Source organism: Microvirgula sp. AG722 (assembly GCF_003269145.1).
Lineage (GTDB): Bacteria > Pseudomonadota > Gammaproteobacteria > Burkholderiales > Aquaspirillaceae > Microvirgula > Microvirgula aerodenitrificans.
This window is the reverse complement of record NZ_QLTJ01000012.1, coordinates 55,491-99,909: the sequence shown is the minus strand read 5'-3', so window position 1 is coordinate 99,909 and position 44,419 is coordinate 55,491. Positions and strand designations below refer to the sequence as shown.

The window sequence follows — 44,419 nt, the reverse complement described above, 5'->3', positions numbered from 1 at the left end:
AAACGGATCTACAAAACCCGCGATCTGGCCCGCTCAGACGTGTTCGACTACATTGAAGCTTTTTACAACCGCACCCGCCGCCATAGTCACCTGGGTGGCATCAGTCCCGAGGCCTTCGAACGGGCCTCGGCGTGAGGCAGGTATTTGTCTACTGACCCCGGGACAGTCCAGCAGGCCATCGCCCGGAAGCCGTGGCCACAGATGTCCTGTTCGGTGTCGTAGCCCATCAGGCGTAGCGCCTTGTTGATGGTGTTTTCCGACATCGGCTTGTTGGGGTTGTGGTCGCCGGCGAAGACGAACTCACCATGCCCGGTCATCAGTTTGATTTCCTCCAGCACGGCCATGGCCTGCCGCGGTAGCGGGACGACATGCGGCGTGCGCATTTTGGCGCCACGTTGTGAGTGCTTGATACCGTCGATGGCTTTGCGCTCGGCAGGAATGGTCCAGGTGGCGCGTTTCCAGTCGATTTCGTTCCAGCGCATGAAGCGCAGCTCGCTGGAGCGGACGAAGGTTAGCAGGGTGAAGCGGAGTGCCGCCTGGGTGAGTTTTCGGCCGTTGAACTGGTTGATGTGGCTGATCAGTTCGGGCAAGCGTTCCAGCGGCAGGGCGGGGCGGTGTTTGGCTTTGGCCACGGTCAGGGCGCCTTGCAGGTCGGCGGCCGGGTTGGACTCAATGCGGCCGATCTGCACGGCGTAGCGCATGATGCCGGTGATGTACTGGCGTAGGCGGCTGGCGACGTCCAGGTGGCCGCGTTCCTCGATCGGGCGCAGCGCCATCAGTAGGTCGCGGGTTTTCAGTTCATTGACTGATCGCTTACCGAGGGTGGGGAACAGTTCGACTTCAATGCGCCGCAGGATTCTGGTCGCATGGTCGGCGGACCAGCGAGCAGCGGATCGGGTGTGCCATTCACGTGCCACAGCTTCAAAACAATTTTCGGCGTCGAAGATCGCTTGTTGCTTTACCTGCTGTTTCGCCTGGTTAGGGTCGATGCCGTCTTTGATCTGTTTCCTGGCTTCGTACGCCAGGTCGCGCGCTTCGGTGAGCGAGACCTGAATCTTCTCAGTCTTGGCTTTGCCGTTTTCGTCGTACTGGGTGGGGCCGCAGTAGACGCCGATCGCCAGCAATTTTTCTTTGCCGTCGATGCGGTATTTCAGGCGCCAGTACTTGGAGCCGTTCGGATTGATCAGCAGGAACAGGCCTTTTTCGTCGGCAAGCTTTCTTGGCTTGTCAGTAGGCTTGGCATTCTTGATGGCTAAGGCTGTCAGGGGCATTTGGGGGTAACTCCCTAATCGAACCGGGTATACCCCCAATTCTACCCCCAGGTACCCCCGGATTCCTATGGATTTGCGTGGACATCTCTGGAAACAAAAAACCCGCAAAGCTTTGTGCTGTGCGGGTTTTTGGACTAAATCGGATCACCTTGTATTGGGTGATGGTGCCCAGGGTCGGACTCGAACCGACACACCTTGCGGCGGGGGATTTTGAGTCCCCTGCGTCTACCGATTTCGCCACCTGGGCAGGTGCAACAGGTGGCGCATGTTACCTGCGGGGCCGGCGCTTGTAAATCGGGCGCGCTCAGTCCTGGTCGTCGTCCTGCGCCCGGATCGACAGGGCCAGTTCATACAGCGCCTTGCGGTTGGCGCCGGTCATGCGCGACACGATCTGGCTTGCCTGCTTCACCGGCAGTTTCTCGTCGAGCAGGATTTCAAGCAGTCGGCGCGACTCGGTGTCGTCTTCTTCGTCTTCGCTGGCGGCGGCCGGCTCGATGATCAGCGCGATTTCGCCCCGGCACTGGTTCGGGTCGGCGGCGATAAAGGCGGCGAGTTCGGCGGCCGGCAGGCGCTGGATGGTCTCGAAGGTCTTGGTCAGTTCGCGCGCCAGCACGATGACCCGCCCGGCGCCAAGCACGTCGACCAGATCGGTCACGCACTCGATCAGCCGGTGCGGGGCCTCGTAGATGACCACGGCGTCGCGGCAGTCGGCGATGGCGGCGATGGCATCGCAGCGCGCCTTGCGCTTCGGCGACAGGAAACCGAGAAAGCGCCAGCGGTCGCACTGGGTGCCGGATGCCGACAGCGCGGCGACGACGGCCGACGGGCCGGGCAGCGGCGACACGGCATAGCCGGCATCGCGCACGGTGCGCGCCAGGCGGGCGCCGGGATCGGACACGGCCGGCGTGCCGGCGTCGGAGACCTGGACGATCAGCTTGCCCTCGGCAAGCCAGCCGACCACCTTGTCGGCCATGCCGCGCTCGTTGTGCTCGCGCACGCTGACCAGCTGGGTGCGGATTCCATAGCGTGTCAGCAGCTGGCCGGTGACGCGGGTATCCTCGGCCAGCACGATGTCGGCGGCATCAAATGCCGCCAGCGCACGCAAGGTAATGTCGGCGAGGTTTCCCAGCGGTGTGGCGGCCACATATAATGTGCCGCGTCGGAACGATGCTTTGGCATCGTCAAGCAATTGAAAGTACGGAGAATGCAACGACTGGCTCCACTTCTGGCCGTTCTGGCCGCCATCTGGCTTACGGGTGCGCAGGCGGCAACGCCCACCCAGGCCGCGGACTATATCATCCGGCAGAACGCTGCGCCGTTGAAGCCGCTGTTCTCGCCCCCTCCCGGACAGGCTGCCGTGCCGGTTCCGCCGGCCGCACCGGCTGCCGTCGCCGCACCGCAGCCGGCCGTGCCCGAGCGGGCGCCGATCGCGGTGCTGCTGCCGCTGAAAAGCGAGGCGCTCGGTGACGCCGCCGACGTGGTGCGCGCCGGCATTGTGGCGGCGCAGGGCGCCGATCAGGGCCCGGCGGTACGCATGTACGACACCACGGTCGACAATGTTGCCCAGCGTTATCGCGAGGCGGTGGCCAATGGCGCCCGGGTGGTGATCGGTCCGCTGACGCGTCCGGCCATTGCCCAGCTTGCGCCCCGGGTCACCGTGCCGACGCTGGCGCTGAACACGCTGGATGGCACCACCGCCAATCCGAAGCTGTTCGGTCTGTCGGTGTCGGCCGAACTCGAAGCGCGCCAGATCGCCCGGCTGATGCGCCAGGACGGCATGCAGCGTCCGGCGGTCATCACCGGGAGCGGCGTGCTGGACCGTCGTCTGGCGGCCGCGTTCGCTTCCGAGTGGACCAGCGCCGCCCAGACGCCGCCGCGCTCGCTGGCGGCGCACGACCCGGCCCTGGCCGGGCACCTGGCCGGCGCCGACAGCGTGTTCCTGGCGCTGATCGATCCGGCCGCCGTGCCGGCTGCCGTCTCGGCGCTGCCGCGCTATGCGGTGTCGCAACTGGCGGTGGCCCATGTGCCGGCGGCGCTGACCGGGGTCAAGGTGGTCGACATGCCGTGGCTGGTCATGGCCAGACACCCGGCCGTCCAGCGCTATCCGCGCCCGGCCGAGGCGCTGACCCGCGCCACCGAGCGGCTGTACGCGCTCGGCATCGATGCCTATCGCGTTGCCCGCGACATGACGGTGACGCCGCCGCCGCCCGGCTGGCGGCTCGATGGCGTGACCGGCGATCTGAAGCTCGGCCGTGACCGCCAGTTCGCCCGCACGCTGCCGGTCCAGGTGCTGGAAGGGCAATAAGTGAATGATGCCGGCCGGCTCGCCGAGGACCGTGCACTGGTCCTGCTGCGTGCCGCCGGCCTCAAGCCGGTCGCGCGCAACTGGCGTGGCGGCGGTGGCGAGCTCGATCTGGTCATGACCGAGGGCGACACCCTGGTGTTTGTGGAAGTGAGAGCACGGAAAAGCTTGAGTTTTGGCGGTGCAGCCGCCAGTCTTTCCCGATCCAAACGAGAACGACTCCGGCGGGCCGCCGAGGCGTTTCTGCTTACGTGGCCGGGCCCCGTCCCGGCTTGCCGATTTGATGCGGTCTGTTTCGACGGCGATGCCGATCCGGCATGGTTGAAACAGATCGATTTATGACTCCGCAGAGGAGCCCGCGATGGAACTGATAGAACGCATCAACGAGCATTTCATTGAAAGCATCGCCGCCAAGCAGGCTGCCATGGACGTCCTGCCGGGCGTGATGGCGCAGGCGGCCGAACGCATGGTTGGCTGTCTGATGAACGAGGGCAAGATTCTCGCCTGCGGCAATGGCGGCTCGGCAGCGGATGCCCAGCATTTCGCCGCCGAGATGGTCGGCCGCTTCGAGAAGGAGCGCCCGGGGCTGGCCGCGCTGTCGCTGGCGACCGACTCGTCGGCGCTGACCGCCATCGGCAACGACTACGACTTCGAGCGCGTCTTCTCCAAGCAGGTGCGCGCGCTCGGTCACGACGGCGACCTGCTGCTGGCGATCTCGACCTCGGGCAACTCGCTGAACGTCATCGAAGCCATCCATGCTGCCCACGAGCGGCAGATGGACATCATCGCGCTGACCGGACGCGATGGCGGACAGATCGCCGATCTGATGACCGCCGACGACATCCTGATCAATGTGCCGGTCAACCGGACCGCGCGCATTCAGGAAGTCCATATCACCATCATCCATGCGCTGTGTGACGCCGTGGACTACATGCTGTTGGGAGGAGACTGAATGACCCGAAAGACGCTCGCCATCCTGTTGCTGGCCGCGACTGCCGCCACGACGCTGTCCGCCTGCATTCCGGTGGTGGCCGCCGGTGCCGGCGGTGCACTGCTGGTCGGCGCAGATCGCCGCACGACCGGGGTCTATGTGGATGACCAGAGCGCCGAGGTGAAGATCGGCAAGCAGGTGTCCGACAGCTACCCGGCTGCCCACGTCAACGTGACCAGCTACAACCGCGTGGTGCTGCTGACCGGCGAAGTGCCGGACGAGGCCGCCAAGCGCGGCATCGAACTGCTCGCCCGCGGTCAGCCGAACGTGCGCCGCGTGTATGACCAGACCGTGGTGTCGCCGGTGTCCAGCCTCGGCAACCGGCTGAACGACAGCTCGCTGACCTCGAAGATCAAGGCACGCATGGTCACCGCCAACCTGTTCTCGCCGAACCACGTCAAGGTGGTCAGCGAGCGCGGCGAAGCCTATCTGCTCGGGCTGGTGACGCCGGACGAAGCCTCGGCAGCGACCAAAATCGCCAGCGAGACCGCCGGCGTGCTGAAGGTTCACACCTTCTTCCAGCTGATCGACTCGCAGACCAACCAGATGCTGCCGGACGCGCAACAACCCGGCTGAACCTGAACCTTCCGTCCCCGTCCGCTCTTTGCGGTGAGAGGGATGACAAAAACGCCGCTTCCGGATGGAAGCGGCGTTTTTCATGGTGACCCGGCAGGATTACTGCTGGATGCCGGCGACGACCCACTTGTCGTTGGTGGCCGGCGACTTGATGTAGTGCCAGGTTTCGCTGAACGGCACGGCCGGGGCATTGACCGATTCGCTGACGGTGCCGCTGAAGCGCACGCTGGCGACCAGGCCGCTGCTGTTCGACTCGGCGTCGATCAGCTGGCAGTCGAGCTGCGGGAAATCGGCGGTTTCGCCATTTTCGGTGATGTCGGCCTTCAGCTGCTCGAACAGTTCCGGCGTCATGTACTTGCGCACTTCCTCGACGTTGTCCGGGTTGTTCATGCTTTGCAGGTGCATGAAGGTCGCCTTGGCCTGGCGCAGGAAATGCGGCGTTTCAGTGCCGTCCGGCAGACGGGCCAGCGACGGCGCGGCCTGCGGTGCGTAACCGCCACCGATCGGCGGGACCGGCACGCTGCCGGTCGGGTTCACGCGGAAGGCGTTCGGGTCCATCGGACGCGCCTGCGGTGCCGTCTGCAGCGGCGCATTCATTGCAGCCTGTTCACGGCGGCGACGCAGCATGCGGAACAGGAAGAAGCCGCCAACGGCGAGCAGCAGGATGGTACCGATGCCCATGCCGCTGCTTTGTTGCGGGGCGGCCGGCTCGCCGGCAGCCTGCTTCTCGGCGGCGGTATTGGCCTGGGCGGTGCCCTTGTCGCTCATGGCATTGCCGAGCATGTAGCCGGCTGCCGCACCGGCGGCACCGGCGGCGATGGCGGTGCCGACACCCGGGCCGCTGCGCGGCTGCGGGGCGGCCTGGGCCGGGTAGTTCGGCGTCGGGGCGGCCTGTTGATAGGTCGGTGCGGGCTTGGCGCTGCGCTGCATGCCCGACGACCGGCCCTTGCCGATACGGGCTGCCTCGGCGAATGGCGCGGCCAGCAATGCGGCGCAAGCGAGTGAAAGTACCAGCTGGCGGGATTTCGGGGACATGTGGGACTCCTCTGGTGGCAGGTCCGACGCTGCCGGTTTCCGGTTGTCCGGGCGGGGGCGGAAAATCGCCCACGACCGTATTGATGTGGGCAGATGTTGCAGCGTGGTGCTTAGTCAGTGCTTAAAAAAATTGACGAATATCAGTATGGGGCGACGTCGCGTATTTCAATGACCTCGACGCCGCCATCGTCGGCATCGACGCGGAAGCGGACATCCAGCGCGTACAGCCGCACGCCGTAGAGCCGCTGCGGGTCGTCATGGAAGGCCGGCCGCGGGTCCTGCGCCAGCACTTCGTCAATCAGGGCCGCCAGGTCGGGGCAGCTCGCCGCGTGGCGGGCACACTGCTCGCGGGCTTCGGCGCGCCAGCGAACCGGCAGCGGTACCGGCGGCGCCCCCGCCAGGCCGCCGCGGGCATCGGCCGCGCTGTCGGAAAACGGGATGTACGGCTTCACGTCCAGTATCGGCGTGCCGTCGACCAGATCGGCGCCGGCCAGCAACAGCCGGCCGGGCTCGACCGCCAGCAGTTCGACCAGCGACAGGCCGAGCGGGTTCGGCCGGAAGGTCGAGCGGCTGGCAAACACGCCGAGCTTGTCATTGCCGCCCAGCCGCGGCGGCCGGATCAGCGGCCGCCAGCCGCGATCGACATGGGCGTGAAAGACGAAACTCAGCCAGACATGGGAGAACTGCGCCAGCCCGCGCACGCAGTCCGGATGGTCGTACGGCGGCACGAACACCAGCTCGGCGCGGGCATGCGGCGCCAGCCGGGGCTGGCGCGGCACGCCGAACTTGTCGACGAACGGCGAATGCAGGATGCCGACCGGGGTGAAGGTATACGCGCTCATTTCAGATAGGAACGCAGCACGGCGACCAGCTGGTCGATGTCGGCGGCCTGTTCGTCATCCGGCTCCGGGACGGCGACATGGCTGCGGACATGGCCTTCGAGCACCTCGAACATCAGGCCATTGACCGCGCCGCGGATGGCGGCGATCTGCTGCAGGATCTCGGTGCACGAGTGCTCCTCGTTTTCGAGCACGCGCTCGACGGCGTCGAGCTGGCCGCGCAGGCGACGCACGCGATTGATCAGCTTGTTCTTGTCACGATGGGTATGGGGCATGCCGGAATTGTCGATGCGCTCGCCGCCAGCGGCAAGTCCGTCGGGAATTTCTGCCGGGAACTGGTGTTTCAGGATACTGGGGAGTAGTATTTTATCCGTGCCCGGCCAGCCGGCCGGCGCCTGTCCCGCATCGAGTCCGCCATCATGAGTTACCTTGCCCCGTGCCTGTGCCAGCGCCGCTTCGACAGTGGCAATCCGGCCGGTGAAGTCGGTACGCGTCGCGTGCTGGTGCTGACCCTGATCACCATGGTGGTCGAAATCATTGCCGGGCAGCTGTTCAACTCGATGTCGCTGCTGGCTGATGGCTGGCACATGAGCTCACATGCGGTGGCCATGGGCATGGCCCTGCTGGCGTACTGGGCGGCGCGGCGCTATGCCGGCGACCTGCGCTTTGCCTACGGGACCTGGAAAATCGAAATTCTCGGCAGCTTTGCCAGTGCGCTGCTGCTGCTGATGGTGGCGCTGGGCATGGTGATCGAGTCGGTCGGGCGGATGTTCAATCCGCTGCCGATCGCTTTCGACCAGGCGGCCGAAGTCGCCGTGCTCGGCCTGGCCGTCAACCTGTTCAGTGCCTGGCTGCTGATGCGCGGCGACGGACACGGTCACCACGGGCATGACCACGGCCATGGCCATGATCATGACCATCCGCATGGTCATGAACACCTGCATCAGGACCTGAACCTGCGCTCGGCCTATCTGCATGTACTGGCCGATGCGGCGACCTCGGTCGCCGCCATCGTCGCGCTGCTGGCCGGCAAGTACGCCGGTGCAGTGTGGCTGGACCCGGTCATCGGCATTGCCGGCAGCGTGCTGGTGGCGCGCTGGGCCATCAGCCTGCTGTCGGTATCCGGACGGGTACTGCTCGATGCGGAGATGGACGCCGGCGTGGTGGCCGAAGTCCGCGATGCCGTCGCCGCGGCGACGGATGGCGCCGGCCGGTTGCTCGATCTGCATGTCTGGCGGGTCGGTCGCGCCCAGTACGCGTGTGTGCTGACCGTGGCGGGGGCGGTCGACGCCGGGCTGATCCACACCCGTCTCGCCGAACATGCCGAGCTGGTGCACGTGACGGTCGAAGTGCGCACCGCTGCCTGAGAACGCGAAACCGGATGGGTTATCTCCCGGCAGGGATATATTCAATACTGTTTTGCCGGTGCAGCGACGCGTTACACTTCAGCCATGCCGATGACGACCGACACCCCCCCGCGCCGCGCCAGCTGGCTTGGACACCACCGTGGCACCGTTTCCCTGGCCGTGGCCGTGGCCGGGCTGGTGGCCGGCGAGGCCGCAACCCGTGCCGGCCTGCTGCCCCCGCATGTCGGCCGGGTGCTGGTTACCGCTTTTGAAGGGGCGACGGTCGGCGGCCTGGCTGACTGGTTCGCCGTGTCCGCCCTGTTCCGCCGCATTCCGATCCCGCTGGTGGCCCGTCATACCGACCTGCTGGCGCGCAAGCGCGAGCGGCTGGCCGACGGCATCGTCGAGATGGTGGAGACGCACTGGCTGTCGCCGGCCGTGGTGCGCGAGCGGCTGGCCGGGGTGTCGTTTTCCGGGCTGATTGCCACTTACCTGCGCGATCCGCGCAACCGCGACAGCGTGCGCCGCGCGCTGCGCGGCTTTATCGTGCCGCTGACGGCGGCACTGGAACACCCGACCTTCGTCGAGGCCATCGCTGCCGGCGCACGGTCCCGGCTGGCGACGGCCGATCTGGGCCGGCCGCTGGGGCAGGGGCTGGCGCAGGTACTGGCCGATCCGGCCATCCAGCATCGGCTGGGTGACGGGCTGGCTGACGTGCTCGGCGCGGCGCTGGGCAAGGCCGAACTGCAGGCCTGGTTCCGCGATGCGCTGCTGTCGGCACTGTCCGAGTATGCGCACGAGGGCTGGTGGGAATCGACCAAGGTCCGGCTGGCCAGGCTGTTCCTCGATGGCGATGACGATGCCGGCAAGGTCGAACACCTGGTCGGCGAGATGGCGGAACGGCTGCAACTGGTGCTGGCCGAGGTGCGCGCCGATCCGGCCCACCCGCTGCGGCTCGGCCTGTATGCGGCGCTGCATCGCTGGGCGACGCGGATGGCGGACGGCGAAGCACCTTCGGCCGCCATGCTGACCGCCGGTCTGCGCGAGTTGCTGGACAAGGCGCTGCAGCCCGGTGGCGCGCTGACCGGCTGGCTCGCCATGCTGCGGCACGAGCTGGATGCCGCGCTGGACGATCCGGCCTCGGCCGCCAGCTTGCGACTGGATGCGATGATCGGCGGCGCGATTGCCCATTTCCTGACCCACGACGACACCCGGAACGGCTTCGACGATATTGTGCGGCGGCTGATTGTCGAAGTGATCGAATCGCGTCCGCAACTGATCGGCGATACCGTCCGTCTGTCGCTGTCCGAATCCAGGCTGCCGACCCGGGCGCTGGTGCGGCAGATCGAGGACAAGGTCGGCGAGGAGCTGCAGTGGATTCGCGTCAACGGCGCCGTAGTCGGCGGACTGGCCGCTGCCGTGATCGCCCTGACCCGGCTGTGGCTCGGCTGAACGGGCGACTCATTCGCCCATGAAGCGTCGCGCGTAGCGGGCGTCGACCCGGTCCATCGGCATCAGCATGAAAAAATCGGCGCAATTGAAGTCCGGGTCCCAGGCCGGCTCGCCGCACACCAGGCTGCCGGCGCGCAGGTAGCCCTTGATCAGCGGTGGCATGGCGACGTCGAGGGCATCATCGACATGGCCGAGCGGCAGCGGCAGATGCGGAAACACGCGCCAGTCCGCCGGTGCCAGATGGCGCTGCTCCAGATAGCGGTACAGGCTGACGGCCTGGTGGCCGCCATCGGCCAGACTGACACTGGCACAGCCGGCCAGGTAGTCGCCGCCGACCCGGCTGACGTAATCGGCCAGCCCGGCCCACAGCAGCGCAATCACGGCACCGGAGCGGAAATCGGGGTGGACGCACGAGCGGCCGACCTCGACCAGCCGCGGCCGGATGTGCGCCAGCCGGCTCAGGTCGAACTCATGCTCGGAATACAGCATCGGCGCCTGATGGGCGCGGCCGGGCGGCAGCATGCGGTAGGTGCCGACCACGCGGCCGGTTGCGGTTTCGGTCACGATCAGGTGATCGCAGATGGCGTCATAGTCGTCGCGGTCGGTCTGTTCCGCTGCCGACGCCAGCGTGGCGCCCATTTCGGTGGCAAAGACGTCGTAGCGCAGTTTCTGTGCGGCACGGATGGCCGAGGCGGTGTCGGCAACGCCGACAACAAGGCGCGGCGTGCGCCGGGGCGACGGGGCGGTATTCAGGTCGAGCATGGCGTGTTTCTCCGGTCACGAGAGGACGGAGTGCATGCTAGGCAGCGCAAATGACGCGACGTTGACGCCGGCATTGCAGCCTGAAGACAGGCATGGGCGTGCGGCATGCCGCCGGGACGCGTTTTTGCCGCTTTTGCGGGAATGGCCGGTAAATCAGTGTGTTACGCGAAGCGGCGAATTGGCGTAAAATCACGCGTTTTTCTGCGGAAGCGGCGTCAGCCGACCTGCCAGTCATGATTTACCCGACCGAATTCGACGTCATCGTCGTCGGTGGCGGCCACGCCGGCACCGAAGCGGCACTTGCCAGCGCCCGCATGGGGCGCGCCACACTGCTGCTGACCCACAATATTGAAACGCTCGGCCAGATGTCGTGCAACCCGTCCATCGGCGGCATCGGCAAAGGCCATCTGGTCAAGGAAGTCGATGCGCTCGGCGGCGCGATGGCGCTCGCCACCGATATCGGCGGCATCCAGTTCCGTACGCTGAACGGCTCGAAAGGGCCGGCAGTGCGGGCGACCCGCGCCCAGGCCGACCGGGTGCGCTACAAGGCTGCCATCCGCCACATGCTGGAAAACCAGCCGAATCTGTGGCTGTTCCAGCAGGCGGTCGACGACCTGCTGCTCGAGGGCGACCGCGTGGCCGGCGCCATTACCCAGGCCGGCATCACCTTCCGGGGACGGTCGCTGGTGCTGACCGCCGGCACCTTCCTGTCCGGCAAGATCCATATCGGGCTGGAAAACTACACCGGTGGCCGTGCCGGTGATCCGGCATCCAGCACGCTGGGTGCGCGGCTGCGCGACTATGCGCTGCCGGTCGGCCGGCTGAAGACCGGCACGCCGCCGCGTCTCGACGGCCGCTCGATCGACTTCAGCGTGCTCGAAGTCCAGCCCGGCGACGACCCGGCACCGGTGTTCAGCTTCCGCGGTTCGCGCGACATGCATCCGCGCCAGCTGCCGTGCTGGATCACCCACACCAATACCCGGACCCACGACATCATCCGCGCCGGTTTCGACCGTTCGCCGATGTTCACCGGCAAGATCGAGGGCGTCGGACCGCGCTACTGTCCGTCGATCGAGGACAAGATCAATCGTTTTGCCGACCGCGACAGCCATCAGGTGTTCCTCGAACCGGAAGGGCTCGACACCCACGAGATCTACCCGAACGGCGTGTCGACCTCGCTGCCGTTCGATATCCAGCTGGCGGCGATCCGCAGCATGCGCGGGCTGGAGAATGCCCATATCCTGCGTCCCGGCTATGCGATCGAGTACGACTACTTCGATCCGCGCGCACTGAAGCTGACGCTGGAATCCAAGAATATCGCCGGACTGTTCTTCGCCGGGCAGGTGAACGGCACCACCGGCTACGAGGAAGCGGCGGCGCAGGGGCTGCTGGCCGGGCTGAACGCCGCCCGCCATGCAACCGGCGACGACGGCTGGTCGCCGCGGCGCGACCAGGCCTACCTTGGCGTGCTGGCTGACGACCTGACCACGCTCGGCGTGACCGAGCCGTACCGGATGTTCACCAGCCGTGCCGAATACCGGCTGCAGTTGCGCGAGGACAATGCCGACCTGCGTCTGACCGAGCAGGGGCGCCGCCTGGGGCTGGTCGGCGACGCGCAATGGGCGCTGTTCGAAACCAAGCGCGAAGCGATCGAGCGCGAACTGGGCCGGCTGCGCTCGACCTGGATCAACTCGAAACTGGTGGCCGTGCATGAGGCGGAGCGCGTGCTGGGACAGCCGGTCGAGCGCGAGTATTCGCTGGCCGACCTGCTGAAGCGGCCCGACGTCGACTATGCCGGCCTGTCGACGCTGAGCGCGTTCGGCACCCCGGTCGACGATCCCGTGGTTGCCGAGCAGGTGGAAATTCAGGTGAAATACCAGGGTTATATTGATCGGCAGCAGGATGAAGTCGCCCGGCGCGATACCATGGAGCACATCCGCCTGCCTGCCGACCTCGATTTTGCCGCCGTGTCCGGTCTGTCGAAGGAGGTCCAGCAGAAGCTGGCGACGCACCGTCCGGAAACCCTGGGCCAGGCGTCGAGAATCTCCGGCATCACCCCGGCGGCGATATCCCTGCTGCTCGTTCATTTGAAACGGGCCGGCCTAGTCACGAAAGCCAAAGAATGTCCCTGAAAGACGAACTGCACCTCGGCGCCGACACGCTGGGACTCACGCTTACCGCCGCGCAGGAACTCCTGCTGGTCCACTATGTCGAGCTGCTCGACAAGTGGAACAAGGTCTACAACCTGACCGCCGTGCGCGAAACCGAACGCATGGTCGCGTATCACGTCCTCGACAGCCTGGCCGCGCTGGGCAGCATTCGCGGCAGCCACATCCTCGACGTGGGCTCGGGCGGCGGCATGCCCGGCATCCCGTTCGCCGTGTGCCGGCCGGACTGGCAACTGACGCTGCTGGACGCGAACCACAAGAAAACCACCTTCCTCAAGCAGGCCGTGATCGAACTCGGACTTGCAAATGCCGACGTGGTCTGCGAGCGTGTCGAAGCTTTTGCGCCGGAGCGCCGCTTCGACGTCATCACCTCTCGCGCCTTTTCCGAACTGGCCGAGTTCGTGCGCCTCACGCGTCACCTGCTCGCCGATGGCGGCGAATGGGCCGCGCTGAAGGGCGTGTACCCGGACGAGGAAATCGCGCATTTGCCGGAGGATGTGAAAGTGCTCGACGTGATCGAACTCAAAGTGCCCGGTCTGGATGCCGACCGGCATCTGGTGCGCCTGGGACTGGCCTGACATGGCCCGTGTCCTCGCAGTCACCAACCAGAAGGGTGGCGTGGGCAAGACCACGACCGTCGTCAATCTCGCTGCCAGCCTGGCCGAGAAGGGCCGTCGGGTACTGGTGGTCGACCTCGACCCGCAGGCCAATGCGACCATGGGCTCCGGCGTCGACAAGTCGCAGCTCGAACACACGGTCTATCACCTGCTGATCGATGCCGCGCCGTTCGACTCGGTATGCTGCCGCAGCGAGGCGGGAGGCTATGACCTGCTGCCGGCCAATCGCGACCTGGCTGCGGCCGAGGTCGAGCTGGTCGGTGTCGGCCAGCGCGAAACGCGGCTGCGCGCGGCGCTGGCCACGGTGAAATCCGGGTATGACTACATCCTGCTCGACTGTCCGCCGGCGCTGAACCTGCTGACCCTGAACGGGCTGGCCGCCGCTGATGGCGTCATCATCCCGATGCAGTGCGAGTACTATGCGCTCGAAGGCCTGTCCGACCTGGTGACCACGCTGCGCAAGATGCGCGGTGCGCTGAATCCGGGCATCGACATCGTCGGCCTGCTGCGGACGATGTTCGATACGCGCTCGACGCTGGCCCAGCAGGTTTCGGCCCAGCTGACCCAGCATTTCGGCGGCAAAGTGTTCACCACCGTGATCCCGCGCAATGTGCGCCTGGCGGAAGCGCCAAGCTACGGCTTGCCGGTCCTCGCCTATGATCGCGCCGCTCGCGGTGCCCGAGCCTACCTGACGCTGGCCGATGAATTGATCGCCCGGCTCGAAACCCAAGCCATACCTGCCTGATGATGTCCAAACCCAAATTCAAGGGGCTCGGACGCGGGCTCGACGTATTGCTGGCCGCCAATCCGGCCGAAGACCGTCTGGCCACGCTTCCGATCGGCGATATTCGCCCCGGTCGCTACCAGCCCCGCACCCACATGGACGAGGCGGCGCTGGCGCAACTGGCCGAATCCATCCTCGCCCAGGGGGTCATCCAGCCGATCGTCGTGCGCGAGATCGGTCTGGGCGACTACGAACTGATTGCCGGCGAACGGCGCTGGCGCGCTGCGCGCAAGGCCGGACTGGCCGAGATCCCCGCCGTGGTGCGTGCCGTGCCGGACGAGGCGGCGCTGGCCATTGCGCTGATCGAGAACATCCAGCGCGAACAACTGAACCCGCTGGAAGAGGCCCACGGCATCCAGCGGCTGATCGACGAGTTCGGCATGACCCATGAACGGGCGGCGTCCGCGCTCGGCCGTTCGCGCAGTGCGGTGACCAACCTGTTACGCTTGCTGAATCTGGCCGAGCCGGTGCAGGACCTGGTCTACGCCGGCCGCATCGACATGGGCCATGCGCGTGCGCTGCTGCCGCTGCCGGTGCTCGACCAGATCGAACTGGCGCGGGATATCGCCGAACGCGGTCTGTCGGTGCGCGATGCCGAACGGCTGGCGCAGGCGCGCCAGCAGCCCGAAGAGGACCGCAAGGCACCGCGCAAGGACCCGGACGTACTCCGGCTGGAAGAGGAAATCGCCGAAATTCTCGGCACTACCGTCCATATTCGTCATGGGTCGAAAGGCCATGGCCGTTTGGTAATTGAATATTCTGACCTGAATTCACTTGATGGTTATCTGCAGAAGCTGAAACGACAATAATGTATATCGTTAAATTCCGATATACCCATGTCTTTGCCGACGTTGACGCTCTTTGCTGCACATCAATATAATCTACGGGTTTTGACCGCGGGCGTACCCATATATGAATACGGTCGTGTTCCGGGTCGTGCGGTTGCAAATTGGATTGACCACCCTGGCGGCGCTTTGCGCCGCTTTGCTAACTGAGGATCCATCTCGCGGTGCCCTGTCCGCCCTGGCGGGGGGAGGCATCGCGATAGCGGGGTCGCTGGTGTACGCATGGTTCGCCCACGGGCGGCGGGCGCACCCCGGTGTCATCCTGCGACGGCACTTTCGTGCCGAGGCAATGAAAATGTTCGCCACGCTGATCCTGTTCGTGGTGGTCATTTCGGGTTTTTCAAGTGTGTCGGCACTGGCGTTGCTGGGCGGGTTCGCCCTGGCGCAGTCGGCATACTGGCTTGGACTTCTATCCAAATAAACGAGAGTGGGCAAATGGCTGCTAATGCTACCGAGTACATCAAGCACCACCTGACGCAGGCGACGGTGCCGCATGACGGGGGCTTCTGGGCGATCAACATCGATAGCTTCACTGTATCGCTGATCCTCGGCTTCCTGTTCCTGTTCATCTTCGCCCGCGTGGCGCGAAACTTTAGCGTCGACAAACCGGGCCGCCTGCAGCTGGCGGTCGAAATGCTGGTCGAGATGGTCGGCACCCAGGTACGCGAGATGTTCCACGCCAAGAGCGCCGTGATTGCGCCGCTGGCCCTGACCATCTTCGTCTGGGTGTTCATGATGAACGCGATGGACTTGCTGCCGGTCGACTTGCTGCCGCACATCGCCGGCCTGATCGGCGAGCATGTGTTCGGTGCCGATCCGGAACACGTCTACCTGCGCGTGGTGCCGTCTGCCGACGTCAACACGACCTTCGCCATGTCGATTTCGGTGATGTTCCTGATCATCGGCTTCTCGATCAAGGCCAAGGGCGTGGGCGGCTACGTGAAGGAGCTGTTCTCGGCCCCGTTCGGTCCGAAGCTTGCTCCGGCCAACTTCCTGCTGCAGATCATCGAACTGATCGCCAAGCCGATCTCTCTCGCCCTTCGTCTGTTCGGCAACATGTACGCCGGCGAAATGATCTTCATCCTGATCGCGTTGCTGCCGTGGTGGGCCCAGTGGCCGCTCGGCGCACCGTGGGCGATCTTCCACATCCTGATCATCACGCTGCAGGCGTTCGTGTTCATGATGCTGACCGTCGTGTACCTGAGCCTCGCCGTCGAGGATCACTAAGTTTTCCCCGTCGTCGCCGCCTTCGGGCGGTGGCGACACTGTTTTGCTTTACCCTCATCAACCTCGTCCCACCCCTTAGGAGAGATCCATGGAAGCACTCGTTTCGCAGATTCAGGGCATGACCGCACTGGCCGCAGCCATCATGATCGGCCTCGGCGCCATCGGTACCGCGCTCGGCTTCGGCATCCTGGGCGGCAAGTTCCTCGAGAGCTCGGCCCGCCAACCGGAAATGATCCCGGTTCTGCAAACCAAGCTCTTCATCATCGCCGGTCTGCTCGACGCCATCTCGATGATCGGTGTTGGTATCGCCCTGCTGTACACGTTCAACAACCCGTTCCTGGCCGCTGCCAAGGCTGCCCTGGGCGCGTAATGAACCCCGGCCCAGGCCGGATGTTGTTGAACTGACTGGAGGAAAACAAGCGTGGATATCAACGCAACACTTCTGGGACAGGCGATTACCTTCGCCATCCTGGTGTGGTTCACGATGAAATTTGTTTGGCCTCCGCTTACCAACATGATGGACGAGCGCGCCAAACGCATTGCTGATGGTTTGGCCGCCGCCGAGCGCGGCAAGCAGGATCTGGAACAGGCGAGCAAACGCGTCGAGGAACAGATCCGCACCGCCAAGCAGCAAGCAAGTGAACTCGTGCTGGCTGCGGAAAAGCGCTCTGGCCAGATCGTGGAAGAAGCGAAGCAGGCCGCACGGAGCGAAGGCGAGAAAATCATCGCCGACGCCCGTGCCGAAATCGGCCAGGAAGTGCTCCGCGCCAAGGAAGAACTGCGGGGTCAGCTTGCTGATCTGGCTGTCGCCGGCGCCGAGAAAATCCTGAAGCGCGAGATCGATCCCGCCAAGCACGCTGATCTGCTGGCCTCCATCAAAGCGGAGTTGTAATCAGCCCATGGCAGAACTCATTACCGTAGCGCGGCCATACGCCGAGGCGGTATTCCGGTTGGCTAAGGACGAAGGTCGTCTTGCCCAGTGGGAAGAAGCGCTGGTCTGGCTTGCCGCCACCGTGCGCGAACCCGCCGTCGACGCCATCGTCTCCGATCCGGAGCGTACCCCGGCCGAGATCGAAGCAATGCTGACTGGTGTTCTGGGCGATAAAGCCGATGCCGAGGTCAAGAACCTCGTCGCCGCGCTTGCCGAGAACCGCCGTCTGGTGCTCTTGCCGGCCATCGCCGACCAGTTTGACCAGCTGAAGCAGGCGGAAGAGGGCGTGCTGACCGCACATATCGCCTCCGCCTTCCCGCTTACCGACTCCCAGTCGGCCGAACTCGCAGCGACCCTCAAAGCCAAGTATGGCAAAGAGATTCAACTCGAGGTCAGCGAAGATTCTGCGCTGCTCGGCGGTGTACGCATCCAGATTGGCGACGACGTGATCGACGCCTCGGTACGCGGCAAACTGCAAGCAATGGCGGTCAGCCTCAAAAGTTAGGAGAGATCATGCAGTTGAACCCTTCTGAAATCAGCGAGCTCATTCGCGCGAAGATTCAGAACCTGCCGTCCGCCACCGAAGCGCGTACCACCGGTACGGTCATCTCGGTGACCGACGGCGTCATCCGCATTCACGGCCTCAAGGACGCGATGCAGGGTGAAATGCTCGAATTCCCGGGCAATACCTATGGCCTGGCCCTGAACCTGGAACGCGACTCCGTCGGCGCCGTGGTGCTGGGCGAGTACGAACACATTTCCGAAGGCGACGAAGTCAAGTGCACGGGTCGCATTCTGGAAGTGCCGGTCGGCCCTGAACTGGTCGGTCGTGTCGTGAACTCGCTCGGTCAGCCGATCGACGGCAAGGGTCCGATCGCCGCCAAGGCATCGAGCCCGATCGAAAAGGTCGCGCCGGGCGTGATCGAACGGAAGTCGGTGGACCAGCCGCTGCAAACCGGCCTGAAGGGCATCGATGCGATGATCCCGATCGGCCGCGGCCAGCGCGAACTGATCATCGGTGACCGTCAGACCGGCAAGACCGCCGTGGCGCTGGACACCATCGCGAACCAGAAGGGCACTGGCGTCATCTGCATCTACGTCGCCATCGGCCAGAAGGCTTCGTCGATCGCCAACGTCGTGCGCAAGCTCGAAGACCAGGGCGCGATGGGTCACACCATCATCGTCGCGGCTTCGGCTTCCGAAACCGCCGCCCTGCAATACATCGCCCCGTACTCCGGCTGCGCGATGGGCGAATACTTCCGTGACCGTGGTCAGGATGCGCTGATCGTGTACGACGATCTGTCGAAGCAGGCTGTGGCCTATCGCCAGATCTCGCTGCTGCTGCGCCGTCCGCCGGGCCGTGAAGCCTATCCGGGCGACGTGTTCTATCTGCACAGCCGTCTGCTGGAACGCGCAGCCCGCGTGAACGCCGACTACGTCGAGAAGTTCACCAACGGTGAAGTCAAGGGCCAGACCGGCTCGCTGACCGCGCTGCCGATCATCGAAACGCAGGCCGGCGACGTGTCCGCTTTCGTGCCGACCAACGTGATCTCGATTACCGACGGCCAGATCTTCCTGGAATCCGACCTGTTCAACGCCGGCATCCGCCCGGCCGTGAACGCCGGTATCTCGGTGTCGCGCGTCGGTGGTGCAGCCCAGACCAACGTGATCAAGAAGCTCGGCGGCGGTATCCGTCTGGCGCTGGCGCAGTACCGCGAACTCGCGGCCTTTGCCCAGTTTGCCTCCGACCTCGACGAACTGACCCGCAAGCAGCTGTCGCACGGTGAAATCGTGACCGAGCTGATGAAGCAGAAGCAGTTCTCGACGCTGAAGATCTCGGAAATGGCCCTGACGCTGTACGGCGTGACCAAGGGTTACTACGAAGGCGTTCCGGTCCGGAAGGCACTGAAGTTCGAAGCTGATTTCCTGTCGCACATGAAGGCTAACCACGCCGACCTGCTCGCAGACGTGGAAAAGACCGGCAAGCTGTCGGAAGAGAACGACAAGAAACTCGCGCAAGCGATGGAATCGTTCAAGGCCGGCTACAACTTCGCCTGATCTTTTCAGACGTCACCACTGAAAGGATTGGGACATGGCAGTCGGCAAGGAAATTCGCACCAAGATCAAAAGCGTAGAAGGTACGCAGAAGATCACTCGCGCTATGCAGATGGTCGCGACGTCGAAAATGCGCAAGACGCAGGCGCGCATGCGCGCCGCGCGTCCGTATGCCGAGAAGGTCCGTGAAGTGATGGCGCATGTCGCCGAAACCAATCCGGACTTCAAGCATCCCGCGTTGCAGACGCGGGAATCGGTCAAGCGTGTCGGTGTCATCCTGGTCAGCTCGGACAAGGGCCTGTGCGGTGGCTTGAACGCCAACGTGCTGCGCACTTTCTATCAGCTGGTCGACGGATGGAGCGACAAGGGCGTGGAAGTCGACGTTTGCTGCTTCGGCCAGAAAGGCTTTGCGGCGCTCACCCGTCTGAAAATGAACGTGGTGTCCAGCGCAACCCAGCTCGGCGATACGCCGCAGCAGGAAAAGCTGATCGGACCGGCGTCGAAAATCGTCCGCTCGTACCTGAGCGGCGATATCGACGAACTGCACATCGTGTACTCGAAGTTCGTGAACACGATGAAGCAGGAGCCGAAGATCGAGCAGTTGCTGCCGCTCAGGACCGAAGAGCTGGAGAGCGAATTCCCGTACTCGTGGGACTATCTCTACGAGCCGGATGTGCGCTCCGTTCTCGACATTCTGGTTCGCCGCTATCTCGAATCCGTCGTCTTCCAGGCGGTGGCTGAGAACATGGCCAGCGAACAGGCGGCGCGGATGGTGGCCATGAAGGCCGCTACCGACAACGCCGCTCAGGCGATCGAGCGACTGAAGCTGACGTACAACAAGGCGCGCCAGGCCGCGATTACTACCGAGCTTTCGGAAATCGTCGCCGGCGCCGCGGCTGTCTAGCGCTGCGAGACGGTTTACTTTATTGGGATTTGACAATGAGCCAAGGCAAAATCGTACAGATCATTGGCGCGGTCGTTGACGCGGAGTTTCCGCGCAACGCCATTCCAAAGGTCTATGACGCCCTGAAGGTCGAGAGTACTGGCCTGACCCTCGAGGTCCAGCAGCAACTCGGCGACGGCGTGGTGCGCTGCATCGCCATGGGTTCGTCGGACGGCCTCAAGCGTGGCCTCGACGTGATCAGCAGCGGTGCGCCGATCTCGGTACCGGTCGGTACCGCGACGCTCGGCCGCATCATGGACGTGCTCGGCGAACCGGTTGACGAACAAGGTCCGGTTGCGACCGAAGAGCGCATGCCGATTCACCGTACCGCCCCGAAGTTCGACGAGCTGGCTGCTTCGTCCGAACTGCTGGAAACCGGCATCAAGGTGATCGACCTGCTGTGCCCGTTCGCCAAGGGCGGCAAGGTCGGCCTGTTCGGCGGCGCCGGCGTCGGCAAGACCGTGAACATGATGGAGCTGATCCGCAACATCGCCATTGAACACAGCGGTTACTCCGTGTTCACCGGCGTGGGCGAGCGGACCCGCGAAGGCAACGACTTCTATCATGAAATGAAAGAGTCGAACGTTCTGGACAAGGTCGCGCTGGTGTACGGCCAGATGAACGAACCGCCGGGCAACCGTCTGCGCGTGGCACTGACCGGCCTGACCATGGCCGAGAAGTTCCGCGACGAAGGCAAGGACGTGCTGCTGTTCGTCGACAACATCTACCGCTACACGCTGGCCGGTACCGAAGTGTCGGCACTGCTGGGCCGTATGCCGTCCGCCGTGGGCTACCAGCCGACGCTGGCGGAAGAAATGGGCAAGTTCCAGGAACGCGTCGCGTCGACCAAGACCGGCTCGATCACGTCGATCCAGGCCGTTTACGTGCCTGCGGATGACTTGACCGACCCGTCGCCGGCCACGACCTTCGCCCACCTGGACGCCACCGTGGTGCTGTCGCGCGATATCGCCGCGCTGGGTATCTACCCGGCCGTTGACCCGCTCGACTCGACCTCGCGTCAGCTGGATCCGATGGTTGTCGGTGAAGAACACTATGCTGTCGCTCGTGGCGTGCAGATGACGCTGCAAAAGTACAAGGAACTGCGTGACATCATCGCGATTCTGGGTATGGATGAACTGTCGGAAGAAGACAAGTTGATCGTTGCCCGCGCTCGCAAGATCCAGCGCTTCCTGTCGCAGCCGTTCTTCGTCGCTGAAGTGTTCACCGGCAGCCCGGGCAAGTTCGTGTCGCTGCGTGAAACCATCAAGGGCTTCAAGGCGATTCTCGCTGGCGAGTACGATGCACTGCCGGAACAGGCGTTCTATATGGTCGGCGGCATCGAAGAAGCGGCTGAAAAAGCCAAGACGCTCTAAAAGGGTAGGCCATGAGTACGATGCATGTGGAAGTGGTCAGCGCCGAGGCGCAAATCTATTCGGGCGAGGCCGAGTTTCTGGTCGCCCCGGCAGAGATGGGCGAAATCGGTGTGTATCCCCGTCACGTGCCGCTCCTGACCCGTATCAAACCGGGCCCGCTGCGCATTCGTGTGCCGGGTCAGGCCGAAGAAGTGATCGTTGCCGTGTCCGGCGGATTGATGGAAATCCAGCCGGACTCGATCACCGTGCTCGCCGATGTGGCGGTACGGGGCGACGAGCTTGACGAGCAGCGTGCGGAAGCCGCGAAGAAGGCAGCCGAGGCCGCACTGGCCAAGGCGACCGACGATCGCGAAACCGCCCAGGCCCGTCAGGCACTGAAGACCGCACTGGCCGAGCTGAAGTCGCTCGAGTATCTGCGTCGTCGGGTTCACTAAACCCGGACTGGTACGAGTGGGGCGGTATGGCCCCAAGCATAAAGGCTGCTATCCTCTCCGGATTGCAGCCTTTTCTTTATTGAATCCGAAATGAACGCGCTCAGTACCGTCATTCTTGCCGCCGGTCGCGGCAAACGCATGTATTCCGACCTGCCGAAAGTCCTGCACCCGATTGGTGGTCAGCCGATGCTCGGCCGGGTCATCACCACCGCGCGCCAGCTGACGCCGGATGCGCTGGTCGTGGTTTACGGCCACGGCGGCGAACGGGTTCGGGAAACGTTCGCTGGCGACAGCGACCTGCGCTGGGCCGAGCAGGCACAGCAACTGGGTACCGGCCATGCGCTGAAAATGGCCATGCCGCATCTGCCGGCGGATGGCCAGGTGCTGGTGCTGTACGGCGACGTGCCGCTGATCCAGGCCGAGACGCTGCGCCGGCTGGCAACGGCGGCCGGCAGCGGCGTCGGCCTGCTGGTCGATACCCTGGACGACCCCACCGGCTATGGCCGCATCGTGCGCGATGCACATGGCCGGGTCAGCGGCATCGTCGAGCAGAAGGACGCGTCGGCGGCGCAACTGGCGATCCGGGAAATCAACACCGGCATCCTGGTGCTGCCGGCGGCGCGGCTGGCCGGCTGGCTGAACGAACTCGGCAATGACAATGTGCAGGGCGAGTACTACCTGACCGACGTGATTGCGCTGGCCGTGCGCGACGATGTCGCGGTGACCACACTGGCCGTGCCGGCCAGCTGGCAGGCGGCCGGGGTGAATGCCAAGCGGCAACTGGCCGAACTGGAACGGATCTTCCAGCGCGAACAGGCGAATGCGCTGCTGGACCAGGGCGTCACGCTGCTGGACCCGTCCCGTTTCGATCTGCGTGGCGAACTGCAGTGCGGCCGCGACGTCAGCATCGATGTCGGCTGTGTGTTCGAGGGCCGGGTCACGCTGGGCGACGGCGTGCACATCGGGGCGCATTGCGTGCTGCGCAATGTCAGCCTGGCCGCTGGCTGTGAGGTCCAGCCGTTCTCGCATCTGGATGGTGCCAGCGTCGGCGAAGGCGCCCGCATCGGTCCGTACGCGCGGCTGCGGCCGGGCGCCGAACTGGCCGGCCACGTGCATGTCGGCAACTTTGTCGAGATCAAGAAATCGCGTGTCGGAGAGGGCAGCAAGGTCAATCATCTGACCTATATCGGCGACAGCGACATCGGCCGCGGCGTCAATGTCGGCGCTGGCACCGTGACCTGCAACTACGATGGCGTGAACAAGTTCCGCACCGTGGTCGAGGACAACGCGTTCATCGGTTCCGGCACCATGCTGGTCGCACCGGTCAGGATCGAGCAGGGCGCAACCATTGGTGCCGGTTCTGTCATTACCCGCACCGCACCGACCGGTGCCCTGACGCTGGCCCGGGCCAAGCAGATGACGCTGTCCGGCTGGCAGCGACCGAAGAAACCGTAACGCGCACGCCGGCGACGCTTCGTTACCGATGGGGTCAGGGCCACCGTATATAATGGCGCATTGCCCGCCCGGATTGATTTAAGGACAGAATATGTGTGGTGTAGTCGGTGCCGTATCCCATCGTGATATCGTTCCTCTGCTGATCGATGGCCTGAAGCGGCTGGAGTACCGGGGCTACGATTCGTCCGGCATTGCCGTCAATGTCGGCGATGAAATCCGCCGGGTTCGCCGTGTCGGCCGGGTGACGGAAATGGAAGCGGCCGTGCTCGCGGAAGGCCTGCACGGCAGCGCCGGTATCGGCCATACCCGCTGGGCCACCCACGGCGGCGTGACCGAGCCGAATGCGCACCCGCATATCTCCAATGGCCGCATTGCCATCGTGCATAACGGCATTATCGAGAACCACGAAGAAAAGCGCGCCGAACTGATCGCCCAGGGGTATGAATTCAGTTCGCAGACCGATACCGAAGTGGTCGCCCACCTGATCGACTTCTACGACCAGCAGAGCCACGACCTGTTCGACGCGGTCCGCCGCGCGGTGCGCGAGCTGCACGGTGCCTACGCCATCTGCGTGATGGCGCTCGACCGCCCGCAGGAGCTGGTTGCGGCCCGCATGGGCTGCCCGCTGCTGATCGGCCTTGGCAATGACGAGAATTTCGTCGCCTCCGACGTGTCCGCCATCCTGTCCGCTACCCGCCGGGTGATGTTCATGGAAGAGGGCGACGTCGTGCGGCTGACGCGCGAGGGGGTCGACATCACCGACCAGAACGGTACGCCGGTGCAGCGCGACATCCGCGAAAGCGAAGTGTCGCTGGCCTCGCTGGAGCTGGGCCCGTACAGCCACTTCATGCAGAAGGAAATCCACGAGCAGCCCAAGGCCCTGTCCGACACCATCGATGCCGTGCTGGGCGCGGGCTTCAGCCCGGCCGTGTTCGGTGACGACAGCGGCCGGCTGGCAGCAGCGGAAGGGGTGAAGATCCTGGCCTGCGGCACCAGCTACTACGCCGGTCTGACTGCCAAGTACTGGATCGAGGCGATTGCCGGCCTGCCGTGCAGCGTCGAGGTTGCCAGCGAGTATCGCTACCGCGATGCCTACGTGAATCCGGCACACCTGATCGTCACCCTGTCGCAGTCCGGCGAAACGCTGGACACCATGGAAGCGCTGAAGCGCGCCCGCGAGCTCGGTCACCGTACCGCGCTGTCGATCTGCAACGTCAGCGAGAGCGCGATTCCGCGTGCCAGTGACCTGGTGTTCTACACCCGCGCCGGTGCCGAAATTGGCGTCGCCTCGACCAAGGCGTTCACCACGCAACTGGTGGCGCTGTTCACGCTGGCGATCACGCTGGGCAAGCAGCGCGGACGAGTCGATGCCGAGGCTGAAGCCGGTTATCTGGAAGCGCTGCGCTACCTGCCGGGCTCGGTCCAGCATGCGCTGAACCTGGAACCGCAGATCAGCAGCTGGGCGCAGGCATTTGCGTCGAAGCAGCATGCGCTGTTCCTCGGTCGCGGCGTGCATTACCCGATCGCGCTGGAAGGCGCGCTGAAGCTGAAGGAAATCACCTATATCCACGCCGAGGCCTACCCTGCCGGCGAGCTCAAGCACGGTCCGCTGGCGCTGGTCGACAGCGACATGCCGGTGGTGGTCATCGCGCCGAAGGATACGCTGCTGGAAAAGGTGAAATCCAACATGCAGGAAGTGCGCGCGCGCGGCGGCGAGCTGTTCGTGTTTGCCGACCTGGACAGCCAGTTCAGCGATTCCGACTGCGTGCACGTGATCCGTACCCCGCGCCATGTCGGCATCCTGTCGCCGATCGTGCACACCATTCCGGTGCAACTGCTGGCCTATCACGTGGCGCTGGCCAAGGGCACCGACGTCGACAAACCGCGCAATCTGGCGAAGAGCGTGACGGTGGAGTAGACCGCTCAGCGCCGGATTTTATCCGTATAGATCTTATATTCCGGGTGTAAATATATTGGCATTTTTATTTGTCAATAAAATGCCGGCGGTGAATATCCATTGATCGGCGATAACAGTCCGTTTCGCCTGCGCCGGGAAAACGTTCATAATCGCGAGCAGAACCTTTCAAACTTTTGATCTTCGATTCCATTGGAACAGAATGCCTACCTTGATCCCGACCATTCTGTGCGGCGGCGCCGGCTCGCGGCTGTGGCCCGTCTCGCGCGAACAGCATCCGAAACCGTTCATCCGGCTGGCTGACGGAAAAAGCCTGCTGCAGAAGGCATTTCTCCGCAGTTTCAAATTGCCGGATGTGACAGAAATCCTGACGGTGACCAACCGCGATCTGTTCTTCAAGACCAAGGACGAGCTGCGCGAAGTCAATTCGCGGAAACTGCCTGCGTCATTCATGCTGGAGCCGTTCGGGCGCAATACCGCTGCCGCAGTCGCCTGCGCGGCCCTGCAGGTCCGCCAGCGCCATGGTGACGATGCAGTGCTGCTGGTGCTTGCAGCCGATCACCTGATCGCCAACCAGAAAGCATTTGCAACTGCGGTGGCGCGCGCAGTCGAGCTGGCTGCAGATGGCATGCTGGTAACGTTCGGCATCCACCCGGACAGCCCGGAAACCGGATACGGCTATATCGAGGCTGATGGTCACCGCGTGCTGCGTTTTGTCGAAAAGCCTTCTCAGGACACCGCTCGCGACTATCTGGCCTCGGGCCGTTTTCTGTGGAATTCGGGCATGTTCTGCTTCCGGACCGGCACGCTGATCGACGAGATGAACGCGCACAGCCCCGAGGTCATTCAGGCGGTCGAGCACTGCCTGGCCGCCTCGCAGCAGGTGGGAGGACAGGACGTGCTGCAGCTTGAACTCGACGCCGAGCGTTTTGCCGTCGTGCCCGATATCTCCATCGACTATGCGCTGATGGAAAAATCGTCGCGAGTGGCCGTGGTGCCATGCGATATCGGCTGGAGTGACATCGGTTCTTGGACTGCGCTGGGCGCCCTCGTTCCGCCGGACGAGGACGGTAACTGTATCGAAAGCGAAGTCATGCTTCATGATGTCAGCAACTGCTACATCAAGAGCGAGGAGCGGCTGGTTGGTGCTGTCGGCATCGACAATCTGGTCATCATCGACACTTCGGATGCGTTGCTGGTGGCTAGCAAGGACCGTGTTCAGGACGTCAAGCGGATCTATGCGGGCCTTAAGGAGCAGGGGCATGAGGCCTACAAGCTCCACCGCACAGTCCACCGCCCATGGGGCACTTACACCGTGCTGGAAGAAGGTGACCATTTCAAGATCAAACGCATCGTGGTCAAGCCGGGGGCCAGTCTCAGCCTGCAGATGCACCATCATCGCAGTGAACACTGGATCGTCGTGCGCGGCGCGGCGCGGGTGGTCAATGGGGACAAGGAAATTTTCGTGTCGACCAACGAGTCGACCTATATTCCCGCCGGTCACCAGCACCGGCTGGTAAACCCCGGCTCGATCGATCTGGTACTGATTGAGGTGCAGAGCGGCGAATACCTGGGAGAAGACGACATTGTCCGCTTTCAGGACAACTACGGTCGCTGCTGAATGGGCATGGATGACGCGCTGCTGCGCCGCCTGACTGTGCCGGCGGCGACCGATCACGTGCTGCTCGACGTGGATGCCGTGCGCCAGCCGCTGACTGGTATCGGTCGCTATGCGCTGATGCTGGCACGCGGCCTGTCGGCCGAGTTGGATGCGGAGGCGCTCCAGTTGCTGCGTGGAGGCCATCCGGTCAGCCTTGGGCAGATGGAGCGCGGGCTGGCTTCCGGTTCGGCCGGACGCGTGGCCCGGATCGCTGCGAGACTGCCGTTTCGCCCGATACTGCGGCGCGCCTATCTGCAGTGGGTCGGCATGCAGAGCCGTACCTTGCTGGCGCGCCGGGCCGAGCAGGGTTACCTGCTCCACACGCCGAACTATCTGGGACTCGATTATCCGGGGCGCACGCTGATCACGCTGCACGATCTGTCCTACTGCCATTACCCGGAGTGCCACCCTCCCGAGCGAGTGCGCTGGATGAACGAATGCCTGCCGAGCCGGATCGAGCAGGCGGTCGGTCTGATCACGGATGCGGAGTCGGTACGGCAGGAAGTGATCGCCACCTATGGTGTCGCCCCGGACAAGGTCACTGCGATTCCGCTTGGTGTGGAGCCGGAGTTCCATCCGCGTGAGGCTGCCGATCTGGATCCGGTGCTTGCGCGATACCGGCTGGCGTCGGGCGGATATCTGCTGTCGGTGGCTACCCTGGAGCCACGCAAGAATCTGGAACGTCTGCTGGACGCCCATGAGCGCCTGCCGGTGTCGCTGCAGAGCGCCTGGCCGCTGGTGCTGGCCGGCGGGCGAGGCTGGAGCAATGCTCGTCTGCTCGAACGGCTGCAGGCCGCCGAGGCCTCCGGCCGCGTCCGGCGACTCGGCTATGTGGCCGAAGATGACCTGCCGGCCCTGTACGCGGGGGCCCGGGCGTTTGCGCTGCCCTCGCTGTACGAGGGTTTCGGTCTGCCACTGCTGGAGGCGATGGCGTCCGGCATTCCTGCATTGGCATCCGACCGTGGTTCTCTGCCCGAGGTGGCAGGCGACGGCGCACTACTGGTTGACGCGCTTGATGTGACGGCCATGAGCGTCGCGCTCGAACGATTGCTGACCGATGCGCCGCTGCGCGCACGTCTTGTGGCTGCGGCGCGCGCGCGCGCGGCGACCTATACCTGGGCGCGCTGTGTCAGCGAGACACGGAATGCGTACCGCCGCTGTCCGTGGTGAACCTCGCGAAGCTGGAGTAGATAGCGCGCAGGGAATCCTCTATCGGCGTTCGCGGTTGCCAGCCGGTTGCGTTGCTCAGCCGCGCATGACTGGCGACAACCCGGCGCTGTTCGGCCGGGCGCAGACGCGCCGGGTCCTGACGGACCTCTACCGTGACACCGGCAATGGCGATCAGACGGTCTAGCAGGTCGCGCACCCGGTATTCGCGACCCGAGCAGATGTTGTAGATGCCTCCGCGCACGCCGTGCGCTAGCAGGTCCAGATAGGCCTCGGCCACATCGGCCACATCGGTGAAATCCCGTGTCACGTCGATGTCCCCGACCTCCAGCACCGGCGCCAGCTCTCCGCGGGCGATCGCGGCCAGTTGTGAAGCAAAAGACGGCAGCGCGAAACCGGTGCTCTGGCCAGCGCCAACATGATTAAACGGTCGCGCCATCATGATCCGGTAGCGGCTGCTGATGGCGCGCTGGAAGCACAGCGCCTCGGCGGCAACCTTGCTGACTGCGTACGGGTTGCGCGGATGTAACGGCGTGTCCTCGGTGATCGGGAATGCGGCCGGGTCGACCAGGCCATACATGTCGCCCGAACCGACGAACAGCAGGGCGCCGTCGAATCCGCAGGCATCGAGAGCATTGAGCAACGCTTCTGTCCCGTGGTAATTGACCCGGAACGTGGCGGCGGGATCCTCGAAAGAGGCCGCGACATTGCTCTGGGCGGCCAGGTGCAGCACGGCGTCCGGGGCCAGTCGGCGGATTTCCGCCTCCAGTGCCCGATTGTCCAGCACATCGACCACAGAAGGCAGGGCCAGCCAGTCGGCGCTACGGCCGGCCTGCAGTTGCCTGACTACATGACCGGCGACAAAACCCCGACCTCCCGTTATCATTAACCGCATTTTTTACTCCGGTCTCTGGTTGATGGCCGGGGTATTGTGCCCGAAGTGCGCCCTCCGCGTGAGGATCACCGTGCCGGGTTTCAGCAAGCCAAGCCAAAGGACGCGGGTGTCTACCGCGAGTCGAATATGAGCAAACGAGCACTCATCACTGGTCTGACCGGCCAGGATGGCGCCTACCTGGCGCAACTTCTGTTGAACAAGGGTTACGAAGTCTACGGGATCATTGCCCGCCGCAGTACGCCGACAGTCTGGCGGCTGGACGAGCTGGGCATTCGCGAAGAAATCCGGTTCATTGAGGCCGATCTGGCCGATGCTGCGTCGCTGATCCGCGCCGTCCAGCAGAGTCAGCCGGACGAAATCTACAACCTTGGTGCACAGAGCTTCGTCGGCACCTCGTGGAACCAGCCGCTGGTCACCGCCGACATCGATGCGCTCGGTGTGACGCGACTGCTCGAAGCGATCCGCCTGGTCAAGCCGGACGCGCGGTTCTACCAGGCATCGACCAGCGAAATGTTCGGTTTGATCCAGGCCGAGCGGCAGAGCGAGACGACGCCGTTCTACCCGCGCAGCCCGTATGGCGTGGCCAAGCTGTATGGTCACTGGATCACCGTCAACTACCGCGAGAGCTTCAAGCTCCATGCCTCCAGCGGCATCCTGTTCAACCACGAGTCGCCGCTGCGCGGCATCGAATTCGTGACGCGAAAGGTGACTGACGCCGTCGCGCGCATCAAGTTCGGCAAGCAGAAGGAACTGCGCCTCGGTAATATCGACGCCAGGCGCGACTGGGGTTTTGCCGGAGATTATGTTGAAGCCATGTGGCTGATGCTGCAACAGGACACACCGGACGATTACGTCGTTGCCACCGGTGTGACGACCACCGTGCGCACGATGTGCGAAATTGCTTTCCGCCATGTGGGGCTGAACCCCGACGACCATATCGTCATCGACCCGGCTTTCTTCCGCCCGGCCGAGGTGGACGTGCTGCTCGGCAACCCGGACAAGGCGCGCGCCAAACTGGGCTGGACGCCGAAGACCTCGCTCGAACAACTGATCACCATGATGGTCGAGGCCGACCTGCGCCGTGTCGGGAAAGAATAAACGTCGCGCATCGGGCGGGGTTCCCCCGCCTGCTCCGCCCTCTCGGCGGCTTTTCCGTACCGCTTCTCCCCTGAAACTGTCCGCGGTCGACTATCGCGGGCAGAGGACCGAATGAAACTGATCCATTCCCTCTGGCAATTTCGAGGCTTCGTGCTTGGCAGCGTCAAGCGGGATATCCACGCGCGTTATCTGGGGACCCTGCTCGGCGCGACCTGGATTGTCATCCAGCCGCTGATGATGATCCTCGTCTACACACTGATTTTCTCCAAAGTCATGCACAGCCGGCTACCCGGCGTGGGGGGCGACTTCGCCTATAGCATCCACCTGTGCGCGGGTCTGCTGCCGTGGCTGTATTTTTCCGAAACCCTGCTGCGCTGTCAGACGATCTTTATCGACAATGCCAACCTGATGAAGAAGAGCAGTTTCCCGAACATCTGCTTGCCTGTCATCACTGTTCTGATCACCTCGTTCAATTTTGCGGTGATTTTCAGTCTTTTCCTGGTGTTTTTGCTGCTGATCGGTCATTTTCCAGGGTGGGTGATTCTGGCCATCCTGCCGGTCATTGTGCTGCAGACGCTGCTGGCGCTGGGGCTGGGCCTTCTGTGCGCGACGCTGAACGTGTTTTTCCGCGACGTGGGCCAACTGGTCGGTGCCGTGTTGCAGTTCGGCTTCTGGTTGACTCCGATCATCTACCCGATTTCTGTGCTGCCAGTGTGGACGCACCGCTGGATCATGCTGAACCCGCTGGTCGGCGTCTTCAACTTCTACCAGACCATTTTCGTGGAGCAGCGCATACCGCCGCTCGATGGTCTGCTATCTGCAGCGATCTGGACCTCGTTTTCCCTGGTGATCGGCCTGTGGGTTTACCGTCGCCATCAACGTGAAATGGTGGATGAACTATGAATCCGGTGATCGAAGTCAACGGACTCAGCAAGGCCTACAAGAACTACCCGGGCAAATGGAGCCGACTGCGCGAATGGCTGTCCCCGCGCGGGCAGCCGCGCCACCGGCTGAGCTGGGTGCTTCATGGCCTGAGCTTCAGTGTGGCGGCCGGCGAGTCGGTCGGCATTGTGGGCCAGAATGGTGCCGGCAAGAGCACCCTGCTCAAACTGCTGACTGGGACGTCCTTTCCCACTGCTGGTCAGGTCCGGGTCAATGGCCAGCTATCGGCATTGCTGGAACTGGGAATGGGATTTCACCCGGATTTCACCGGTCGTCAGAATGTCTACATGACCGGCCAGTTGATGGGACGGACCAGCGGCCAGATCGACGGTGCGCTGGCCGGGATCGAGGCGTTTGCCGAAATTGGCGATTATTTCGACCGTCCTGTTCGCACATATTCCAGTGGCATGCAAGTGCGGCTGGCGTTCAGCGTTGCGACAGCGTTTCGGCCCGATATCCTGATTGTCGATGAGGCGCTGGCAGTCGGGGATGTTTATTTTCAACACAAGTGTTTCGGCCGAATTCGCGCTTTTCGCGAACAAGGCACGACACTGCTGTTCGTCTCCCACGACCCGGGGGCTGTCAAGAGCTTGTGTGATCGTGCCATTCTGCTGAATGGTGGCCGCATTGTTCTTGACGACAAGCCGGATATCGTGCTTGACCACTACAACGCGCTGATCGCCGAGCGCGAGGCAGACCATCACCGCGCGAATGCGCGCGAGACGCCTCTGCATCTGCGTTCGGGCAACCGCAAGGCGGAGATCAACGGTGTCGTACTGCAGCATGGCGACGAGGAACGCCAGATTTTCCGCGTCGGCGAGGCGGCACAACTGCGCGTGCGCTATCAGGTTCACGAGCAACTGGCCGACCTGACGTTTGGCATCCTGATCAAGGATCGCCTCGGCAATGACATCTTCGGCACCAACACTTGGCACCTTGGCTATTCCGAGCCCCTGGGAACGCAGCCGGGTCATGAGCAGGAACTGGTGCTGAACATCCCGTCGCTTGCCCTCGGCGTCGGTAGTTACAGTGTGACACTGGCGTTGCACAGCCATGCGACCCACTTGCAGGACAGCTACGACTGGTGGGAAAAATGCCTGGTGTTCGAAGTGGTTCGGGGGTCACACCCCGAGTTCATCGGCACCAGCCCTCTGGTCATCGAGCCTCACCTTAGCCCCCGAAACTGAGCCATGCTGCAAGACAATAACCCGGAAATTGACCTGCAGGTGCTGGAAGCCCGGCTGTCCCGCGATATACAGACACGTCGTCGTGACAGCCTGATGCAGGCCACACCACTGGCGGTGGCGTCCGTCGGAAAACCGTCGCTGCGCCAGCGTCTGCAACGTTATCCACTGCTGGTGCGCATCGTGCGTGCCACACGGCGCACGATGCAGGCCCTGACCCTGCATGGGCTGCCTTTCCGCGAACGCGTGCGAATGTTGCCGCTGGTCGGCCGAGCAGCGCGCTGGACCTTCGTGCTGCTGCAGTTGCCACGCTTCCGCGACATCACACTGGGCAAGCTGCAGGTGCATGACGATCTGTTCCGGCAGCATACTGAAGCCATTCGTTCGTCTCAGGCGCACCTGCAGAGCCTGCAGGACGCGAACAATGACATGTCCGCCGCGCTGCTGAACATGGAGCGGCAGCAGCGGGCCTGGCGTTGCACGCAGGAAAACCGCATTGCATCTCTCCAGCAGCAATTGCGTGAAGCCGAGCAACTGCTGCTGCGCGGGGCCGATGAATGCGCTGCTCCTTTGCCGCGCGACACTGTCGAGACGGCACTGCTTGACAGCTACTATGTGGCTTTCGAGGACGCTTTCCGCGGCAGCCGCGAGGAGATCAAGGCCCGGCAGACCGTGTACCTGCCGGTCTTGCGCGAGCGCGCCGGTGGCCAGGCTGACTGGAGCGTGCTCGACATCGGTTGTGGCCGGGGCGAGTGGCTGGAGCTGCTGACCGAGAACGGCATTGCCTGCCGGGGCATCGATCTCAACCAACGGATGGCCGAGCAATGCCGGCAGCACGGGCTGGACGTCACTCATGGCGATGCGATCTCCTACCTGAACAGCCTGCCTGCCGGCAGCCTGGGCGCGGTGACCGGTTTTCATCTCATTGAACACATCCCGTTTGAGGTGCTGTTGCAGCTGTTCGACGCTGCGCTGCGCGCATTGCGCCCGGACGGACTGGTGATTTTCGAAACGCCAAACCCCGAAAACGTGATTGTGGGTTCTTGCTCGTTCTACAACGACTCGACCCATCTGAACCCCATTCCCCCGCTGGTGCTCGAATTCCTCGCTCAGCATCGCGGCTACGCACGTACCGAGATCCGCCGCCTGCACCCGGTTGATGCCGAATGGCATGTCAAGGACGGCAGCAGTGAGCTGGCCCAGCGTTTCAACCACCTGATGTACGGTCCACAGGACTACGCGCTTATCGCCTGGAAACGACATGCAGATTGACGCCATCCACCAGTTCAGCCACAGCTGTGCACCCGGCGACGGGGTGACCAATGGCTTGTTGTTCACCCGCAAGCTGTTGCGTTCCCTCGGATTCCGGTCGGAAATCTACTGCGTTACCGTCCATGACGCCCTCAAACACGATCTCCGCTCGTTCCGCGACTATCCGGTCGGCGAGGACCGCCAGGCGCTGCTCGTCCATCACAGTCTCGGCCATGACGATGCGGCCTGGATCGAGGCGCGCACTGAGCCGAAAATCCTCGTTTACCATAACATCACCCCGGCGGAATTCTTCCCGGAGGGCAGCTATCTGCACCGCTACTGCACCCTCGGCCGACAGCAGTTGCGCGACTGGGCGCCGCAGTGCATCGGTGCCATCGGGGATTCGGACTTCAATTCCGATGAGCTGCGCGACAGCGGATACGGCAATGCGGTCACCATTCCTATGCTGGTCGATATTGACCGGCTACTGGCGGCACCCTGCGATGTGCGTATCGAAGCCCGGCACGCCGACACATTCAACGTGCTGTTTATCGGACGCATCTGCGAGAACAAGGGCCAGCTCGACCTGCTGGAAGCTTTTGCCGAGCTGCTGCACTTCATTGATCGTCCGGCGCGGCTGATGATCGTTGGTGGCACGACCAGCGAGGACTACCGCGCGCGACTGGATGCACGGATCGCCGAGCTCGGACTCGGCGATTATATCGACATGCCGGGCAAGGTGCCGGCTGACGCCCTGATCGGCTACTACCGTGCCGCCGACGTGTTCGTGTCCATGAGTGAGCACGAAGGCTTCGGCATGCCGCTGATCGAGGCCATGCTGCACGACGTCCCGGTGGTAGCCTACAACAGCAGCAATATCGGCAATACGCTGGGTGAGGGCGGCCTGCTGCTGGACAGCAAGGACCCGCGCCGGATCGGTGCGCTGCTGAACCTGATTTCCAGCCAGCCGGCGCTGCGCCGCCGTATCATCGCCGCGCAGCGGCGCAATCTCGAACGCTTCCGCGCCGACGTCGTCCGCCGGCAACTGGCCGATTACCTTGGCTCGCTGGATATCGGGGTGCCGCTGGCGCCGGTCGACATGCCGCGTAACGACCTGCTGGCCTGGCAGGTCGAAGGCCCGTTCGATAGTGATTACAGCCTGGCCATCGTCAACCGTGAACTCGCGCGCGCACTGCGTGATCTCGGCGAGAACGTTGCATTGTTTTCGACCGAGGGTGGTGGGGATTTTGCGCCGGATGCCGGCTTTCTGGCCGCTCATCCCGACATTGCTGCACTGTCGCAGCGCAGCGCGTCACACCCGCAACTGGATACCGTACTGCGTTTCTGCTACCCGCCGCGTACGAACCGGATGAGGGGGCGGGTCAATGCCTTCCACTGCTATGGGTGGGAAGAAAGCGCGTTTCCGGCCGACCATGCGGCCCGCTTCAACCATGATCTCGACCTGATCACCGTGCTGTCGCGGGAAGTGGAAAAAATTCTGCGCGACAATGGCGTAAGCACGCCGATCGCCGTGGTCGGGGCCGGCGTCGACCATATACTCGCGGCGCCGGTGGCTGGCACTGGCGTGCCGGGACGCGGCTTCCGCTTCCTGCACGTGTCGTCCTGTTTCCCGCGCAAGGGGGTGGATGTGCTGCTGCGCGCATGGGGCAAGGCATTCCGTGCCGGGGACGATGTCAGCCTGATCATCAAGACCTTCCCCAATCCGCACAACACGGTCGCCAGCCAGCTGGAACGTTTGCGGGCAGCCGATCCTGACTACCCGGACGTTGTCCTGATCGAGCGCGATCTGCCGCAGGCCGAGCTGAACGCGCTGTACCGAGGCTGCGACGCCTTTGTCGCGCCGGGACGCGGTGAAGGACTGGGCATGCCGATGGCTGAAGCCATGCTGTTCGATCTGCCGGTCATCACGACCAACTGGGGCGGGCAGACTGACTTTTGCACCGAGGAAACGGCCTGGCTGGTCGATTACCGTTTCGCGCCGGCACAGACGCATCTCGGGCTGTCGAATTCGGTCTGGGCGGAGCCGGACCTTGCGCATCTGACCGCCAGGCTGCGTGAAGTGCGCCAGACGAGCCCGGCTGGGCTGACCCGCCGGACGGCGGCCGCCCGCCTGAAAATCGAGCGTGACTATACCTGGCGCGGTGTGGCTGAACGGACCCGCGCAGCAGTGGCCGCACTGGAGGCGCAGCCGCTGCTGCGCCCGGAACCGAAAATCGGCTGGGTCAGCACCTGGCACAGCCGCTGCGGTATTGCCATCTATGCCGAACGTCTTGCCTGCCGTATCCCGGCCGACCGGCTGGTCGTGCTTGCCAACCGCGACGCCGAAGTGGAGAGCCCGGACGCGCCAAACGTCCACCGCTGTTGGTCTGCTGCCGACAAGTCCGCCGGGAGCCTGGATGCGCTGTATGACACTATCGTTGCCCAGGGTCTGGGGGCGGTTGTCATCCAGTTCAACTTCTCGTTCTTCGGCCTGCCTGCGCTGGCCAGATTGGTCGAGCGGCTGAAAGCACGTGCGATCGGTGTGCACCTGTTCTTCCACTCGACGGCTGACGTCCATCATGGTGCCGAACTGAAGACCCTGACGGATATTGCTCCCGCGCTGGCCACCGCCGACCGATTGTACGTTCACGGCGTGGATGACCTGAACCGGCTCAAGACCTTCGGTCATGTACGCAATGTCGTTCTGTTCCCGCATGGCGTGGGGGCGGCGCCCGTACCGGCTGTACGCCCGGCCGTGCTGGCCGGCAAGCGCGTGCTGGCCAGTTACGGCTTTCTGTTGCCACACAAGGGCATACAGGCGCTAATTCATGCATTTGCCATGCTTGCCGAGCGCCAGTCCGATCTGTACTTGTTACTGGTTACCGCATGCTACCCGGTCGAGCAGTCGGCGCAGGAAGCACGTGATTGCCAGGCGCTGATCGACCATTACCGGCTGGGGGGGCGAGTGACTTTCCTGACCGATTTTCTGCCCGATACCGAAAGCCTGAGCTGGCTTCAGCATGCCGATTTGCTCGTCTATCCGTATCAGCATACCCAGGAATCGTCGAGTGCCGCCGTGCGCACCGGCCTGTCGGTCGGTGTGCCGGTCGCGGTCACGCCGCTGAGTATTTTCGATGATGTGGGCGAGGCAGTGAACCGTCTGCCGGGCACCGGGCCCGAGCAACTGGCGGCAGGCCTGTCGTTGCTGCTGGAGCGGCTGGCCACACCGGTGGCGCGAACGGCCGAGCGCGAGCGCATTGCACGCTGGTGCGCGGTCCGGCAGTGGCCGCAGTTGTCGACCCGCCTTTATCACCTGATCGACGGTCTTTCCCAGCCGTTGCAGGGGACTTCCCTCTGATGTCTCTGCCGCCGTATTTGATGACGTCGGAATGTTATTTTCCGAATGGAGATCATTCGCGTCTCGCGCGGCCGGGGTGACAGCCAGGCGACCACCCGCCTGTTGCGCGAAGCAGCCTTGCCCGGCTGCCCGCGCCAGCCCGCCTGGTGCGGGCTTTTTCTTGCATGAACCAGAAAAGCCCGAGGCATTGTTGCAAAAATGACACACAAAGAACGGAGTTGAAAAAATGTGAAATCACGCAGACACTCAAAAGTCAATAAGGGTACACGCATGAAAACAACCGTTTGATGCAAATCAAAAGTGCGCTATTGGCATGAATTTACAGGATATTTCCGCACCCGTTTTTTTACGGGAAGATGAATTTGCACTGATGCTGGCATTCTGGCTCAGAAAACTGTCATACTCCGTGCGGCAAACCTAATTGTGAGTTGGTGAGCTTACTGCGAACCCAATTGTCAGTAAGGCGAACCCGTTCATAAAATGGCCCCGCAAGTGTCTCTAACACCGCTTGGTTTCACACCCTTGTCCGGCGAACTGCTTGTTGTTTCAGTCCGCCTCTGCCGAGCCAGCCACCCGGCGCCGGCCGCCAAGGACGAAGGTGATTGCAACAGGGTGGTCTGCTGCAGAAAACAGGCGGCGACACGATTGCATCGATCTATCTAGATAGGAGCTTCACAATGGCAGCAACTGCTACCCAAATTCATCAACTGTATGTGGCGTACTTCGGGCGCGCTGCGGATCTGACGGGCCTGGAATACTGGACGAAGTCCGGTGCCAGCGTTGAAGACATCGCCAGCGCCTTTGGTAACAGCGCCCAGCCGGAAACTGCTGGCACGTACGACATCGTCAAGTACCCGGCCACCATCCAGTACGCTGACAAGCGTGAAGCTTTCATCGATCAGGTTTACACCAACCTGTTCGGTCGTGACGCCGACGCCGCTGGCAAGGCCTACTGGAGCAACGAACTGGCTGCCGGCAAAGTGTCGGTGTCGCAATTCCTGCTGGCTGTCGTGAACGGCGCCCAAGGCGACGACGCTGCAATCATCGCCAACAAGGCAGCTGTGTCCGCCGGTGTGACCGACCAGTTGAAGAGCGCCGGTACCGTCCTGTCCTACGCAACGGATGCCGCTGGCAAGCCGCTGTTTGCTCAGCATCTGGCTGACTACCTGACCGGCGTTGATGCCAACCCGCTGTCCGTTGAAAACAAGCTGCTGGTTATTGAAAACGACGCCGCTGGCAAGTCGGGCGCGTTCGCTGATACTGCTGCTGTCGTTGTGGCTGGTTCGGCTTCGATCAACGGCACGGACGCTGCTGACACCTTCTCGTGGAATGGTGCTGCCGTGGTCGACACCAAGGCTGTGTTCGATGGCAAGGGCGGCAATGACACCCTGATCCTGACCGGTGCGGCTGCGACGGCTAACGCCGCCGCCGCTGCCCAGTTCAAGAGCTTCGAAACGCTGAGTCTGGAAGGTACCACCAGCAACACCGTTAATCTGGGCGATTTCACTAACAGCGCCATCTCCACGGTGAAGGTTGCTGCCAATGATTCGACCGCCACGATCAGCAACATCGGCAACGGTGTGACGATCGATCTGGCTGCCAACAAGCTGGACGCAGCCGGCACCGCTGATGCTGACGTTGGCACCCTGACGCTGACCGCCAAGGATGGCGTGTCGAGTGTGGTGGTGAACCTCAACGGTGGTGATGTCGGTGCGATCGACGTGGCTGGCGCTGCTAGCCCGCTGCTGAGCCTGGTGAACAATGCTGCGGCTTCGCACATCACTTCCGTGGCGGACGTCGCCAGCATCTCTGGTGCTCAAGACCTGAAGATTGATGCGTTCTCGGCTGCCACGCTGAACGCCAGCAAATTCACCGGCAATCTGGATGTGGCTGCCAGCGCAGTTGTGTCCCTGACCTCGGGCAGCGGCAACGACAAGCTGGCCGTGACGTTCGCTGCTGCCGGTTCGTCGGAAGTGGCCAAGCTGAGCGCCGGTGCTGGTGACGACGTGGTCACCCTGAACGGCGTGGGTGCAAACCGCGTGGCGACGGTGGATCTGGGTGCCGGCAACGACAAGATCACCGTGGCTGATGCTGTTCTGACCACTGCCACTTCGACTGTCAAGCTGCTCGGCGGCGCTGGCAACGATACGTTCGAGTTCGGCACCGCAGCCAAGGGCAGCAACGTCACCATCGGTGACTTTGCCTCGGGCGACAAGCTGGTTCTGGATGGTGTCACTGGTGCCAAGGCACTGGCTGCTGCCGATCTGGCTGCTGGCACCGTGGGCGGCACCGCTCCGGCAAACCTGGCTGATGCCGTTGCTGCAGCGCTGAAGTTTGTCGCAGACGCAAATACCGCACATGCAGGTACTTACGCCGAAGGTTCGGCCGTGACGTTCCAGTTCGGTGGCGACACTCACGTTCTGCGTGACGCAGATGCAACCGCTTCGTCGGGCTTCGTTGCCGGTGACCTGCTGCACATCACCCTGACGGGTAACGTCGATCTGGCTGGCGCCATCCAGGCGTTCTGATTCAGGTAGTGAATACGCAGGTCTGATCCGAAGTCTGGTTTTGCCTGCGCCTGTAACGCTTTCGCGTTAATGCAACACCCCCCGGTTCGCCGGGGGGTGTTGTCGTTTCGGGAGGGTATCAGCGGGCTGCTGAATTCAGCGAGTCGTGACGGACCGGGATGCCGGGGAACGCGGGCGCATGCCTGAGTCTGGCCGCTGCGCTGCTGCGTGTTCCCGGGTCGGGCGCCATTGCCGGTCGGCCCATGCTGACGGCCGCTCTGGCCGGAGCCGGGACGGGTACATTGGCACCGTACGTGCGGCACCACGCCCGGTCATTACTGGACAGCCGGACCGTTGAGCCGGGTCAGAAACTGCCGGAACGACGGCTGCAGCAGGCGGTTGCCGTAGCCGCTCAAATGGTCGCCGTCAAAGTACAGCGAACGGTCGCCGTGAAACGGGCTGCAGCTTGTTCCCGGGCACAGTAGCGGGAATGGATCCCAGATGACGATACGTGGGTTGCCCAGACTCAGACCGACCTGTGTGTCGAGAACCGGCTGCCGCAACTGCTGGAGCCAGGTCTTGTCTTTCCGGTCGCTGTAGGCGCAGGCCGGATTGCCGCGATTGAACCAGTCCGCGCAGCGGAATGGCGGGATGTCATAGACAGGTTTGGGGGCCTCGAACATCAGCCAGGCACCTTGCCTGGCCAGCGGCGCCAGTGTCGTCTGCGCCAGTTCGCCGGCGCTCCGGCGGCCGCTGACCGCCTGTTTGCCAAACATCTCGTTCCAGGATTTCTCCGGGCCGAAATGTGCGAACTGATCGGCCAGGCGCGGCAGGCGCAGGGAGGGCATGAACAGGACATCGTCTGCCCGGATCCGGGCCTGAACATCATTGAGCGAGGCAGTACTGAATTTCAGGCAGCGCGCATCCTCGCGCCAGGGTTGAAAGCTGAGGAATGGGCAGCCACCGTTGTTGTACAGATAGACCTCGCTGCCGGTCTCGAGCACCGTCTGCTTCAGCAGCGGGACATAGGCCATTGCGTGGGAGTCGCCGATGACGAACAGGCGGCGGATGTCGTGGTGCTCGCCGCAGCCTGAGCGAGAATACACGAACAGCGTGCTGCCCTGGACGTCCTCGGCCCGGGTGTCGACCTGACACCCGGGATGGTTGAGGCTGGTGTCCTGGCCGACCGGATACCAGTCCGCAGCATGGTGCGATACCTGGCTCAGCGATAGCCTGGGTTGTGCATCAGTCATGCGCTGGTAGCCCAGCCAGCCCGCGCCGACTGCGGCCAGCCCGAGTGTGACGACGGCCACATGCGGAAGGCGCTGGAACAGGCCGGTGCGGCGTACCGGCGTTTCCACGAAGCGCCACGACAGCGTGCTGATGGCGAAGGTCGACGCGACCGCAATGGTCTGGGTCAGTGGTGTTCCCAGTCCGCAGGTCCAGCGGAACAGCACGAAAACCGGCCAGTGCCACAGATAGAGTGAGTACGAGATCCGGCCGACAAAGACCATTGGTCGGCAGGTCAGTAGCCGGAGCACTGGATGGACGGCCATGCGGCCCTGCCCGAACCAGAGCATGCCGAGCAGGCCAAGCACCGGCAGCAGTGCTCCAGGAAACGGAAATCGGGTCGGATCGGATGTGATCAGGCCAGTTGCGATCAAACCTGCGGACAGCCACAGCCCGGTTGACGAGGCTGTAGTGGGCGGGCGCAGCGCATTGCCGAAGACCGGGGCGCGCAGCGCCATGACCTGATACAGCATCACGCCTGCGGCCAGTTCCCAGAACCGGCTGCTCACCATGTAAAACGCCATGGCACTGTTGCTGCTGGCCAGGAGGCGCGCATGGACAAGGGAGGCAACCAGTCCCGCTGCGAACAGCAGCAGCGAGACCGGGTGATACTTTCTGAATGCGGCCCAGGCGAAGAACAGGAACGGGAACAGGATATAGAACTGTTCCTCGACCGCCAGTGACCAGGTATGGGTATAGGGATTGAACTCGACTCTGGGCGAGAAGTAGTCGTTGTTGGTGTCGACAAGGATGAAGTTGCTGAGCCCGAACAGAGCGAACCGACCGGTCTTTTCGTTGGTATCGCTGAGCCATGCCTGGGGAATGAACAGTGTGGATGCCAGCTGGGTCAGCAACAGGCAAACCAGCAGCGCGGGCAGGATGCGTTTCATGCGCCGAGCGTAGAAAGTGATCACGAAGTCGGAGAAGTGTCGCCAGTGAAAACGGGCATGCGACAGAGAGACAACAAAGCCGGAAATGACGAAGAACAGGTCTACGCCGGAGAAGCCGCCCGGCAGCCAGCTGGCGTGCAGATGATAGATGATGACAGCCAGCACTGCGATGGCGCGCAATCCATCTATATATGGGTAATAGGCGGAAGGAAGCGTGTGATTCTGCATGAAAAATCCAGAAAGGCACGGCGTGTTGCGTGCAAGCGTTTAAGTAGGCACTGGGTTTTAAAGAAATCACCTAATGCACTAGAGCATGCGGCGGCAAGACTCGGTAGAATCCCGTTTTCCTGTTGACGCCACCTTTTCGCATGCTGTTCAGTTCGTTCACGTTCATCTTCGGTTTTTTGCCGTTGACCTGGCTGGCCTGGCGCTGGCTGGCTGGACGAAATCTGACATGGGCACTTGGCTGGCTGGTGCTGGCTTCCCTGGTTTTTTACAGCTGGTGGGATCCGCGTTACCTGCCGCTACTGCTGGGCTCGGTGGCCATCAATTTCCTGCTCGGGGGCCGGATTCTGTCCGTGCGGCGAATGGGGCGGGATGCCGCAGCTGCACGCTGGATGGCGGTCGGGATCACCTTCAATCTGCTTGCGCTCGGCTATTTCAAATACGCGCACTTCCTGAGCATTACACTATCCGGTGTAATCGGGCAAAACTGGACGCTGCCCGCCCACGTGTTGCCGCTGGCAATTTCTTTCGTCACCTTTCAGAAGATCGCCTATCTCGTCGATTGCAGGCGCGGACTCGTCCATCAGCACCGGCTGCGCGATTACCTGTTTTTTGTGACCTTTTTCCCTCAGTTGATCGCGGGACCTATCGTTCATCATCAGCCGTTGATCGCGCAGCTCTCACCGGGCAATCCGCTGTTGCATGATCATCGGATCTGGCAATCGGGGCTGGGCCTGTTTGCCATCGGGCTGTTCAAAAAGGTCGTGCTGGCTGACAGCCTTGGCCACTATGCCGGCCCGGTCTTTGCCGCAGCGGCAGCGGGTCCCGTGTCCGGGGAGGCAGCATGGAGCGGGATGCTTGCCTACACACTGCAACTGTATTTCGATTTTTCCGGCTACTCCGACATGGCCATCGGGTTGGGGCTGCTGTTCGGCTTTCGTCTGCCGCTCAATTTTCAGTCGCCGTATCGCGCCGACTCAATTATTGAATTCTGGCGTAGATGGCATATGACTTTGTCATCTTTTCTTCGTGATTACGTGTATATCCCGCTGGGCGGCGGAAGGGCAGGGTCTGCAAGGCGCTATCGCAATTTGTTGTTGACCATGCTGCTCGGCGGAGTCTGGCACGGAGCTGGCTGGACCTTTGTGCTGTGGGGGGTGATGCATGGCGTGCTGCTGTTGCTCAACCATGCATGGCGCGCAGTGAGCGTCCACCTGCCGCGTCCTGCCTCTCCCAGGGGGGGCACGGCAGCCCGGATGCTGGGGGTCGGCATGACATTCTTGCTGGTGGCGCTGGCCTGGGTGTTGTTCCGGGCGCCGGATCTGGCGACCGCATGGCATTTATACCTGTCCCTGCTGCAAACCTGGCTTCCCGTTTTCCCTGAGGGTGATGTGGTTGAGGCCATGCTCGCGTTGTCGCCTTCCGCTGTCTGGCTGTGGCTGCTGGCCGGGCTGCTCGTTGTCTGGGGGCTGCCGAATGCTGCCCGCTTCATGCGCTACGACCCCGTACCGAATGCGTCTGTAACGCACATGCCGGGCCTGGCGGTGGGGCTTGTCTGCGGTGTGTTGCTGTGGTGTGCGCTGAAATGGCTGCTGACGGCGCCAACGGGCGATTTCCTGTATTTCAATTTCTGACGGGCGGAGAAAAAGTGCGCTTCTGGGCCGGGTTGGCGATGGCGATGGCAGGGCTTTCGCTTGGGTGGTATGTGCTGTTTGCCGGTCAACTGGGCCGGCAGACACCGTCATCCCGCTGGGTGGCCGAGGTGCGGGCGATCAAGCTGGCCCGTGCCGAGTCATTAGCTGGTCAACGCAAACTGGTGCTGGTATCGGGCTCGAATGCGCTGTTCGGGCTGGATTCGGGCCGGCTCGAGCGTGCCTGGGGGCTGCCTGTCGTCAATGGTGCGGTTAATGCCGGCCTGCTGTTGCCTTACGTGCTTGAGTCATCCAAGGCACTGATCGGCCCCGGGGATGTGGTGTTGATGCCTCTGGAGTATCCGATGTTTGGCAATGCGGAAGCGTTGAACAGTATCGTTATCGATTATGTGCTGGCTCGTGATCCCGCTTACTGGTCGGGACTGCCGTGGCGGGAGCGCCTGCGCTTTCTGGCTGACGTGGAGCCGCTGCGCCTCTGGAAGGGCTGGCGCAATCCGCCCGACCGTTCTGTCGGGCAAGGAGTGTATGGCGGCCACCATGTAGACGTGCGCGGTGATCAGACTCATTCAGCGGCGGCCGACCGGACGGATCAGGAGCGGGCAGAACTGGCTGCCACGCGTCCATGGCGATACGGGCGCGACAACCCGCCTGACCCCACGGCCTGGCGCCGCCTGGTGGCTTATCGGAACTGGCTGCAGCAGCGGGGCGCCTGCCTGATCCTGTTGCCGCCGACATTGCTGTTCGATGTTTCCTACCGGACCGATCCTGTCGAGCACCGGTTCTACGCATCTCTGCCGGTGCAGGCGAGGGCGCAGGGCCTGGTTTACGTCGGCAATCCGTATGACTTCATGTACCCACGCGACTGGTATTTCAATACGGATTACCACCTGACAGCGGAAGGGCGGGCCCGTCATACCGGGCGCGTCATTTCGCTGCTGGGGCCGGACCTGGGCCGCTGGTGCGGTTGGCAGGGGACCAC

General features: G+C 63.3%; 40 protein-coding genes and 1 tRNA gene (1 of these 41 running past the window's edge). 32 read left to right on the top strand and 9 right to left on the bottom strand.

Translation table 11 applies throughout. From position 1 onward, the window contains the following. Positions 1-135, top strand: a 135-nt coding sequence (locus DFO50_RS14455) for an IS3 family transposase (RefSeq protein ID WP_146745109.1), incomplete at its 5' end; no start/stop codon positions are given. On the opposite strand, the gene DFO50_RS14450 is transcribed toward DFO50_RS14455, so the two are convergent. The 3 genes from DFO50_RS14450 to rsmI all read right to left on the bottom strand — a co-directional run bounded on the left by DFO50_RS14450 (position 87) and on the right by rsmI (position 2,460). Beyond that, the gene (locus DFO50_RS14450; RefSeq protein ID WP_112692776.1) at positions 87-1,271 is read right to left on the bottom strand and encodes an integrase arm-type DNA-binding domain-containing protein; all 1,185 of its coding nucleotides are present in this window, start codon (positions 1,269-1,271) and stop codon (positions 87-89) included. The genes DFO50_RS14455 and DFO50_RS14450 overlap by 49 nt on opposite strands. A 162-nt stretch (positions 1,272-1,433) precedes the next feature. Beyond that, positions 1,434-1,518 (bottom strand) — tRNA-Leu (locus DFO50_RS14445). Between the two features lie 57 nt (positions 1,519-1,575). Further along, complete coding sequence (gene rsmI, locus DFO50_RS19650; RefSeq protein ID WP_233495274.1) at positions 1,576-2,460, bottom strand: 16S rRNA (cytidine(1402)-2'-O)-methyltransferase; 885 nt, start codon at positions 2,458-2,460, stop codon at positions 1,576-1,578. Positions 2,461-2,475: 15 nt separating this feature from the next. Between rsmI and DFO50_RS19645 the strand changes: the two genes are divergently transcribed. Genes DFO50_RS19645 through DFO50_RS14420 form a run of 4 tightly spaced genes read left to right on the top strand, consistent with a single transcriptional unit; the run spans position 2,476 to position 5,140 of the window. Further along, on the top strand, positions 2,476-3,576 hold the full coding sequence (locus tag DFO50_RS19645; protein ID WP_028499239.1) for a penicillin-binding protein activator: 1,101 nt from the start codon (positions 2,476-2,478) through the stop codon (positions 3,574-3,576). Next, on the top strand, positions 3,577-3,915 hold the full coding sequence (locus DFO50_RS14430; RefSeq protein WP_028499240.1) for a YraN family protein: 339 nt from the start codon (positions 3,577-3,579) through the stop codon (positions 3,913-3,915). 19 nt (positions 3,916-3,934) lie between these two features. Further along, a complete protein-coding gene (locus tag DFO50_RS14425) occupies positions 3,935-4,525 on the top strand; it encodes a phosphoheptose isomerase (RefSeq protein WP_028499241.1) in 591 nt (196 codons plus the stop codon). Then, positions 4,526-5,140: a BON domain-containing protein gene (locus DFO50_RS14420; RefSeq protein ID WP_036385957.1), complete on the top strand. Its 615-nt coding sequence runs from the start codon at positions 4,526-4,528 to the stop codon at positions 5,138-5,140. Positions 5,141-5,239: 99 nt separating this feature from the next. Here DFO50_RS14420 and DFO50_RS14415 read toward each other — a convergent pair whose 3' ends face one another. The 3 genes from DFO50_RS14415 to DFO50_RS14405 form a co-directional block, all read right to left on the bottom strand. Continuing rightward, positions 5,240-6,175 (bottom strand): Tim44 domain-containing protein, encoded by a 936-nt coding sequence (locus DFO50_RS14415; RefSeq protein ID WP_028499242.1) that lies wholly within the window; start codon positions 6,173-6,175, stop codon positions 5,240-5,242. Positions 6,176-6,315: 140 nt separating this feature from the next. After that, the gene (gene tsaA, locus DFO50_RS14410) at positions 6,316-7,017 is read right to left on the bottom strand and encodes a tRNA (N6-threonylcarbamoyladenosine(37)-N6)-methyltransferase TrmO (RefSeq protein WP_028499243.1); all 702 of its coding nucleotides are present in this window, start codon (positions 7,015-7,017) and stop codon (positions 6,316-6,318) included. Further along, positions 7,014-7,289: a metal/formaldehyde-sensitive transcriptional repressor gene (locus tag DFO50_RS14405; RefSeq protein WP_028499244.1), complete on the bottom strand. Its 276-nt coding sequence runs from the start codon at positions 7,287-7,289 to the stop codon at positions 7,014-7,016. Before DFO50_RS14405 ends, tsaA begins: the two co-directional genes overlap by 4 nt. A gap of 144 nt (positions 7,290-7,433) precedes the next feature. Between DFO50_RS14405 and dmeF the strand changes: the two genes are divergently transcribed. Further along, a complete protein-coding gene (gene dmeF / locus DFO50_RS14400) occupies positions 7,434-8,381 on the top strand; it encodes a CDF family Co(II)/Ni(II) efflux transporter DmeF (protein ID WP_112692774.1) in 948 nt (315 codons plus the stop codon). 90 nt (positions 8,382-8,471) lie between these two features. Continuing rightward, the gene (locus DFO50_RS14395) at positions 8,472-9,812 is read left to right on the top strand and encodes a DUF445 domain-containing protein (protein ID WP_158537470.1); all 1,341 of its coding nucleotides are present in this window, start codon (positions 8,472-8,474) and stop codon (positions 9,810-9,812) included. Between the two features lie 9 nt (positions 9,813-9,821). Here the strand turns inward: DFO50_RS14395 and DFO50_RS14390 are convergent, their stop codons facing one another. Beyond that, positions 9,822-10,574 (bottom strand): GNAT family N-acetyltransferase, encoded by a 753-nt coding sequence (locus tag DFO50_RS14390; protein ID WP_107889114.1) that lies wholly within the window; start codon positions 10,572-10,574, stop codon positions 9,822-9,824. A 233-nt stretch (positions 10,575-10,807) separates the two neighbouring features. Between DFO50_RS14390 and mnmG the strand changes: the two genes are divergently transcribed. The 17 genes from mnmG (at position 10,808) to DFO50_RS14305 (ending at position 28,151) form a co-directional block, all read left to right on the top strand. Continuing rightward, positions 10,808-12,706, top strand: a complete 1,899-nt coding sequence (gene mnmG / locus DFO50_RS14385) for a tRNA uridine-5-carboxymethylaminomethyl(34) synthesis enzyme MnmG (RefSeq protein ID WP_028499248.1) — start codon at positions 10,808-10,810, stop codon at positions 12,704-12,706. Beyond that, positions 12,697-13,320 carry a 16S rRNA (guanine(527)-N(7))-methyltransferase RsmG gene (gene rsmG, locus DFO50_RS14380; protein ID WP_028499249.1) on the top strand — a complete coding sequence of 208 codons (624 nt, stop codon included), beginning with the start codon at positions 12,697-12,699 and terminating at the stop codon, positions 13,318-13,320. The genes mnmG and rsmG overlap by 10 nt, the downstream gene beginning before the upstream one ends. 1 nt (position 13,321) lies before the next feature. Beyond that, positions 13,322-14,104: a ParA family protein gene (locus DFO50_RS14375; RefSeq protein WP_028499250.1), complete on the top strand. Its 783-nt coding sequence runs from the start codon at positions 13,322-13,324 to the stop codon at positions 14,102-14,104. A gap of 2 nt (positions 14,105-14,106) precedes the next feature. Next, positions 14,107-14,952: a ParB/RepB/Spo0J family partition protein gene (locus DFO50_RS14370; RefSeq protein ID WP_028499251.1), complete on the top strand. Its 846-nt coding sequence runs from the start codon at positions 14,107-14,109 to the stop codon at positions 14,950-14,952. A gap of 103 nt (positions 14,953-15,055) precedes the next feature. Next, positions 15,056-15,409, top strand: a complete 354-nt coding sequence (locus DFO50_RS14365; protein WP_036385961.1) for an ATP synthase subunit I — start codon at positions 15,056-15,058, stop codon at positions 15,407-15,409. 14 nt (positions 15,410-15,423) lie between these two features. Further along, complete coding sequence (gene atpB, locus DFO50_RS14360) at positions 15,424-16,215, top strand: F0F1 ATP synthase subunit A (protein ID WP_028499253.1); 792 nt, start codon at positions 15,424-15,426, stop codon at positions 16,213-16,215. Positions 16,216-16,303: 88 nt separating this feature from the next. Next, positions 16,304-16,585, top strand: coding sequence for a F0F1 ATP synthase subunit C (gene atpE, locus DFO50_RS14355; protein WP_028499254.1), 282 nt, complete (start codon positions 16,304-16,306; stop codon positions 16,583-16,585). A gap of 51 nt (positions 16,586-16,636) precedes the next feature. After that, positions 16,637-17,107, top strand: coding sequence for a F0F1 ATP synthase subunit B (locus DFO50_RS14350; RefSeq protein ID WP_028499255.1), 471 nt, complete (start codon positions 16,637-16,639; stop codon positions 17,105-17,107). 7 nt (positions 17,108-17,114) lie between these two features. Next, a complete protein-coding gene (locus tag DFO50_RS14345; RefSeq protein WP_028499256.1) occupies positions 17,115-17,651 on the top strand; it encodes a F0F1 ATP synthase subunit delta in 537 nt (178 codons plus the stop codon). Between the two features lie 8 nt (positions 17,652-17,659). Continuing rightward, positions 17,660-19,204, top strand: coding sequence for a F0F1 ATP synthase subunit alpha (atpA, locus tag DFO50_RS14340; RefSeq protein ID WP_028499257.1), 1,545 nt, complete (start codon positions 17,660-17,662; stop codon positions 19,202-19,204). Between the two features lie 34 nt (positions 19,205-19,238). After that, the gene (gene atpG / locus DFO50_RS14335; RefSeq protein ID WP_028499258.1) at positions 19,239-20,105 is read left to right on the top strand and encodes a F0F1 ATP synthase subunit gamma; all 867 of its coding nucleotides are present in this window, start codon (positions 19,239-19,241) and stop codon (positions 20,103-20,105) included. Positions 20,106-20,140: 35 nt separating this feature from the next. Then, positions 20,141-21,517 carry a F0F1 ATP synthase subunit beta gene (atpD, locus tag DFO50_RS14330; protein ID WP_028499259.1) on the top strand — a complete coding sequence of 459 codons (1,377 nt, stop codon included), beginning with the start codon at positions 20,141-20,143 and terminating at the stop codon, positions 21,515-21,517. An 11-nt stretch (positions 21,518-21,528) separates the two neighbouring features. Then, on the top strand, positions 21,529-21,951 hold the full coding sequence (locus DFO50_RS14325) for a F0F1 ATP synthase subunit epsilon (protein ID WP_028499260.1): 423 nt from the start codon (positions 21,529-21,531) through the stop codon (positions 21,949-21,951). Between the two features lie 90 nt (positions 21,952-22,041). Further along, a complete protein-coding gene (gene glmU, locus DFO50_RS14320) occupies positions 22,042-23,406 on the top strand; it encodes a bifunctional UDP-N-acetylglucosamine diphosphorylase/glucosamine-1-phosphate N-acetyltransferase GlmU (protein ID WP_112692772.1) in 1,365 nt (454 codons plus the stop codon). Positions 23,407-23,497: 91 nt separating this feature from the next. Beyond that, on the top strand, positions 23,498-25,324 hold the full coding sequence (glmS, locus tag DFO50_RS14315) for a glutamine--fructose-6-phosphate transaminase (isomerizing) (protein ID WP_107889117.1): 1,827 nt from the start codon (positions 23,498-23,500) through the stop codon (positions 25,322-25,324). Between the two features lie 199 nt (positions 25,325-25,523). Further along, entirely contained in the window at positions 25,524-26,942 is a 1,419-nt protein-coding gene (locus DFO50_RS14310; RefSeq protein WP_112692771.1) for a mannose-1-phosphate guanylyltransferase/mannose-6-phosphate isomerase, read from the top strand. Positions 26,943-26,948: 6 nt separating this feature from the next. After that, on the top strand, positions 26,949-28,151 hold the full coding sequence (locus tag DFO50_RS14305) for a glycosyltransferase family 1 protein (RefSeq protein ID WP_158537469.1): 1,203 nt from the start codon (positions 26,949-26,951) through the stop codon (positions 28,149-28,151). Here the strand turns inward: DFO50_RS14305 and DFO50_RS14300 are convergent. Further along, a complete protein-coding gene (locus tag DFO50_RS14300; protein WP_112692769.1) occupies positions 28,111-29,043 on the bottom strand; it encodes a GDP-mannose 4,6-dehydratase in 933 nt (310 codons plus the stop codon). The genes DFO50_RS14305 and DFO50_RS14300 overlap by 41 nt on opposite strands. 126 nt (positions 29,044-29,169) lie before the next feature. Here DFO50_RS14300 and gmd point away from each other — a divergent pair, with 126 nt between their 5' ends. The 6 genes from gmd (at position 29,170) to DFO50_RS14270 (ending at position 39,404) form a co-directional block, all read left to right on the top strand. Then, entirely contained in the window at positions 29,170-30,141 is a 972-nt protein-coding gene (gmd, locus tag DFO50_RS14295; protein ID WP_028499265.1) for a GDP-mannose 4,6-dehydratase, read from the top strand. A gap of 111 nt (positions 30,142-30,252) precedes the next feature. Beyond that, positions 30,253-31,044, top strand: a complete 792-nt coding sequence (locus DFO50_RS14290) for an ABC transporter permease (RefSeq protein ID WP_028499266.1) — start codon at positions 30,253-30,255, stop codon at positions 31,042-31,044. Next, positions 31,041-32,270 (top strand): ABC transporter ATP-binding protein, encoded by a 1,230-nt coding sequence (locus DFO50_RS19900; RefSeq protein ID WP_028499267.1) that lies wholly within the window; start codon positions 31,041-31,043, stop codon positions 32,268-32,270. The genes DFO50_RS14290 and DFO50_RS19900 overlap by 4 nt, the downstream gene beginning before the upstream one ends. Positions 32,271-32,273: 3 nt before the next feature. After that, complete coding sequence (locus DFO50_RS14280; protein ID WP_112692768.1) at positions 32,274-33,539, top strand: bifunctional 2-polyprenyl-6-hydroxyphenol methylase/3-demethylubiquinol 3-O-methyltransferase UbiG; 1,266 nt, start codon at positions 32,274-32,276, stop codon at positions 33,537-33,539. Continuing rightward, positions 33,529-36,876 (top strand): glycosyltransferase, encoded by a 3,348-nt coding sequence (locus tag DFO50_RS14275; RefSeq protein ID WP_112692767.1) that lies wholly within the window; start codon positions 33,529-33,531, stop codon positions 36,874-36,876. The genes DFO50_RS14280 and DFO50_RS14275 overlap by 11 nt, the downstream gene beginning before the upstream one ends. A gap of 677 nt (positions 36,877-37,553) precedes the next feature. Continuing rightward, a complete protein-coding gene (locus DFO50_RS14270) occupies positions 37,554-39,404 on the top strand; it encodes a DUF4214 domain-containing protein (RefSeq protein ID WP_107889125.1) in 1,851 nt (616 codons plus the stop codon). A gap of 314 nt (positions 39,405-39,718) precedes the next feature. On the opposite strand, the gene DFO50_RS14265 is transcribed toward DFO50_RS14270, so the two are convergent. Beyond that, positions 39,719-41,791, bottom strand: a complete 2,073-nt coding sequence (locus DFO50_RS14265; protein ID WP_112692766.1) for an acyltransferase family protein — start codon at positions 41,789-41,791, stop codon at positions 39,719-39,721. Between the two features lie 140 nt (positions 41,792-41,931). Here DFO50_RS14265 and DFO50_RS14260 point away from each other — a divergent pair, with 140 nt between their 5' ends. Next, entirely contained in the window at positions 41,932-43,422 is a 1,491-nt protein-coding gene (locus tag DFO50_RS14260; RefSeq protein WP_112692765.1) for an MBOAT family protein, read from the top strand. After that, on the top strand, positions 43,374-44,419 hold the 5' portion of the coding sequence (locus tag DFO50_RS14255) for a hypothetical protein (RefSeq protein WP_146745108.1). 13 nt of this gene lie beyond the right edge of the window; the window shows 1,046 of its 1,059 coding nt (coding positions 1-1,046); the start codon lies at positions 43,374-43,376; the stop codon falls past the right edge of the window. Before DFO50_RS14260 ends, DFO50_RS14255 begins: the two co-directional genes overlap by 49 nt.

Bases quoted from the DNA above. Each gene is read 5' to 3' on its own strand.
- DFO50_RS14450 (WP_112692776.1), bottom strand. From the start codon at position 1,271: ATGCCCCTGACAGCCTTAGCCATCAAGAATGCCAAGCCTACTGACAAG.
- DFO50_RS19645 (WP_028499239.1), top strand. From the start codon at position 2,476: ATGCAACGACTGGCTCCACTTCTGGCCGTTCTGGCCGCCATCTGGCTT.
- DFO50_RS14425 (WP_028499241.1), top strand. From the start codon at position 3,935: ATGGAACTGATAGAACGCATCAACGAGCATTTCATTGAAAGCATCGCC.
- DFO50_RS14420 (WP_036385957.1), top strand. From the start codon at position 4,526: ATGACCCGAAAGACGCTCGCCATCCTGTTGCTGGCCGCGACTGCCGCC.
- DFO50_RS14415 (WP_028499242.1), bottom strand. From the start codon at position 6,175: ATGTCCCCGAAATCCCGCCAGCTGGTACTTTCACTCGCTTGCGCCGCA.
- tsaA (WP_028499243.1), bottom strand. From the start codon at position 7,017: ATGAGCGCGTATACCTTCACCCCGGTCGGCATCCTGCATTCGCCGTTC.
- DFO50_RS14405 (WP_028499244.1), bottom strand. From the start codon at position 7,289: ATGCCCCATACCCATCGTGACAAGAACAAGCTGATCAATCGCGTGCGT.
- dmeF (WP_112692774.1), top strand. From the start codon at position 7,434: ATGAGTTACCTTGCCCCGTGCCTGTGCCAGCGCCGCTTCGACAGTGGC.
- DFO50_RS14395 (WP_158537470.1), top strand. From the start codon at position 8,472: ATGACGACCGACACCCCCCCGCGCCGCGCCAGCTGGCTTGGACACCAC.
- DFO50_RS14390 (WP_107889114.1), bottom strand. From the start codon at position 10,574: ATGCTCGACCTGAATACCGCCCCGTCGCCCCGGCGCACGCCGCGCCTT.
- mnmG (WP_028499248.1), top strand. From the start codon at position 10,808: ATGATTTACCCGACCGAATTCGACGTCATCGTCGTCGGTGGCGGCCAC.
- rsmG (WP_028499249.1), top strand. From the start codon at position 12,697: ATGTCCCTGAAAGACGAACTGCACCTCGGCGCCGACACGCTGGGACTC.
- DFO50_RS14375 (WP_028499250.1), top strand. From the start codon at position 13,322: ATGGCCCGTGTCCTCGCAGTCACCAACCAGAAGGGTGGCGTGGGCAAG.
- DFO50_RS14370 (WP_028499251.1), top strand. From the start codon at position 14,107: ATGTCCAAACCCAAATTCAAGGGGCTCGGACGCGGGCTCGACGTATTG.
- DFO50_RS14365 (WP_036385961.1), top strand. From the start codon at position 15,056: ATGAATACGGTCGTGTTCCGGGTCGTGCGGTTGCAAATTGGATTGACC.
- atpB (WP_028499253.1), top strand. From the start codon at position 15,424: ATGGCTGCTAATGCTACCGAGTACATCAAGCACCACCTGACGCAGGCG.
- atpE (WP_028499254.1), top strand. From the start codon at position 16,304: ATGGAAGCACTCGTTTCGCAGATTCAGGGCATGACCGCACTGGCCGCA.
- DFO50_RS14345 (WP_028499256.1), top strand. From the start codon at position 17,115: ATGGCAGAACTCATTACCGTAGCGCGGCCATACGCCGAGGCGGTATTC.
- atpA (WP_028499257.1), top strand. From the start codon at position 17,660: ATGCAGTTGAACCCTTCTGAAATCAGCGAGCTCATTCGCGCGAAGATT.
- atpG (WP_028499258.1), top strand. From the start codon at position 19,239: ATGGCAGTCGGCAAGGAAATTCGCACCAAGATCAAAAGCGTAGAAGGT.
- atpD (WP_028499259.1), top strand. From the start codon at position 20,141: ATGAGCCAAGGCAAAATCGTACAGATCATTGGCGCGGTCGTTGACGCG.
- DFO50_RS14325 (WP_028499260.1), top strand. From the start codon at position 21,529: ATGAGTACGATGCATGTGGAAGTGGTCAGCGCCGAGGCGCAAATCTAT.
- glmU (WP_112692772.1), top strand. From the start codon at position 22,042: ATGAACGCGCTCAGTACCGTCATTCTTGCCGCCGGTCGCGGCAAACGC.
- glmS (WP_107889117.1), top strand. From the start codon at position 23,498: ATGTGTGGTGTAGTCGGTGCCGTATCCCATCGTGATATCGTTCCTCTG.
- DFO50_RS14310 (WP_112692771.1), top strand. From the start codon at position 25,524: ATGCCTACCTTGATCCCGACCATTCTGTGCGGCGGCGCCGGCTCGCGG.
- DFO50_RS14305 (WP_158537469.1), top strand. From the start codon at position 26,949: ATGGATGACGCGCTGCTGCGCCGCCTGACTGTGCCGGCGGCGACCGAT.
- DFO50_RS14300 (WP_112692769.1), bottom strand. From the start codon at position 29,043: ATGCGGTTAATGATAACGGGAGGTCGGGGTTTTGTCGCCGGTCATGTA.
- gmd (WP_028499265.1), top strand. From the start codon at position 29,170: ATGAGCAAACGAGCACTCATCACTGGTCTGACCGGCCAGGATGGCGCC.
- DFO50_RS14290 (WP_028499266.1), top strand. From the start codon at position 30,253: ATGAAACTGATCCATTCCCTCTGGCAATTTCGAGGCTTCGTGCTTGGC.
- DFO50_RS19900 (WP_028499267.1), top strand. From the start codon at position 31,041: ATGAATCCGGTGATCGAAGTCAACGGACTCAGCAAGGCCTACAAGAAC.
- DFO50_RS14280 (WP_112692768.1), top strand. From the start codon at position 32,274: ATGCTGCAAGACAATAACCCGGAAATTGACCTGCAGGTGCTGGAAGCC.
- DFO50_RS14275 (WP_112692767.1), top strand. From the start codon at position 33,529: ATGCAGATTGACGCCATCCACCAGTTCAGCCACAGCTGTGCACCCGGC.
- DFO50_RS14270 (WP_107889125.1), top strand. From the start codon at position 37,554: ATGGCAGCAACTGCTACCCAAATTCATCAACTGTATGTGGCGTACTTC.
- DFO50_RS14265 (WP_112692766.1), bottom strand. From the start codon at position 41,791: ATGCAGAATCACACGCTTCCTTCCGCCTATTACCCATATATAGATGGA.
- DFO50_RS14260 (WP_112692765.1), top strand. From the start codon at position 41,932: ATGCTGTTCAGTTCGTTCACGTTCATCTTCGGTTTTTTGCCGTTGACC.